The organism is Aeromonas sp. R4-1, assembly GCF_040908325.1.
In the GTDB taxonomy this organism is placed as follows: Bacteria; Pseudomonadota; Gammaproteobacteria; order Enterobacterales; family Aeromonadaceae; genus Aeromonas; species Aeromonas veronii.
In genome coordinates, this window is sequence record NZ_JBFODM010000039.1 from 56829 (window position 1) to 112231 (window position 55403).

A 55403-nucleotide genomic window follows, 5' to 3' on the forward strand; every position below is an offset into this window, starting at 1 on the left:
AGAGGTGGATATGCCTGCGCCGCAGGAGAAACTGGCCATGCTGCAGGACACCATTGCCTTCCTCACCGGTCAGGGTTACCAGTTCATCGGTATGGACCATTTTGCCAAACCCGATGACGAGCTGGCAGTGGCGCAGCGCGAGGGCAAGCTGCACCGCAACTTCCAGGGCTATACCACTCAAGGAGATTGTGATCTGCTGGGGCTGGGGGTTTCCTCCATCAGCATGATCGGTGATGCCTATTCCCAGAACCAGAAAGAGCTCAAGGCGTATTACGCACAGGTTGCAGAGCTGGGTCATGCCCAGTGGAAAGGCTGCTCGCTCAATCAGGATGACCTGATCCGCCGTGAGGTGATCAAGCGGCTCATCTGTGATTTCCGTCTGAACTTTGCCGCTGTCGAACAGGCGCACGGGCTCAATTTCAGAGAGTTTTTTGCCGACGATCTCAAGCTGCTGCAGACGTTCATCAACGATGGACTGGTGCGTATGACGGAGGATGGTCTGGAGGTCTCCTCCACGGGGCAGCTGCTGATCCGCAATATCTGCATGTGTTTCGACGTGTACCTGCGCAACAAGGCGCGCCAGCAGCAGTTTTCTCGCGTGATATAAGCTTGTTTGCCGATCAGAAAACAGAAAGGGGCGCCATCGTGGCGCCCCTTTCATATGTATTTTTGCTTAAGCAGCGGGTCGGGAAGGTTCTGGTAAGAAGTCTCTGCGCTGAGGCAAGCAATTGGGAATCAAGCAATGGTCGCGGTGAAACGCAGATAAAAAGATGGGGGCGACTTGCGTCGCCCCCGGTAGTCGTATCGCTCAGATCCTTGAACGAAGTTGCTCCCTGCAATCCCTGACTGTTTACCTCTTCCTTTAGGTTTCCCCTTCCCAATCCTTTGGGGTGTCCTTTAGCCATCTTGGCCTGACGAGTCATCCTGTCCCGTCGCACTTTCTCCGTCCTGGGAGGTGTCCTTTACCACATCCTGTGGTGAGTCCATTTGCCCAACCCTGGCAGCCAGTCTTCCTGACCGACTTCATTGCGTCCGTGCATGAGTAACTATAAGGATTTTCTAACCGGCTACAACGCCAGATTGGAAAACGTTTTTGTTATTAGCTATTTCGAAAGTTGTGAGTTTCGATTTATTCATTTATAAACAGCTAGTTAAGTTACTCATATTCATGTTTTAAGATCTTATCTTCCGATTATCTCGGGGATCTTTTCGGCTGTTAGCTTACATATGGAATGGCAGATCTCTTACAGCGCGTTTTGGTTGCTTCAGAAACAGATTTTGCACTCTGATGATGGTCATTCGGGGTGAGTTGGTGAGGCACACAAAGAGCGGTTGAATGGAGAAATTATGAGCGCTGGTTGAGCCGCTCATAGATGGTCTGGCGCTCTTCAGGAGTCAGCGAAGAGAAGTAGTGGGTAAAGAGGCGCAGCAACAAGGACTTGTTCATGCCGTCTTGCTGGGTCAGATTACCCAGCTCGTCGATGGCCACCGTGCTCATGGAGAAGGTGGCTTTTTTGTAGCTTGGCTTCAGGTGCTCGCCGCTCTCGATAAAGGCCAGCGCCGACAAGGCTTCGTCACGATGCAGGCCCAGTTCAAGGCTGACCACCTTGGGTTTGCCTTTGGCGTAGAACTCCGCATCTTCGATAAATTCGTCGACGGTGAACTTCTTCTGGTGATGCAGCTGGTGCTTTTTCTTCAGATCGGCCAGACCCATCTCACACCCCCACTTGCAGGAACTCTTTGGCGATGGCCCGGATCTCTTCGGCGGATTTGCCATCCGGCTCGATCTCCATCACCGACAGTCCCTTCTCTTCGCTGTCGTCATAGACGTTGCGACCATAGGTGATGGCGTTCAGGACGTCGACACCGAACGAGGAGCAAACCTCTTTCGCTTCGAGAATGCGTTTTACCTGATTGGGCAGGGCGGGGCACTGGGTCAGCACTACTGCTGCATTGAGGGTCGGGTTGACCATCTTGCAGGTGGTGATGAGATCTTCCATGTGGGGCAGGGTCTTGAGGTCGCGGCGTTTCGGGCGCAAGGGGATCAGGGCGTGGGTGGCGACAGCCATGGTAGAGCGCAGAGCCCGGTTGTCTTGCCCGCCACAATCGACGATGACGTAGTCGTAGCGGTTTTTCAGGCTGAGCAGGTCGTTGCGAATATTGCCATAGAGCTGTACGCAGTTGATTTGTGGCAGCTCCGGGTTGTCATTGCGCTCCTGAATCCAGTCAGAGGTGGTACGCTGCGGGTCGCAGTCGACCAGTAATACCTCCCCCTGAAATTGGGATCTGAGGTAGACCGCCAGATTTTGTGCCAGGCAGCTCTTGCCACTCCCCCCCTTCTCTCCACCGACCAACAAGATCATGACGTTCCCCTATCCATGAGAAAACCGCTGATTTCAGTATAGGAGGGGCCTGTCTCATCACAAGGCGAGAGGAGTGATGCTCCTCTCGTTGTTTCGACTAGTAATGAACGCTGCCTCCCTGCCAGCGGCAGACATAGTCAGGCACCAGCATCTGGGGGGCCTTGTCGACATGGCATACCACCATGGGCATGGCAGGGGCTCCTTCAGCCTGACTGAGGGTGGGGAGCGCAGAGAGCAGCAAAGTCGCGAACAACAGCATGGGTTTCATCTTCATAACAACTCCTTGGTAGTGCCATTCCTGTGTGATCTGGATCACTTTCTGAGTTAAGTCGAGGTTGGCGCCAGCGCAAGGTGAGACGAATAAATTCAATTAATGAAAAAAGTATCAAAAGGCGTCGTGGTGACCGACGAGGATGGCTGCCCACCTCGATGCGGACTTTGTGCATATTAAGTTGAACCGCACAAAGAGGTGGTGGCTGATGAGGCCTAGCCTGATGGGGTTGGCATAAATGCCATGATCTGGAACAAGAAAAGATTTATGCAGTGAATGTGGTCGATGTGAGTATTTATTTCTCCCGCGTTCCCCTCGTCACGGCGATGTATTCAATACATAGGGAGTAATATTCAAATTCTATATAGGTGTTCATTTATTATTATGATTTTTAACTGTTTTTGTTATTTGAATTTAATCGCTTCAGTGAGTTTGCATGAATAAAAAATGAATCGACCTGAAATATAGTGGGGTGGTTTTGCATGGTTATTCGGTTTTCCTTGTGTGGAAAATGCGCAATTTGCTACCGGGGTCATAGATTGGATGGTGAATATATTCAGTTCTGAGTGAATGTGATCAATGTCTAAGTTTGTCGTGATTCGCAGGGCTAACCTCGGTCTCGAAAGGCAAGGGCAGGATAGAACATAAGCCGATTACCCTACATAAAGAATATCCCGCCTTAGCCACGAGCATGAATAGAAGGAATCTATTCAATCACTCGCAGGGACCACTGCTAGACGGAATATAATCATGAGCAAATTTTATGTAGGTTCTGAAGTTGGCCAATTGCGCCGTGTCATGTTGCACCGCCCCAACCTCAGTCTGAAGCGTCTGACTCCTTCCAACTGCCAGGATCTGCTGTTCGATGACGTCCTGTCTGTTGAACGTGCCGGTCAGGAGCACGACAAATTCGCTCAGGTACTGCGCGATCAGAATGTCGAAGTTTTCCTGCTGACCAATCTGCTGGCGGAAACCCTGGATGTGCCGGAAGCCAAAACCTGGCTGTTGCAACATCAGGTCTCCGACTACCGCCTCGGCTCTTCTTTTGCCAACGACGTGCGCTGCTTCCTGGCTGACATGCCGCACCGCGAACTAGCCCGCATTCTCTCCGGCGGCCTGACTTACTCCGAGATGCCCTACAGCGGCGTCAACATGGTAGTGGGCATGCACGCTCCGACCGATTTTATCATCGAGCCGCTGCCCAACCACCTCTTCACCCGTGACACCTCCTGCTGGGTTTATGGCGGCGTCTCCATCAACCCGATGGCCAAGCCGGCTCGTCGCCGCGAGACCAACCATGTGAAGGCCATCTACCGCTGGCACCCGATGTTTGCCGGTCAGGACTTCATCAAGTACTTCGGTGACGAGGAGCGTGACTACGACAACTCCACCATCGAGGGTGGCGACGTACTGGTTATCGGCCGCGGTGCCGTGCTGATCGGCATGTCCGAGCGCACCACCCCGCAAGGTGTCGAGCATCTGGCTCGCAGCCTGTTCAAACACGGTCAGGCCAAGCAGGTCATCGCCATGGAGCTGCCGAAACACCGCAGCTGCATGCACCTGGATACAGTCATGACCCACATGGACATCGACACCTTCTCGGTCTATCCGGAAGTGATCCGCAAGGATGTGCAGTGCTGGAGCCTGACTCCGGGCGGCGCCACCGGCATGAACATCAAGGAAGAGGGTTACTTCGTCACCGCTATCGAGAAAGCACTGGGCGTGGATCAGCTGAAGATCATCACCACTGGCGGTGACAGCTTCGAAGCCGAACGTGAGCAGTGGAACGACGCCAACAACGTGCTGACTGTGCGTCCCGGCGTGGTGGTGGGTTACGAGCGCAATACCTACACCAACGAGAAGTATGACAAAGCCGGTATCACAGTTCTCTCCATCCCGGGTGATGAACTGGGCCGTGGTCGCGGCGGCGCCCGCTGCATGAGCTGCCCGATGGAACGCGACAGCATCTGATGAGACGGCGTGGCGCCGGCAGAAGCTGGCGCCACACAGAACCAAACTCGAGATTAACCACTATGAAAAAACCAACTGTCGTCGTCGCTCTGGGTGGCAATGCACTGCTCCGTCGTGGTGAGCCACTGGAAGCGGATATCCAGCGCAAGAACATCGCAACGGCCGCCAAGACCATCGCCCTGATCGCTCAGGAGTACAACGTGGTGCTGGTGCATGGCAACGGCCCGCAAGTCGGCCTGCTGGCCCTGCAGAACAGCGCCTACACCAAGGTATCCCCCTATCCGCTGGATGTGCTGGGTGCCGAGTCCCAGGGCATGATCGGCTACATGCTGATTCAGGAACTGAAAAACCTGATGCCGAGCCGCAACGTCACCGCGCTGCTGACTCAGGTGCAGGTCGATCCCAAGGATCCGGCATTCGCCAACCCGACCAAATTTATCGGCCCCGTCTACGAAGAGGCTGAAGCCCGCACCCTGGCAGAAGAGAAGCACTGGGTGGTCAAGGCTGACGGCAAGTTCTTCCGCCGCGTAGTGCCGTCCCCGCTGCCCCAGCGCATCGTCGAAGGCGATGCCATCGAAACCCTGATTGCCCAAGGCCACCTCATCATCTGTACCGGTGGTGGCGGCATCCCTGTGACCTGGGATGGCCAGAGCCTGACCGGTATCGAAGCCGTCATCGACAAGGACATGTCTGCCGCCTATCTGGCCAAGCAGATCAAGGCCGACGCCCTGCTGATCCTGACCGACGCCGATGCCGTCTATCTGGATTGGGGCAAGCCGACCCAGCGTCCGCTGCGGGTCACCAGCCCGGACGAGCTGGCCGGGGTCAAGTTCGACGCAGGTTCCATGGGGCCGAAAGTCGAAGCCTCCTGTGAATTTGTCAAAGCGACCGGCGGCATGGTTGGCATCGGCTCGCTGGAAGATGGCCTCGCCATCCTCAAGGGTGAAGCCGGCACCAATATCGTCGCCACCCGCACCGTACATGCGTAATTACCGATATCTGTACTGAGAATGCGTAGTCAACACTACTGCCCGAACTGGTCTGAAACATATATAGAGAGAACTCATCATGGCTTTTAATCTGCGTAACCGTAACTTCCTGAAACTGCTGGACTTCACCCCGCGCGAAATCCAATACATGATCGACCTGGCCATCGACCTGAAAAAAGCCAAATACGGTGGCTACGAGCGCAAGCATCTGGTCGGCAAGAACATCGCCCTGATTTTCGAGAAGACCTCCACCCGTACCCGCTGTGCGTTTGAAGTGGCGGCCTTCGACCAGGGTGCTCAGGTCTCCTACCTTGGCCCAAGCGGTTCCCAAATCGGTCACAAGGAGTCCATGAAGGACACCGCTCGTGTACTGGGTCGCATGTATGACGGTATCGAATACCGCGGCTACGGTCAGGAGATCGTGGAAGAGCTGGGCGCCTACGCCGGTGTCCCGGTCTGGAACGGCCTGACCAACGAATTCCACCCGACCCAGATCCTGGCCGACTTCATGACCATGCTGGAGCACGGCAAGGGCAAGCGTCTGGATCAAATCAAGTTCGCCTACCTGGGTGATGCCCGCAACAACATGGGCAACTCCCTGATGGTCGGCGCTGCCAAAATGGGCATGGATATCCGCTTGGTTGCGCCGAAAGCCTTCTGGCCGGAAGAGGAGCTGGTTGCCAAGTGCCGCCTGATCGCCGAAGAGACCGGCGCACGCATCACCCTGACCGAAGATGTGAAAGAGGGTGTGCTGGGTGCTGACTTCCTCTACACCGACGTCTGGGTATCCATGGGTGAAGCGAAAGAAGCCTGGGATCAGCGTGTCAAACTGATGACCCCGTATCAGGTCAACATGGATGTCATCAACGCCACCAAGAACCCGGATGTGAAGTTCATGCACTGCCTGCCGGCGTTCCACAACGACGAGACCACCATGGGCAAGGAAGTGGCTGACAAATATGGCATGAAAGGCCTGGAAGTGACCGAGGACGTGTTCGAATCCGAGCACAGCATCGTGTTCGACGAGGCCGAAAACCGGATGCATACCATCAAGGCAGTGATGGTTGCTACGCTGGGCGACTAAGGTCGCAGTAGTGGTGCCGGGGGGTGACCCCCGGCTTTTCGACCATGTGACAGCGGCATAATACCTCTAACCCTACAACCCGCAGCCTGCATGGATACCACACCCACAGAAGGAAGCTGGACCATGACCAAATTCAAGTTCCCGTCAGCCTACACGATACTGTTTGTGCTGATCGCCCTGGTGGCCGCCCTGAGCTGGATAGTGCCGGCTGGCAAATATGAGATGACCATGAACGAAGCCCTCGGCAAAGAAGTGCCGGTGGCGGGTACCTACAAACTGGTGGAGGGGAATCCCCAGGGGATCGTCGACGTGCTGCTGGCACCTATCGATGGCCTCTACAACCACGACACCTATGAGGCTGGCGCCATCGACGTCTCCCTCTTTATCCTGATCATCGGTGGTTTTCTTGGCATTGTGACCAAGACCGGTGCCATCGATGCCGGTATCGAGCGTGTGACCGACCGCCTGCGCGGCCGTGAAGAGTGGATGATCCCGATCCTGATGGCACTGTTTGCCGCAGGTGGCACCATCTACGGGATGGCCGAAGAGTCGCTGCCGTTCTACACCCTGCTGGTGCCGGTGATGATGGCCGCCCGTTTTGACCCTGTGGTGGCTGCTGCAACCGTATTGCTGGGTGCCGGTATCGGTACTCTCGGTTCCACCATCAACCCGTTTGCGACCGTTATTGCGGCCAACGCCGCGGGCATCTCCTTCACCGACGGTATCTGGCTGCGCGTCGCCATGCTGGTGGCTGGTTGGCTGCTCTGCGTTGCCTACGTCATGCGTTACGCCAAGATGGTGCGCAGCGATCCGAGCAAATCTCTGGTGGCTGACAAGTGGGAAGAGAACCGTGCCCACTTCCTTGGCAACAAGAGCGACCAGATGCTGGAGTTCACCCTGACCCGTAAAATCGTGCTGGGTATCTTCGTCGCCGCCTTTGCCGTGATGATCTACGGTGTAGCCGTGCTGGGCTGGTGGATGGCGCAGATCTCCGGTGTGTTCCTGGCCGCCGCCATCATCGTTGGTCTTATCTCCCGCATGAGCGAGGAGGAGCTGACCTCCAACTTTATCGACGGTGCTCGCGACCTGCTGGGAGTGGCGCTGATCATCGGTATCGCCCGCGGTATCGTGGTAGTAATGGATAACGGCATGATCACTCACACCATTTTGCACAGTGCAGAAGGGATAGTGACTGGCCTCTCCACCATCGTCTTTATCAACGTGATGTTCGTGCTGGAAGTGGTGCTCTCCTTCCTGGTGCCGTCCTCCTCCGGTCTGGCCGTACTGACCATGCCGATCATGGCGCCGCTGGCCGACTTCGCCAACGTGGGCCGCGATCTGGTGGTGACTGCTTACCAGTCTGCCTCCGGTCTGGTGAACCTGGTGACCCCGACCTCCGCCGTGGTCATGGGCGGTCTGGCCATCGCCAAGGTGCCTTATGTGCGCTGGCTGAAGTGGGTGGCTCCGTTGCTCGGTATCCTGACCGTGTTGATCGTGGTCTGCCTGAGCCTGGGGGCCGTGCTCTCCTGAGGGATAACAAGCAAGATGAAACGGGAGCCTGCGGGCTCTCGTTTTTTATGGGCGCAAGAAGTGATGGGCACAAAGTAGCAGGTAACAAAAAGGCGACCCGCAGGTCGCCTCGATGTATTTAGGGGAAATAGCTTAGCGGGCCTGCGCCAGCGTGCGCACCACGGCGGCATGGGCCTGACGGGTACGGCTGATATGGCGCGGCGCGACCAGTACCACGTCATTGCCCGCGACGGCGCCCATGATCTCGGGATTGGCGTTGCGATCCAGCAGGCGGGCCACCACGGTGGCTGCCCCCGGAGTGGTATGGATCAGCACCATCTGCTGGTTGTGCACCACTTCGCGCACCATGTCGTGGATAGAGCGGGTGCTGCCGGCGGGTTCCAGCTGCTCATCGACCAGGGTGTAGACCTTCTTGCCGTTGGCATTCTGCGCTTTGGCAACGCCGAGGCGGCGCAATAGACGGGAGATGGTGGACTGGCTGATGTCGGCAAAGCCGCGCTCCGACAGCTCGCGGCGGATCTCTTCCTGGGTGCTGTAGCAGTGCTGACCGATGATCTGGCGACAGGCATCCAGCTGGGCCAGATCGGGCTCTTGGGCAACGGGACGACTGAGGGTTTTGACCACGGCGAATTCCTTTGATGATGACCGGAGGTAAACGCGCGATATCTGCCATAGCAGTTAGTTATCAGGCAAAAACACTGATAATCCATCTATATGCAGGGAATGAGCGGGCATTACCATCTTGCGATGGCAAATTATAGCTGACTGGAAATTTGGTGATGTGACAGGGTTCAAAAATGGGCCCCGCGGGGCCCAATCAGATATCAGTAACGCTCGCTGACGATGTCCTGAGTGAAGGACTTCTCGCAATATTTGCACTTCATCCGCACCACGCCTTTCACTTCGCGCACCCGGAAGTAGCTGTCCACCGGCTCGTTGTGGGAGATGCAGTTGGAGTTGGGGCAGTGGAACACCCCGGCGATGAACTCCGGCAGCTCCAGCTGGTGCTTCTTCACCACATTGAAGTCTTCGATGATGTTGACGGTCGCTTTCGGGGCGAACAGCGCCAGCTGGTTGGCCTGTTGCTCGGTCAGACGGGTGTTCTCAATCTTGATGAGATCCTTCTTGCCCAGTGCGCCGGATTTCAGGTTGAAGCCGACGGTGATCCGCTCCTGGGTTTCGACCAGCTGGAACAGCTTGAGGATCTTGATGCCCTGGCCAGCGGGGATGTGATCGATGACGGAGCCGTGACGGATGGCTTCGACTTGCAGTTGGTTCTTGTCAGACATGATATTCCCCTAAGCTCAGACAGTTTCGTTCAGTACCAGTGCCAGCAGCGCCTGGCGTGCATAGACCCCGTTCTCCGCCTGCTGGAAGTAGCAAGCGTGGGGAGTCTTGTCGACCGCTACATCGATCTCGTCGACGCGGGGCAGGGGATGCAGGATCTTCATGGTGGGCTTGGCCCCTTCCAGAGTCGCCAGCTCCAGAATGAACTTGGCAGCCATGTGCTTGTATTCAGTCTCGTCGAAGCGCTCTTTCTGGACGCGGGTCATGTAGAGGATGTCCAGCTCCGGCATCACCTCTTCCATGGTCTGGTGGACGCTGAACTGGATACCCTTCTCTTCCAGCTCTTCACAGATGTAGTCCGGCATCGCCAGCGCTTCCGGGGAGATGAAGAAGAAGCGGCAGTTGAACAGGCTGAGGGCCTGGGCCAGCGAGTGCACGGTGCGGCCATATTTCAGGTCACCGACGAAGGCGACGTTGAGGTTGTCCAGACGACCCTGGGTCTCATGGATGGTGAACAGGTCGAGCAGGGTCTGGCTCGGATGCTGGTTGGAGCCGTCGCCGCCGTTGATGACCGGCACGCGGGAGAACTCGGAGGCCAGACGGGCCGCGCCCTCTTTCGGGTGGCGCATCACCACCGCATCCGAGTAGGAGCCGATGATCTTGATGGAGTCAGCCAGCGTCTCGCCCTTCTTGGCGCTGGTGTTGCCACCGTCGGCGAAGCCGATGATGTTGCCGCCAAGGCGCTGTACCGCGGTCTCGAACGAGAGGCGGGTGCGGGTGGAGGCTTCGAAGAAGCAGCTGGCAACCAGCTTGTCTTTCAACAGGCTGGTGTCAGGTTCAGCCTTCAACCGTTGTGCGGTTGAGACTACCAGTTCCATTTCTGACCGGGTCAGGTCCGAAATGGAGATGACATGTTTCTTATAGAGTGGATTGGTCATCGTCTGCATTCCCTTTGACATCATTGGAGGTTTTTCGGGCACAAAAAAAAGCCCCTGAAACAGGGGCTTTTTTTAAAAATAACTGGGGATCGTTGGGGTGGGAACCGGAAACAACGGGGCCGCTCTGGTGCGCACCACCCGTCTGCAAGGCTGTTTTCTGAATCAAAAACTGCATCGTTTCGTCCCGACCTTTTTCAAAACCGGACAGATTATAGGGCCGCTTTTTTAATTGTCAAAATTTTATTTCCGATGCCAATTTCAGCATGAAAAACGTTTAAGTGGCGGAAACATGACGACAAATCCACACCTTGTGCGTCTCTTGCAGCGATTCCCCATCGCGGGCCATGGCGCGCAAATAACCGAGTCGGTGGTGTCCTTCCAGCAGGCAATAGGGGCGGGGTAGGGGGTGACCGTTCGGGTAGCTGGCTCCCTCCTCCGGCGCCAGTACGATGACAGGTTCGGGCCAGGTGCCGTCGCTCAGCATCTTCTCGCCGAGCCAGGAGCGACGCACATAGCGGTTGCTGCGCAGCATCTCGCCCCAGCGCTCGATCACCTCCATATGGCGGGAGTCCACCTGATCCACCAGTTGCGCGGTGGGCCAGCTTTCACAGGTGAACTGATGGCTGGCGAGATCGATAAAGCTCCAGTTGGACTCAAAACCGCGCCAATGGCGGTAAATCCACTGGGAGAGCACATTTTCAGGAATAAAGGGCACCAGCGGCGCGACCCGTTCAAGATAGGCGGGCAGGGCCTCTGTCTTGCGTTCATCCCTGAAATTGAGGGGCGCCAGTTGTTGGAGCAATCGGTAATTGAGCATAAGTGGCCTCCCGGTACCTGATTTCACCCTACCCCCATTTATGTCCCATTCCTACCCCGGCAGGGCTGCAAATACAGCAAGTTATCCCGCTTTGCTGCACAAACAAGCGCGACTTGTTCGGGATTTGTGCAATCGCATTAAAAGTGTGAAAAAAGCCTTTACCTTTGAAACCCGCTTTGTATACTACGCCTCGTTTGTTGCAGGGGCGTAGTTCCAATTGGTAGAACAGCGGTCTCCAAAACCGATGGTTGCGGGTTCGAGTCCTGCCGCCCCTGCCATTTTCAGAGAGGCCAGCTCATTGAGCTGGCCTTTCGCATTTCCGGCGTTCGCCAATTTATCCACCTCTCCTTTCTCTTCTCCTTCTTGCCGCTAGCCCTCGGTGACTGTGGCCATATTGATCTCGATGTCTGCCGCAAGAGCGTTCAGTGTGCAGCAACCCGCTGTTTCAGGACGGTGACCAGCCGCTGGTGGCGGGCGGGGAGCGGCCACTCGGCGCGGTAGATCAGCCAGAGGGTGTCGATCACCTCAATACTGCTCTGGATCACCCGGATCTTCTCCTGTTGGGCAAAGGCGGTGACGGCGAAGCGGGGCAGCACGGTAAAGCCAAGGCCACGGGCGACCGGCTCCAGGATCAGGCCGATCTGGTTGGTAAAGCCGCGCAGCGGGATCTCGTCAACGCGCTGGCCGGGGTAGCGTCGTCCCAACAGGCGCTGAGCCATGCTGCGGCCATCCGGATGGTCGATAAAGCCGAGCTGACAGAGGTGCTGCCAGCTCTGCTCCTCGCCATCGTTGGGCACCACCAGACAGAGGGGTTCGCGGGCGAAGGGCTCGGCGGCGATGCTGGGGTGCTCCGGCGGTTGATCCACCAGTCCCATATCGCTGCGCCCTGCCAGTACCGCCTGCACTATGTCGGGGGTGGGGGCAAAGCGGTGCTGGATGGTGAGTCCGGGGTGCTCCTGTTGCTGGTCGAGCAGCAGGGGATAGAGCAGCAGGCCGATGCTGCCGGGGGTGGTGAGGGTGATGGCGCCGCGGTGAGGGTCGTCGTCAGAGAGGCGCGCCCGCAGCTGTTCGGCGGCCTGCTCCTGCTGGCGGGCGAAGTCGAGCAGCACCAGCCCGCGCGGAGTGAGCTCCAGCTGACGAGGTTTGCGCAGCAGCAGGGGGCCAAATTCGGCCTCGAGACGCGAGATATGCTGGCTGACAGCGGCCTGGGTGAGATCCAGCCGCTCGGCGGCACGGGTAAAACTGCCGGTTTCATGCACCACCACCAGGGTGTGGAGCCAGAGTGGATTAACCATAAATTTAATTTATGCCTTCCATTAGTTTGACCTTATTTTTCATTATGTCGCCCCTTCCTATCATGTCACCTGTTTCCCACACACAATTTCAAGGTGACGTATGACTTACCCGCGCAACTTTTCCCACATCGGCATCACGGTGACTGACCTCGACAAAGCGGTCGAGTTCTATACCAAGGTGATGGGCTGGTATCTCATCATGCCGGCGACCACCATCACCGAGGATGACTCCGCCATCGGCGTGATGTGCAACGACGTGTTCGGCCCGGGCTGGGGTTCTTTTCGCATCGCCCACCTCTCTACCGGCGACAAGATCGGCATCGAGCTGTTCGAGTTCCCCAACAGCGAGCGCCGTGAGAACAACTTCGAATTCTGGAAGACCGGTGTGTTCCACTTCAGCGTGCAAGATCCGGATGTCGAGGGGCTGGCGGCGCGCATCGTCGCGGCGGGCGGCAAGCAGCGGATGCCGGTGCGCGAGTACTACCCGGGCGAGAAACCCTACCGCATGGTCTACATGGAAGATCCCTTCGGCAATATCGTCGAGATCTACAGCCACAGCTATGAGCTGACCTACTCCGCCGGTGCATATCAGGGGTAAGTGACAGGCCGCCTTCTGGCGGCCTGCTGCTTTGTTGTTACAAGAGTCAGTAGCATGGGATAGCGATCTGGTTCACACGAATAGCGCGTTCTGTTGTTGATAGATGGGAAAATATACAGATTCACTAAAGTCTGTTCATATTGCGGCCGATAGCCTTTGATACATCAGGGTTTTCCCTGCCTGACACAACAACAAGGATTCGTCGTCATGACCCTCTCTCTGCGCGGCAAGCTGCTGGCCACCAGTCTTGGCGTAGTGCTGCTGATGGCATCACTGCTCGGCATCGTTGCCTTTCACACCCTAAAATCCCGCACCATGAGCGCCATCCAGAGCGAGGCGGTCAACTATGGCCACGCCTACTCGGTCGCCATCGGCGAATGGATGACGGATCGCAAGAACACCGTCCATGCGCTGGTCAATCTGATCAGCGATAATCCCCAAGCCGAGCTGGTGCCCCACCTGAAGCAGGCCTATACCTCCGGTGGGTTCGGGCTCACCTATTTTGGCTCCGCGCAGGGGGTGATGACCCGGCAGGATCCCTCCCTCAACACCGGCAACTATGACCCACGCGAGCGCCCCTGGTATCAGGATGCGGTGAAGGCGGGGCAGCTGATCGTCACCGCCCCCTACGTCAGCGTCACCATGCAGAAGCTGGTGGTCACTCTCTCCGAGCCGGTGCGCCATCAGGGGGAGCTGGTCGGCGCCGTGGGGGCCAACCTGGCGCTCGACAAGCTGATCGACGAAGTACTGGCGATGAAGGTGCAGGGTGAGGGCTACGCCATGCTGCTCGACAGCAGCGGCCTCATCGTCGGCCATCCGCAGAAGGATCTGGCACTCAAGCCCATCGCCGAGCTGGCGCCGGGACTCTCTGCCGCCACCTTCCAGCAGTGGGGCCGCGAAAACAGCGAGCTGCACGCCGCCACCCTCGACGGGCGGGATGTGCTGCTGGCGGTACAACCGGTGCCGGGCACCGACTGGCTGCTGGCCATGGTGATGTATCGCGATGTGCTGGAGGCGCCGCTCAGCAGCCTGCTGTGGGAGCTGGTGGGGCTGACCCTGGTGCTGATGCTGGTATTCAGCGCTCTGCTCACCGCCACCTTCAAATACCTGTTCGCCGATCTCGGTCGGGTCGCGCACGCCCTGCACGACATTGCCCACGGCGAGGGGGATCTCACCGTTCACATCAACACCCACAGCAAGGATGAGGTGGGCCAGCTGGCCCAGAACTTCAACCAGTTCGTGGCGCGGCTGCACGGCATCGTCAGCCGGTTGCGGGATGTGACCATCGAGCTGGCGGCACAGTCCCGTGCCCAGGCGGCCGGGGCGCAGGCCCGCAGTCAGCGGGTACGCCAGCAGCAGGACGAGATCGTGATGGTGGCGACCGCGGTGACCGAGATGGCTTCCGCCACCCAGGAGATCGCCGGCAACGCCGAGTTTGCCGCCACTACCGCCACCGATGCGGTCGCACTGGCGGTCGCCGGCCAATCCCAGGTTGGCCAGAGTCAGCGCAGCATTACCGGTCTGGCGGACGAAGTGGCCGATGCCAGCCAGATCATCAATGAGCTCGACAGCCATGCCCAGAAGATCAGCGGCATTCTGGCGACCATCAGCGGCATCGCCGAGCAGACCAACCTGCTGGCGCTCAACGCCGCCATCGAGGCGGCCCGGGCCGGTGAGCAGGGACGAGGCTTCGCGGTAGTCGCGGACGAGGTGCGGGTGCTGTCACGTCGTACCCACGACTCCACCGACGAGATCCAGCAGATGATCGAGACCCTGCAGCAGACCACACGTCGTGCCGTGGGTGGCATGGAGACCAGCCGTCAGCTGGCGGGTACCAGCGTCGAGGATGCGGAAGCGGCCAACCAGAGCCTTGCCCGGATCAACGAGGCGATCGGCTCCATCAGCGACATGGCGACCCAGATTGCGGCAGCGGCCGAGGAGCAGACCTCGGTGACCGGCGAGATCAGCCGCAATACCGAGAATATCCGCCATGTCTCGCAAGAGCTGGCCGAGCAGGCGGGCAACGAGGCGGCGCAGGCGGCCGAGCTCAAGTCGCTGACCGAGCGGCTGGAGCAGGAGATCGGTCGCTTCCGGCTCTGATCGTCCCGCCACGCCAGCAACAGAAAGGGCAGCCCGCGGGCTGCCCTTTGTTATTTTACGGCTGGCTTAAGGGGTCTGCTTGACCCAAATCAGCTGGTCGGTGGCAAAGCCCAGCGACTTCGCTTTGGCGACCAGCGCATCCACCTTCGTCTTGGGCGGGTTGGGTGAGCGGGAGAGGATCCAGAGGTAGTCGTGGTTGTAGCTGGTCACCAGCGAGAGCTGGTAATCGGGGTCGAGGTCGATGACGTTGTAGCCGCCGTAGAAGGGGCCGAAGAAACTCACCTTGAGCCGCGCCTCGTCCGGGTTGCCGACGAAGTAGGCCTTGCCCTCGGCTTCGCGCCAGCTGCCATCGCTCTGCTTGCCGCGGTTGAGCACCTTGACGCCTCCATCGTCCCGCAGGCTGTAGGTGGCGCTCACCTGCTCCAGCCCCCGCTCGAAGCTGTGGTCGAGGCGGGCGATTTCGTACCAGGTGCCAAGATAACGATCGAGCTGGAAGCCGGTAACGGGGCGGATGCCGTCGGCAATCCCGGTACAGGCCGTCAGCAGCAAAGCGGTGAACAGGCAAAGCAATGAACGCATAAGTAATCCCTCTCTTGTTATCCCTCGATGATGCGCAGCTGGCCATCCCGGAAGCGGGAGGCCTGATCTGTCGGCGTGCTGCCGAAGAAGCGCTTGTACTCCCGACTGAACTGGGAGTTGCTCTCGTAACCGACTCTGGCCGCCGCGGTGCCCGCCTTGATGCCGTCGTGCAGCATCATCATTCGCGCCTTGTGCAGGCGAAACGACTTGATGTACTGCAACGGCGAGGTAGCGGTGACCGCCTTGAAGTGGTGGTGAAAGGCGGAGACGCTCATGTTCACCTCTCGCGCCAGCTCCTCCATGGTGAGGTTGTCGGCATAACGGGACTCTATCATACGCAGCACCCTGGCGATCTGGCCCACATGGTTGTGGCGATTGGCGAGCGCCTGCAGCGCCGGGCCGCCCCCCTCGGTGAGGGCGTGAAATAGCATCTCGCGCACCGTTTGCGGTCCCAGCACCCTGGCGTGCAGCGGGTTGTCCATCAGCTCTATCAGTCGTTCGGCGGCGCAAAACATGGTTTCGGACAGGGGGACCGAGTGGACGCCGCTCTTTTGCGGCGCGGGGGCGGGCAGGGCATCGCCCAGCTCCAGCAGCAGCTCTTGCAGGGTTACCAGATCGATCTCGATGGTAAAACCGATAAGCGGCTGCTCGGGGGAGGCGAAGCACTCGCACTCGCAGGGGAGCGGCAGGGTCATCAGCAGGTAGTGGTTGGGGTCGTAGCGAAACACCTGATCCGCCAGATAACCCACCTTGTGCCCCTGCAGGATAACGATCATCCGCGGTTGGTAGAGCACCGGGGTGCGGCCATGGTGCTCGGTGGTATAGATGAGGTTGACCTGTTTCACCGGTGATGGGGTGATGCCGGGGGCGGTGACGTGGCGGGTCAATCTGGCGGCGAGGTCGCTGTAACGGTTTTGCATGGGTGCTCTTTGATTCGACTGTTCCAGTTTTCGCTGCTTTATAGAAATAGGCAAGAATCAAGCAGGATGTTGTCTTGATGGTAGAGTGGTTCTGGAGAAAAATGCAATCACGATTTCGCGGCCTGGCCGCCCTGACTATCAGAAGAAGGCAATGTCGATGAACAACTTTACTCTCCATACCCCGACCAAAATCCTGTTCGGCCAAGGGCAGATCGCCCAGCTGCGCGAGCAGCTTCCGAGCGATGCCCGCGTCATGATCACCTACGGTGGCGGCAGCGTGGTACGCAGCGGCCTGCTGGAACAGATCCGCAACGAGCTGGCTGGCATGACCCTGTTTGAATTTGGCGGCATCGAACCGAACCCGGCCTACGAGACCCTGATGGACGCCGTGGAGCTGGCCCGTGCCGAGCGGGTCGACTTCCTGCTCGCCGTTGGCGGTGGTTCCGTGCTCGATGGCACCAAGTTTATCGCTGCTGCCGCGCACTACGATCTGGCCAAGGATCCCTGGCACATTCTCGAGACCGTCGGCAGCGAAGTGCGTTCCGCCATCCCGCTCGGTTCCGTGCTGACCCTGCCGGCGACCGGTTCCGAAATGAACATGGGTGCCGTCATCACCCGTCGCAGCAGTGGCGACAAGGTGCACTTCTTCTCGCCGTTCGTGATGCCGCGCTTCGCCGTGCTGGATCCGGTGCTCACCTACACCCTGCCCGAGCGTCAGGTGGCGAACGGAGTGGTGGATGCCTTTGTTCACATCGTTGAGCAGTACCTCACCTATCCGGTCAATGCCAAGGTGCAGGATCGCTTCGCCGAAGGCTTGCTGCTAACCCTGATCGAAGAGGGCCCCAAGGCGCTGGCCGAACCGCACAACTATGAGGTGCGCGCCAACATCATGTGGAGTGCCACCATGGCGCTGAACGGTTTGATCGGTGCCGGTGTGCCGCAGGATTGGGCCACCCACATGCTGGGTCACGAACTGACCGCCCTGCATGGCCTCGACCACGCCCAGACTCTGGCGGTGGTGCTGCCTGCCCTGCTGCAGGCCAAGCGCAAACAGAAACATGCCAAGCTGCTGCAATACGCAGAGCGGGTGTGGGGTCTGAACAGCGGCAGCGAAGCGGAGCGCATCGATGATGCCATCGCCGCGACCCGCGACTTCTTCGAGCGGATGGGGGTCAAGACCCGACTGCGCGACTACGGTCTGAAAGATCTGGGTATCGACACCCTGATCGGCAAGCTGGGTGAGCACGGTATGACCCGTCTGGGCGAGCACGGCGATATCGATCTGGTGCAGAGCCAGCATATTTATGAAGCGGCCTGGTAAGGGCCGCCAATCGGCGCCAAACGGGCGAAACGATTGAATTGTCGGGGCCCTCTCCCGCCATATGGCGGCTGAGCGGCCCCGCTTTTGTTGGGAAAATGTTACTTTTCGGCGTTTTGCTGCGAGAAGTGAGACGAAAGCGGATTTCGTAAGAACAAAAAACGCTAAGATAGAGGGCCGGTAAAACATTTTTTTTGACTGGTTGGATCACTTTTTTCAGCCGTTTTTACTGGTATAAGCCTCTAATTTGGTTTGTTTTTTTTAATCGTAGCCAGGGATGGGCTGAATTCTGTACGAGTGCCGTCGGGACTGCGGTTGTAATAAAACTCCAAAATTTGATACTAATCACCTTCGCGCCTGAAAAGCGGGGGCCTGACCATGACAGGAGGTTGAGGTAAAGCCTACTGATTTTCATAACAAAGAGCCCTGGACCTGCACTTTGGTCATGTCTTGTTTCGTCAGAAGTGAGACACTGGGCAGCGATTGTTTATTAACCATCAGGGAATAGTCATGCAGATTGGAATACCGAGAGAGAGTCTCGCCGGTGAGACCCGGGTCGCAGCGACCCCGGCTACCGTCGAGCAGCTGAAAAAGCTCGGCTTCGAGGTCGCCATCGAGACCGGCGCAGGCCTGTCGGCCAGCTTCGATGATGCCGCCTTCGAGGCTGCCGGTGCCAGCGTGGTGCCGAATGTCTGGCAAGCCGACCTTATCTTCAAGGTCAATGCGCCGACCGATGCCGAGATCGCACAAATTAAAGATGGCGCCACTCTGGTGAGCTTCATCTGGCCTGCCCAGAACCCTGAGCTGGTCAAGAAGCTGTCCGAGCGCAACATCAATGTGATGGCGATGGATATGGTGCCGCGGATCTCCCGTGCCCAGTCCCTCGATGCCCTCTCCTCCATGGCCAACATCGGTGGCTATCGCGCCGTGGTTGAAGCTGCGCACCAGTTCGGTCGCTTCTTCACCGGTCAAATCACCGCAGCCGGTAAAGTGCCGCCTGCCAAGGTGCTGGTGATCGGTGCCGGTGTAGCCGGTCTGGCTGCCATCGGTACGGCCGGTTCCCTCGGTGCCATCGTGCGTGCGTTCGATACCCGTCTGGAAGTGGCCGAGCAGATCGAATCCATGGGTGGGGAATTCCTCAAGCTGGACTTCGGTGGCGAAGACGGTGCATCCAGCGATGGTTACGCCAAAGTCATGTCCGATGAGTTCATCAAGGCCGAGATGGAGCTGTTCGCCCAGCAGGCCAAAGAGGTGGACATCATCATCACCACCGCCCTGATCCCGGGCAAGCCGGCTCCCAAGCTGATCACCAAAGAGATGGTCGACAGCATGAAGCCGGGCTCCGTCATTGTGGACATGGCCGCTCAGGCTGGCGGTAACTGTGAATACACAGTGCCGGGCGAACTGCATGTCACCGACAACGGCGTCAAGGTGATTGGTTACACCGATCTGCCGGGCCGTCTGCCTGCCCAATCCTCCCAGCTCTACGGTACCAACCTGGTCAACCTGATGAAGCTGATGTGCAAGGAGAAGGACGGCAACGTTGCCATCGACTTCGAAGACGTGGTTCAGCGCAACATGACGGTGATCCAGGCCGGTGAAGTGACCTTCCCGCCGCCCGCTATCTCTGTCTCTGCCGCCCCGCAGAAACCTGCTGCCGCCAAACCGGCCGCCAAGAAAGAAGAGGCCAAGCCCTCCAACAAGAAGTTCGTGTTCGGTGCCCTCGGCATCGCCGCCTTCGGCTGGATTGCGTCCGTTGCCCCGGCAGCCTTCCTCTCCCACTTCACCGTATTTATCCTGGCCTGTGTGGTCGGTTATTACGTGGTGTGGAACGTATCGCACGCCCTGCATACGCCGCTGATGTCGGTCACCAATGCCATCTCCGGCATTATCGTGGTCGGTGCCCTGCTGCAGATCGGGCAAGGGTCGACTCTGGTTACCGCATTGGCCTTCATCGCCGTGCTGATTGCCAGTATCAACATCTTCGGCGGCTTCACCGTCACTCAGCGCATGCTGAAGATGTTCCGTAAGGATTAAGGGGGTTTAACGTGTCTCAAGGACTGGTAACAGCATCCTATATCGTTGCCGCCGTGCTCTTCATCCTCAGTCTCGCGGGACTGTCGAAGCAAGAAACGGCCAAGCATGGCAACCTGTTCGGTATCGCGGGTATGGCTATCGCCCTGCTCGCCACCGTATTCAACCCGGAGACCAGTGGCGTTCACTGGATCATTCTGGCCATGGTGATCGGCGGTGCCATCGGCGTGCGTCTGGCGCTCAAGGTCGAAATGACCGAGATGCCCGAGCTGGTGGCCGTGCTGCACAGCTTCGTGGGTATGGCGGCAGTGCTGGTGGGCTTCAACAGCTTCATCGATCTGCACCCCTCTGCTCCTGCTGAGGTCGTCGTCTCCGTCGGTTCCAATCTGGATGCCACCCTGGCAGCCGCCCGTGCGGCGTTCGAGCAGGCCAACAGCGTTGCTCAGGTCGAGCACCTGACCGGCGCCATGCTGAACATCCATCTGGTCGAGATCTTCCTGGGCGTCTTTATCGGTGCCGTAACCTTCACCGGTTCCGTGGTTGCCTTCGGCAAACTGCGCGGTCTGATCTCCTCCAAGCCGCTGATGCTGCCGCACCGCCACAAGCTGAACCTGCTGGCCGTGGTCGCGTCTCTGGCGCTGATGGTCTACTTCGTCAACGCCGGTGGCTCCACCTTCGCTCTGCTGGTGATGACCCTGATCGCCTTCGCTTTTGGCTGGCATCTGGTTGCCTCCATCGGTGGTGCCGACATGCCGGTAGTGGTCTCCATGCTGAACTCCTACTCCGGTTGGGCGGCAGCGGCAGCGGGCTTCATGCTCTCCAATGACCTGTTGATCGTCACCGGTGCCCTGGTGGGTTCCTCCGGTGCCATCCTCTCTTACATCATGTGCAAGGCGATGAACCGCTCCTTCATCTCGGTGATCGCCGGTGGCTTCGGCTCCGATGGCGTGGCCTCCACGGCTGATCAGGAGATGGGCGAATACCGCGAAACCAGCGCCGAGGAAGTGGCTGACCTGCTGAAGAACTCCAGCTCCGTCATCATCACCCCGGGCTATGGCATGGCGGTGGCACAGGCCCAGTATCCGGTGGCTGAAATCACCCAGAAGCTGCGTGACCGCGGCGTCAAGGTGCGTTTCGGTATCCACCCGGTTGCCGGTCGTCTGCCTGGCCACATGAACGTGCTGCTGGCGGAAGCGAAAGTCCCGTATGACATCGTGCTGGAAATGGACGAGATCAACGACGACTTCGCCGATACCGATACCGTGCTGGTGATTGGTGCCAACGACACCGTCAACCCGGCCGCGATGGAAGATCCGGGCAGCCCGATCGCCGGTATGCCGGTGCTGGAAGTATGGAAAGCGCAGAACGTCATCGGCTTCAAGCGTTCCATGAATACTGGCTACGCCGGTGTCCAGAACCCGCTGTTCTTCAAGGAAAATACCCAGATGCTGTTTGGCGATGCCAAGGCCAGCGTCGAGGCAATCCTGAAAGCACTGTAAGTGCCATTCAGAGAGTGAATATCAAGGAGGCTTCGGCCTCCTTTTTTATTGCCCATCCCTTGTATATCCTCAATCCATACGGACCATGAGGGATCTCCATGATGTGGTATCAGGGTTGGCGAAGGATCGGGTTGTACGGCTGGCTGCTGGCCTCCCTGTTTGGTGCCGGTTTGACGGCTGCGGCGGACAAACCGCCGACTCTGACGCTGCTGACCGAGCTGTGGCCCCCTTATGTGATGCGTGGTGACAATGGCGAGCTGGCCGGCGCCGATCTCGATCTGGCCTGTACCGTGTTGCGCCAGATGGGTTATCGCACCGAAATCAGGGTGCTGCCCTGGAAGCGAGTTCTGCAGCAGGCCCGTCTCAGGCAGGGGGATGCGGTAGTCGACGTCTTCTTTGAACCTTCCCGCCAGCACTGGCTTCACTACCCCGAAGAGCCGCTCTCTTACAGCGGCGAAGTGCTCTTCTATCCGACGGTTCGTCCGGTGGATTTCAGGCAGCTCTCTGACCTCAAGGGTCTGCGGATAGGTATTCAGGAAGATTATGCCTACAGTCCCGATTTTCTGACCGATCCCGGGGTGATCCGGATGCCGATGACGGGGGAGGGGAATGCCATCAAACAGCTGCATCTGATGATGGCCGGTCGGCTGGACGGGGTGGTGCTCAACGAGCGGGTCGGTCGTTATCTGTTGCACACTCAGGGGTTGCAGGATCAGGTGAACCACGGCTCGCGCCTGCTGACCGACGACAACCGCAACTTCCTCGCGTTTACCCACAAGCCCGGCCACGACCAGCTGGCTATCCGTTTCTCCTCTGCCCTCAAGGCGTTCAAACAGACTCCCGCCTACAAGCAGCTGCTGGCCCGCTATCACCTCTGAGTTGCCGCCCTGCTGTGCGCCGCTTCACAATTTGTCGCACTTTGTTAAAAGGTGGGCATAATGGCGAGCAAAAAGGGGATGCCGCTCAACATTAGTTGATCTTGTTGATAGTAGAATCAACTGCGGTTTACTCAAAGTTACTCATATATGTCCACAGCAGCCACCATTGACCAGATCAATTCGTTAACGGATGAAGAACGTCATCTGATCGCCAGTTTCGAGCCCGCGGTCGAGGCGCTGGCCGCGCTGTTTGGCGCAGGGTGCGAGGTGGTGTTGCATGCGTTCGATACGCTGGATGCATCGGTTATCAAGATTGCCAACGGCCATGTCACCGGTCGTCGGGAGGGGGCGCCGGTCACCGACTTTGCCCTCAACCGCTTGCAGGGGGAGGCGGGCAGCCAGTGGAGCAGCTACTTCAGCCGTACCCGCGACGGGACGCTGCTGAAGTCCTCCTCCATCACTATCAGCAACCGGCAGGGCAAGCCCATCGGCATGCTCTGCGTGAACTTCAGTCTGGATACCTCCCTTGGCAGCCTGCTCGATACTTTTGCGCTGCCCGCGGCACCGGCGCCGCTCAACAACGAGACCTTTGCCAGCTCGGTGGACGATCTGGTGACTCAGGTGATTGAGAAGGTGGATCGGGACGATTCGCTCTCCTGCACGGTGCGCAACAAGGAGATAGTGACCCGGCTCTTCGACATGGGGATCTTCGAGATCAAGGAGGCGGCGCAGCTGGTTGCCCGGATGCTCGGCATCTCCCGTCATACTGTTTATCTGCATATCCGCAACCACAAGGCGGATCTGAACAAGCAATAACTGCCTGCGGGCACCCTGAACATGAGAAACACTGCGATGAAAGCACAATGGACCGACTTTATTACCCTGCTCAAGCGTGAAGTGGTGCCGGCCCTGGGCTGTACCGAGCCGATGTCGGTGGCGCTGGCGGCGGCCAACTGCCGCAAGCTGCTGGGGGAGACCCCGACCCGCATCAGCGTCTGGGTCAGTGGCAATCTGTTCAAGAACGGCATGGGGGTCGGGGTGCCGGGTACCGGCATGATCGGTCTGCCGGTGGCCGCTGCGGTCGGCATCACCGGCGGCAATCCCAATGCCGGGCTGGAGGTGCTCAAGACCCTCACACCAGAACAGGTGGAAGCGGCCAAGACGTTGCTGCCGGTGATCAAGGTGGATGTGAAGGATGTGCCGGACGTGCTCTACGCCGAGGTGCTGGCCGAAGTTGAAGGGCACAGTGCCCGGGTGGTGATCTGTACCGACCACACCCGCATCATCCTGATGGAGAAGGATGGCGAGGTGCTGATGGAGCAGGCCAGTGCCCCCAGCGTGCAGATCCAGCCAGCCAAATCCGCCAAACCGGCCATGACCCTGCGGGAGATCGTCGATTTTGCATTGGAAGTGCCGCTGGCGGAGATCGACTTTATCCGCGAGGCCGCCACCATGAATCAGGCGCTGGCGGACGAAGGGTTGCAGGGTTACGGCCTGAAGATCGGCAAGATCCTCACCGAGCAGGTGGAGCGCAAGCTGCTCTCCGATGACCTGATGACCCTGGCGATGCGTCTCTCCTCCGCTGCTTCCGATGCGCGGATGGATGGCGCCATGCTGCCCGCCATGTCCAACTCCGGCTCCGGCAATCAGGGCATTGCCGCCACCATGCCTGTGGTCGCGGCGGCCCGCTTCCTCAAGGCGAGCGACGAGCAGCTGACTCGGGCGCTGGTGATGAGCCATCTGGTGGCCATCTACATCAAGACTTACCAGAACAAGCTGTCGGCCCTCTGCGCCGCCAGTACCGCCGCCATGGGGGCCGGTGCCGCCATCACCTGGCTGCTGGGCGGCCAGTATCAGCAGATCAGCCACTGCATCAACAACATGATTGGCGATGTCTCCGGCATCATCTGCGACGGCGCGGGCAGCGCCTGCTCCATGAAGGTCTCCACTTCTACCTCAGCGGCGGTAAAGTCTTCGCTGATGGCCATCAACAACCTGCATGTCCCCCAGAGCGAGGGGATCGTCTCCGATGACGTGGACCAGACCATCGCCAATCTGGGACGACTCTCCAAAGAGGGGATGCTGGATACCGACATCGAAATCATCAACATCATGCGAGCGAAACAGCAGAAGCAGTGAATCTGTGACAAGGGGGCGATAGACCCCCTTGTTCTTGTCACGACGGCGCAGACCGTCTGACACGGTTGCCAGGGCAAGCATGGCGCTTGCTCTTGTTTCTCGGGCGCAAGCCCGCTTTTTGGGGAGTCATACCATGACATTTAGCGTTATCGGCAATCTGGCCATCGCCGCCATCTTGCTGTTCTTTCTCTACCGGTTACAGGAAAAACATGTGAGCTTCACCCGCCGGGTATTTGCCGGTCTGGGGCTCGGTATTCTGTTCGGCGCCGCTTTGCAACTGCTTTACGGTGCTGGTTCGTCCGTCATTGTTCAGACCATCGACTATCTGGATATCGTGGGTAGCGGCTATGTGAAGCTGCTGCAAATGATCATCATCCCGCTCATCATGGTCTCCATCATCAGCGCTATCTTGAAGCTCAATGGTGGCACCGCGCTGGGCAAGATCAGTGCCATGACCATAGGCGTGCTGATCTTCACCACCGCCATCGCCGCCGGGGCGGGCATCCTGATGTCCAACCTGTTTGGCCTGACCGCTGAAGGACTCACCTCCGGTGCTGCCGAAAGCGCCCGGGGCGCCGCGCTGCAGACCACCCTCGGCAGCGTCGAGAGCATGTCGTTCGCCAAGATGGTGCTGGAGTTCATTCCGGCCAACCCCTTCCTCGACATGACCGGGGCGCGCAAGACCTCCACCATCGCCGTGGTGATCTTCTCCATCTTCATTGGCCTCTCCGCCACCGGCATCGCCCGCAAGAAGCCGGAGATCTTCGCCAGCTTCAGCCACTTCGTGGCCGTGGCTCATGCCATCGTGATGCGAATGGTGACTCTGGTGCTGCGCCTGACCCCGTTCGGCGTACTGGCGCTGATGACCAAGGTGGTATCCGGTTCCAACTATGCTGACATCATCAATCTGCTCAGCTTTGTGATGGCCTCTTACGGTGCCATCGCCATCATGTTTGTCGTGCACCTGCTGCTGGTGAGCATGGTCGGCATCAACCCGCTGCGCTTCCTCAAGAAGATCACTCCGGTGCTGGCGTTTGCCTTCACCTCGCGCACCAGTGCGGGCTCCATCCCGATGAACGTGCAAACCCAGACCAAGTCGCTGGGTATTCCTGAGGGGATCGCCAACTTCGCCGCCTCCTTCGGTTCCACCATCGGCCAGAACGGCTGTGCCGGTATCTATCCGGCCATGCTGGCAGTGATGATTGCCCCGACCGTCGGGGTCAACCCGATGGATCCCGGCTTCATCATGACCCTGATCGCCATCATCACCGTCAGCTCCTTCGGGGTGGCCGGGATTGGCGGCGGCGCCACCTTTGCCGCGCTGATCGTGCTCTCCGCGCTGGACTTCCCGGTAGCGCTGGCCGGTCTGCTCATCTCCATCGAGCCGCTGATCGACATGGGCCGTACCGCGCTCAACGTCTCCGGTTCCATCACCGCAGGGACGGTCACCAGCCGCCTGATGGGCGAGACCGACATGCATGTGTTCAACAGCGATCACGAAGTGAGTCTGGACGGCGAAGAGTCCACCGTCTGATTTGCTGTCGGTTGATCTGCTCGTGGAAAGGGGTGACTCTTTCCCGTCATAGACCGCAGGGAGGGCATGCCCTCCCTGCGCCATTGAGAGGAAAAACAATGAGAATTCTGGTCATCGGTGGCGAAGCTGCCGGTATGAGTGCGGCCGCCAAGGCGCGCCGTCTGGCCAAAGATGCCGAAATCGTGGTGTATGAGGCCTCCGAGGTGATCTCTTTCGGTGCCTGCGGCCTGCCTTACTTTGTCGGCGACGAGTTTCAGGAGCCCGGCTACATGGCCGAGTTCACCCCCGAGCAGTTCGCCGCCAAGGGGATCGAGGTCAAGATTGGCCATCGGGTGCTGAGCGTCGATGCAACTGCCCAGACCTTGGTGGTGGAGCACAACGGCGACACCTTCACCGATCGCTACGATCGGCTGATGATCGCCACCGGCGCCCGCGAAGTGATGCCCCCCATCCCCGGTTTGCAGCAGCAAGGGGTATTCGGTCTGCGCCGGATGGCCGACGGGCTGGCGCTGAAGGCGGCGGTGCAAGACAAGAACAATCGCCGCGCCGTGGTGATTGGCTCCGGCTTTATCGGGCTGGAGGTGGTCGAGGCGCTGGTCCATCAGGGCAAAGAGGTGCGTCTCATCGAGTTGGCGGATCGGGTCATCCCCGACGCGTTTGATGGCGAGATCACCCAGCACATCGAAACCGAACTGCGCGAGCAGGGGGTCTCTCTCCATCTGGGTGAGCGAGTTGAAGCGCTGCTGGGGGATGGTCGGGTGACCGGCGTGCGCACCAGCCAGGGCGAGTACGAGGCCGATATCGTGGTGGTCTGTACCGGGGTCAAGCCCAACACCGAGTTTCTGGCCGATACCGGCATCGAGCGGCTCGGTAACGGCGCCATCAAGGTGGATCGTCAGGGACGCAGCTCGCTGGCCAACGTCTGGTCGGCCGGTGATTGTGCCAGCGTCTGGCATAGCGTGAAGCAGCAGCAGGTCTATGTGCCGCTCGCCACCATCGCCAACAAGCTGGGGCGCATGGTGGGTGAGAACCTGGCGGGGGCCGAGCAGGAGTTCCCAGGCACCCTCGGCTCTGCCGCGCTCAAGGTGCTGGGGCTGGAGGCGGGCCGTACCGGCCTCTCCGAGCAGGAAGCCAAGGCGATGGGCATCGACTATCGCACTGTGGTGATCAAGGACAAGTGCCACACCAACTACTGCCCGGGTCAGTCCGACATTCACGTCAAGCTGGTCTACGAGGCGGGCAACAAGCGGTTGCTGGGCGGCCAGATCCTCGGTCGCAAGGGGGCGGTCCACCGCATCGACGCGCTGGCGGTGGCCATCACCATGGGAGTGACCACCGAGCAGCTCGGCATGCTGGACTTTGCCTACGCGCCGCCCTTCTCCCGCACCTGGGATGCCCTGAACGTGGCGGGTAATGTCGCGAAGTAAGCGTTGCGATGACTGCGTCGTTACGCAGATTCTGCTCTGCAGAGCAATCTGCGGGTAATAGCTGAGGGTAAATTGCAGCGATAAAAAAAACCGATGCCAAGGCATCGGTTTTTTGTTACCGGTTTATCCGTATCACTCAGCCACGGCCGAGGCGGTTTTCCGGGTAGTTCTTGGCCAGCACTTCGCGGGCATGCTTGGCCAGCTGCGGCATCTTCAGAGAGTCGTAAGACTCGACCATGATCTCCAGTGCCTTCTCGGTTTCGGCTGTGTCGGGGTAGGTTTCGACAATCAGCTTGGCCCGGTTGGCGGCCGCGACCAGTGCATCACGCTTCACGTAATACTCGGCCACGCTCAGGTCATATCGGGCCAGACGATTCTTCAGGCCAATCATGCGGGCGCGGGCATCGGCGGCATAGACACTGTTGGGGTAGTTCTGCAACAGGGTCTTGAAGTCCTGGAATGCCTGACGGGCATAAGCAGGGTCTTTGTCGTCACGATCGATACCGAACAGGCTCTGGAAGAAGTTGTAATCCGCCGCCATGTTGGTCAGGCCGCGCATATAGAAGACGTAATCGATGTTTTTATGCGCCGGATTGAGGCGGATAAAACGGTCGATATTGGCGATCGCCTGAGCGGTATCATCCTGCTTGTAGTAGGCATAGATGAGGTCAAGCTGCACCTGGTTGGAGTAGGCGCCGAACGGGTAGCGAGAGTCCAAAGCCTCCAGCAATTCAGTGGCTTGCACGTAATTGCCAACGTCCAGTTTGAGGCGTGCTTTCTGGTACAGGGTCTCCGGCGGTTCGTCGGGTACCTTGGGTTTGGTGCTGGAACAGCCTGTGATCAAGGTAGCGACCAAGGCGAGCGACATCAGCAGGTGAGACTTCTTTCCCATCAACAACATCCGGTCCATTTCCACGAAATTGGCAAAGTATCCGTTATGCTTGGCTAAAAGAAAAGCTAGAATACCCGGATTATTTCGAATTGATACCCCCCGCTCAAGAGACCATACATGAGCCAGCATATTGAACTGACAGGCGAATTCCAGGATCACCAATTCGGGCAGCGACTCGACCAGGCCCTGGCCGAATTGTTTCCAGACTACTCCCGCACCCGCATCAAGGAGTGGATTTTACAGGACAGAGTGACCCTGGACGGTCAGGTTGCCAACACCCCGCGCGAGAAGATTCTGGCCGGGCAGCAGGTGCATGTGAATGTCGAGCTGGAAGATGATACTCGCTGGGATGCCCAGGATATCGAGCTCAACATCGTTTATGAAGATGAACACATTCTGGTGATCGACAAACCGGCCGGACTGGTGGTTCACCCGGGCGCAGGCACGCCGGATGGCACCATCCTCAACGCCCTGCTGCACCGCTACCCCGGCATTGCCGAGGTACCTCGCGCCGGTATCGTGCACCGTCTGGATAAAGACACCACAGGTTTGATGGTGGTTGCCAAAACCGTACCCGCCCAGACCCATCTGGTGGAAGCGTTGCAGGCGCGCCAGATCACCCGTGAGTACGAAGCGATCGCCATCGGTCACATGACCGCAGGTGGTACGGTTGATGCGCCCATAGGCCGTCACCCGACCCAGCGTACCCATATGGCCGTGGTGCCCAATGGTCGTCCTTCCGTAACTCACTACCGGGTTCACGAGAAGTTCCGTGGCCACACCCGTCTGCGTCTGCGTCTGGAGACCGGCCGTACCCACCAGATCCGTGTCCACATGGCGCATATCAAACACCCGCTGGTGGGTGATCCCGCTTACGGTGGCCGTCTGCGCCCGCTGCGCAACGCGACCCCCGAGCTGACCCAGGCACTGCGTAACTTCAACCGTCAGGCGCTGCATGCCACCATGCTGCAACTGGCTCACCCCATCACGGGAGAAGTGATGCAGTGGCACTCAGCTACACCGCAAGACATGGTGGAGCTGATGGAAGTGCTGCGCGCGGATACTCTCGCCAATCCGGACGATCTGGTCTGGAACTGATGCGATAGGGCCTGCTGCGTCGGTTTCTGGCGTCATCCGGCCCGAATAGATGCCAAACGGGGTTCCCTTGCAGGAGCCCCGTTTTTATATCGGTGAATTGAAGGAGTCACAGATGAAATGGATCGAACCCGACTGGCCAGCTCCGGCCAATGTCAGAGCCCTGTCAACCACTCGGGATGGCGGGGTAAGCGAGGGGGTTTTCGCCGGGCTGAATCTGGGCGCCCATGTGGGGGATGAACCGGTGCGAGTCGAGGCCAATCGTGCTCGCTTGCAGCAGGCGGCCGCCATCCCGGGGCCCCTCAACTGGCTTAATCAGGTGCACGGCACCGTGGTTCATCAGGTCAGCAACCATTATCAGCAGGCGCCAGATGCCGATGCCGCCTACGCCCATGAGGCGGAGCTGGCCTGCATCGTGATGACCGCCGACTGTCTGCCGGTGCTGTTCTGCGATCGGGCAGGTACCGTGGTCGCAGCGGCCCACGCAGGCTGGCGTGGACTGAAAGAGGGCGTGCTGGAGGCGAGCATCGCCGCCATGGGCTGCGAGCCGGGCGAGGTCCTGGCCTGGATGGGCCCGGCCATCGGCCCCACTGCGTTTGAAGTGGGTGGCGAGGTGCGCGAGGCCTTTATGGCCGAGCAGGCCGAAGCAGAAGCGGCGTTCATCCCTTCGTCCAATGAGGGGAAATGGCTGGCGGATATCTACCAGCTGGCCCGGCTGCGCCTTGCCCGTGCTGGCGTCACCGCCATCTATGGTGGCGAATACTGCACCTTCAGCGACAGCGAGCAGTTTTACTCCTATCGCCGCGACGGCCAGACCGGCCGCATGGCCTCCCTCATCTGGTTGGCCCGCTAAGCAATCACCCGCCAAGTAATAGCCCGTCTCTCTCAAGAACAGATCCGTATGAGAGAGGCGGGGATCCTGCCCTCTCCCCGCTTTGCAGAAAAAATAACCAGCCCATGCCCTTGAAATAGCCCGTACGGGCCTCATCTTTCATCTCAGAAAGTTATGTTGTTTGCCGCGCAAGCGGCGTCTGCCTGTTTGAAGGGGGAGTGCAATGCGCCTCGATCGCCTTACCAGCAAATTCCAGATTGCTATTTCCGATGCCCAGTCTCTTGCGCTGGGTCGTGACCACCAATTCATCGAACCCGTTCACCTGATGACCGCGCTGGTCAATCAGGATGGCGGCTCCATCCGTCCGTTGCTCACCCTGACCGGGATGGATATCAATGCCCTGCGCTCCCGTCTCGGTGAGGAGCTGGATCGCCTGCCGCGCGTCAGCGGCGTGGAAGGGGACGTGCAGCTCTCCAACGGCCTCGGCCGCCTGCTCAACGTCTGCGACAAACTGGCCCAGCAGCGCAAGGATCAGTTCATCTCCTCCGAACTGTTCGTGCTGGCTGCCCTCGACGACAAGGGAACGCTGGGTGAGCTGCTGCGCGCCCAGGGGCTGACCAAGGAGAAACTCGAAGCGGCCATCGACAAGGTGCGTGGCGGCAAGAAGGTGGAGGATGCCAACGCCGAGGAGAACCGCCAGGCGCTGGAGAAGTACACCATCGATCTGACCGAGCGGGCCGAGATCGGCAAGCTCGACCCGGTGATCGGCCGGGATGACGAGATCCGCCGCACCATTCAGGTGCTGCAACGCCGTACCAAGAACAACCCTGTGCTGATCGGTGCTCCCGGTGTCGGTAAAACCGCCATCGTCGAGGGGCTGGCCCAGCGCATCATCAATGGCGAAGTACCGGAAGGGCTCAAGAACAAGCGGGTGCTGTCGCTGGACATGGGGGCGCTGGTGGCCGGGGCCAAGTATCGCGGCGAGTTTGAAGAGCGGCTTAAGGCCGTACTGACCGATCTCGCCAAGGAGGAGGGCAACGTCATCCTCTTTATCGACGAGCTGCACACCATGGTCGGCGCCGGCAAGGGCGAAGGGGCCATGGACGCAGGCAACATGCTGAAACCTGCGCTGGCCCGTGGCGACCTGCACTGCGTCGGTGCCACCACGCTGGATGAGTACCGTCAGTACATCGAGAAGGATGCCGCGCTGGAGCGCCGTTTCCAGAAGGTGCTGGTGGAGGAGCCGACAGTCGAAGATACCATCGCCATCCTGCGCGGTCTGAAAGAGCGTTACGAGCTGCACCATCATGTGCAGATCACCGATCCTGCCATCGTGGCGGCGGCCCAGTTGTCGCACCGCTACATTGCGGATCGCCAGTTGCCGGACAAGGCCATCGACCTCATTGACGAGGCGGCTGCCAGCATCCGGCTGCAGATCGACTCCAAGCCCGAGGCGCTCGATCGTCTTGAGCGGCGCATCATCCAGCTCAAGCTGGAGCAGCAGGCGCTGATGAAGGAGGACGATGACGCCAGCCGCAAACGGCTGGAGCTGATCAATCAGGAGATTGGCGAGAAGGATCGGGAATACAACGAGCTGGACGAAGTGTGGAAGGCCGAGAAAGCCGCCCTCGCCGGCACCCAGCATATCAAGGCGGCGCTGGAGCAGGCCCGTCAGGATCTCGATGTGGCACGCCGGGCAGGCGACCTGGGCCGGATGTCCGAGCTGCAGTACGGCCGCATTCCGGAGCTGGAGAAACAGCTGGATCTCGCCACTCAGGCGGAGATGCAGGAGACCAGTCTGCTGCGCAATCGGGTCACCGATGTGGAGATCGCAGACGTCCTGGCCCGCTGGACTGGCATTCCGGTCGCCCGCATGCTGGAAGGGGAGCGCGACAAGCTGCTGCGGATGGAAGATCAGCTGCACAGCCGGGTGATTGGTCAGGAAGAGGCGGTCGATGCGGTCTCCAACGCCATTCGTCGCTCCCGTGCCGGTCTCTCCGATCCGAATCGCCCCATCGGCTCCTTCCTGTTCCTGGGGCCCACCGGGGTGGGCAAGACCGAGCTGTGCAAGGCGCTGGCGGAGTTCCTGTTCGATACCCAGGATGCCATGGTGCGGATCGACATGTCCGAGTTCATGGAGAAACACAGCGTGGCCCGTCTGGTGGGGGCGCCTCCCGGATATGTGGGTTATGAAGAGGGCGGTTATCTGACCGAGGCGGTACGCCGTCGTCCCTACTCGGTGATCCTGCTGGACGAGGTGGAGAAGGCGCACCCGGATGTGTTCAACATCCTGCTGCAGGTGCTCGATGATGGCCGCCTGACCGATGGTCAGGGTCGTACCGTCGATTTTCGCAACACCGTGGTCATCATGACCTCCAACCTTGGTTCGGATCTCATTCAGGAGCACCACTCCGAGAAGGATTACGACGAGATGAAGGCCATGCTGATGGATGTGCTGACCCGCAGTTTCCGGCCGGAGTTTATCAACCGGATCGACGAGACCGTGGTGTTCCATCCGCTTGGCGAGGAGCACATCAAGTCCATCGCCCGCATCCAGCTCAAGAGCCTGATGGGCCGTCTCGAGGCTCAGGGTTACGAGGTGGAGGTGAGCGAAGCGCTGCTCAACAAGCTGGTTCACGCCGGGTTCGACCCCGTCTACGGGGCGCGGCCTCTCAAACGGGCGATCCAGCAGAAGGTGGAGAACCCGCTGGCGCAGGCGCTGCTCTCCGGTCGCATCGTGCCAGGCAAAAAACTGGTGCTGGGGGCCGACAGCAACGGCCTCACCATGACCCAGTAACCAGTCTCGCATCGATGTTTGCAACGCCAGTCCTCGGGCTGGCGTTGCCATATCTGGTGGCAGGGATTCGGGCGCAAAAAAAAACGGCAATCCGAAGATTGCCGGGAGGAATGTAGTGAAGCGACCTGACGTGGGTTGAGCGGGTCGCAGGGGCAAGCCCCGGTTTCGCCGTGGGCCATCAGGGATGACCACGCGACTTACAGCATGTCCGGACTGCGCTCGTTCAGTCCGCACCGCCACACACCTTTAGGGCTGACCCGCGTGCCACTGCGCACAGGCCAGACCGGTGAAATAAACGCGTTTACAGCATGCCCGGGATAGCGGCCTTCATTTCAGAGGGCCACACACCAACCTGCACCTGACCGATATGCTCTTTTTGCAGCAGCAGCATGGCCAGACGGGATTGGCCGATGCCGCCGCCGATGGTCTGCGGCATCCGTGCGGCCAGCAGATCCTGATGCCAGTCGTACTGCAGGCGATCTTCGTCGCCGGTGATAGCCAGCTGGCGGCGCAGTGCCTCGGCATCGACCCGGATCCCCATGGAGGAGATCTCGAAGCTGTCTTGCAGCACCGGGTTCCACACCAGAATGTCCCCGTTCAGACCCGCCAGACCCAGCTCGCTGTGGCTGCTCCAGTCGTCGTAATCCGGGGCGCGTACATCGTGGCGTTCGCCGTGGGAGAGGGCACCGCCGATGCCGATCAGGAACACGGCCCCAAGCTCTTTGGCGATGGCGCGCTCGCGCCCCTTGGCATCGAGGTCCGGGTAACGGGCCAGCAGCTCTTCGCTGTGCAGGAACTGGATCTCGGCCGGCAGGAAGGGGGTCAGCTCATGTTCGGCGCAGACCGCGCGCTCGGTGGCCTTGATGGCGGCCCAGATGCCGCGCACGGTTTCCTGCAGATAGGCCAGATCGCGGCGCTCGCTCGGCATCACTTTCTCCCAGTCCCACTGATCCACGTAGACGGAGTGGATGGGGGTGAGCTTGTCTTCATCCGGACGCAGTGCCTTCATGTGGGTGTAGATCCCTTCGCCCGGGCCGAAGCCGAAGCGACCCAGGGTCTGGCGCTTCCACTTGGCCAGTGAATGGACCACTTCGTAGCTGTGCTCCGGCAGTGTTTTCACTTTGACCTGCACTGCATTCTCATGGCCAGAGAGGTTGTCCTGAGTGCCATCACCGACCCGGCTCAGAATGGGGGCTTGCACCTCCATCAGACCCAGTTGCTGGGCGAGTTGGCGGGAGAACATCTCTTTGACGAAGCTGATCTGCTGTTGGCTGCGAATGTAGTGCTGTTTCATGCTGAATTCCTGTTTCAAGCCCGTTGGATGTGGTGATTCTTCAACGGATTGCCAACTAAATTCAATAATCGATAATAGAAATAGGCTTTGTGTATTTTTTTCTTCAAAATAAGCCGTCATTTAATGAGGTATCGTTAGCGGGAGTGCAAAAAAATGCCGGAAAATTACCGGATCGATAATCTCGATCAGGCCATCCTCACCGCTCTGATGGAGAATGCGCGGATCCCTTACGCCGAACTGGCGAAACAACTGGCGGTCAGCCCGGGCACCATCCATGTGCGGGTGGAGAAGATGAAACAGGCGGGGATCATCGAGGGGACACGGGTGCAGGTTAACCCCAAGAAGCTGGGTTACGACGTCTGCTGCTTTATCGGGATCAATCTGAAGAGTGCCAAGGATTACCCCTCGGCATTGGCCAAGCTGCAGGCGCTGGACGAGGTGGTGGAGGCCTACTACACCACGGGCCACTACAGCATCTTCATGAAGGTGATGACCCGCTCCATCGACGAGCTGCAGATAGTGCTGATCAACAAGATCCAGACCATCGACGAGATCCAGTCCACTGAAACCCTGATTTCACTGCAAAACCCTATCCTGCGGGATGTGAAACCCTGACCCCTTGATCAGGGTTCGATATAGGGGATGGCGTACTTGTCGTAGAGGGCCTTGAGGCTGCCGTTTCGCTTCATGCGCAGCAGTTCGGCATCGTAGGCCGCCATCAGGGCTGGAGTCTGTGCATCCGCTCGTGCGCGGGCCCAGGTGTTGAAGTAGGGGCTGCTCTTGAGCGGTTTGGGCAGGTAATCGACCTTGCCCGTCAGCCCCTCCTCCTTGATTTGGGTGAAGGCGGTGACCAGCGGCATCGGCACGGTATCGATCCGTCCGGCCAGCAGTTTGCGCAGTTGCAGCTGGTTCATGGTGATCTCCTGAAACTGATAGGCCGGGTCGGTCATCGCCACCGCCAGTTCAGGGGTGTAGGAGAAATCCTTGGTCACGCCTATGCGCCAGGGTTTGAGAGCGGCCAGCGTCTCGTAACGGATCTTCAGCAGGTCCGCCTTGCGCACGAAGAAGTGCCAGCTGTGGCGAAGATGGGCCTGTTGGGGATAGATGAGATAACTCTCCCGCTCTGCCTTGTAGGAGTGGGTCATCACCAGATCGCAGGCGCCGGTTTCGGCGTTGCGGGTGAGGCGGGCGGCGGAATCAGCCAGCTCGATCCTAAAAGGCGTCTCCAGCTTGTCGAAGATGGCGGTGACGATGTCGATATCGAGCCCACGGGGTTTCTGATCGACATCGATAAACTTGAGCGGGGGCTCCATAGTGCCGCAGATCACCAGCTCTTTGGCGGGCAATCCGAGTGGAAACAGCAACCAAAACAGGGGGATCACACGCAAACTACGTCTCCTGAGCCCGTTTGAAGATATTCCAAGACCTGATTCCAGTATATTGGATGGCACCTGATCCGTTAGAAGCGACTGTTTATGGCAAATCCTGAAATCGAGAGCCCGCTGGACGGGATCGACAAGTTGACCGTCTCGCTCTACCGCCTTGGCTTGAGTGCGGCAGCCCTGTTGCTGCTTTGCCGCGGTGCGGCGCTGCTGAGCGGGATGGCACTGTTCCCGTCGGCACAATGGTTGATGTCGCTGGCAGTGGCAAGCGCAATCTGCGGCTTCTCGCTGCATATCTACGACAAGCGGATTCGCCTGATTCTGCAGGGATTTGGTTGGGGCGCACTGGCCCTGGCAGCGGTGGGGGCGCCAGATGCGCTGGTGCTGGGGGCGGCGTTGGCGACCCTCTCCGGGCTGGCGTTCAAGGAGCAGTTTTGCTTCGCCATTCCCGGCATCAAGCTGGTGCCCGTGCTGCTACCGGCGTTATGGCTGCTGGAGTGGTTGCGGGTGGAGTGGGCCGCCGCACTGGTGGCGCTGGTCTGCGGCGCCCTGTTGACCTTGCTGGCGCTGGCCAAGTGGCGGATGCCCCTGCACTTTGATATCGGTGACAAGGGGCGTTACCAGATCTAGGTCTGCTGGCACACCTTCATCTGCTGGTTGAGGGCTTGCATCACCTGACGGCGGCTGATGATGCCGATCACCTTGCCCTGTTGCAGCACCGGGTAGATCTTGGGCTTGGCATCGGCCATCTGGCGAGCCAGATCCAGAATGCTCTCATCCGGCCCGACCGAGAGGGGCGAGCGGTTCATCAGATCCTCCACCCGGGTGCGGGTATCGCAGTGGTAGCTGCCGGTGAGCAGGCTTGGAATGCAATCTTGTTCGGAGAGAAAGCCGATCAGCCGTTTCTGCTCATCCAGCACCGGCAGGCCGCCAAGACCCGATTGATGCAGGCGATCCAGCGCCTCGGCCAGGCCGAGTCCGGCAGTGAGGGAGTGGGTCAGGCGACCCATGTGGTGGTGTACTTTCAGCATGGTGGTGACTCCGCAAGAGGGGGATGCCGCCACTATGACGCAGGTGGGTGGCCCGCGACCAATGGCTTGTGCCGCAGGGATTGATAGGCACAAGCCATCGGCGGTGATCCGCTGGCAGGCGGGCTTCGTTCATGCAAGACCATGAAAGGGAAAGGAGATCGTATGCGTGCATTGGTTACGGGCTGCGGCCGTCGACTCGGATTTTATCTCTGTGAACAACTGGTGGCTGCGGGTTGGCAGGTGACGGGCAGTTATCGCAGCGAGCGGCCGGAGCTGGCCACGCTGGCTGCATTGGGGGTCGAGCTGGTGCAGGCGGATTTTGGTCGGGAAGAGGACGTTGGCAAGCTGATTGATGTGCTGGAGACCCATCAGGATCTGATGTTGGTGATCCACAACGCCTCGGCCTTCGAGCCGCAGGCAACTGATCCGGCGGCGCAACTGGCCCAGTTCGAGCAGTTCTACCGGGTACACATGGCGGCCCCCTTCCAGCTAAACCGGGCGCTGGCCCCCCGGCTGGCCAGCAATCCCAACGCCAGCATCATTCACATCACCGATATCTATATCCATGCCCCGGCCCCCCGTTTTGCCAGCTATGTGGCGACCAAGGCGGGAGCCCATTCGCTGGCCATGAGCTTTGCCCGGGAGCTGGCGCCTGCGGTGCGAGTCAACACCATAGAGCCGGGGCCAATCCTGTTTCTCGACGAGCATGACGAGGCATGGCGCCAGCAGGTGTTGGCGAAAACGCCGCTGGCGCGGGAGGGTGGGCTTGAGCCCATCTGGCAGGCGGTGCAGTTACTGATGGGGAACAGTTATATGACGGGGGCCAGCATCAAGGTGGATGGCGGGCGGGCGCTGGCCACTCTCTGAAGATTTGCCAAGCACCAGCGGCTCCAGCCCGACCTGCCGGGTCAGCAAGCCCTTGCCGGGTTTGAGCTTGCCCGACGGGGCGGGGAGCGTCACTTGCAGCGCCACCTTGGGGTCATGCACCTCGCCATGGCCATAGAGCTCTGCCAGCAGCTCCGCCAGATAGGAATCGACCTCTGCCGAGGCAAAGTCACCGCTCCTGTTGCTGGCCAGAATATCGATGTCGAGCGGCCGATCGTGCACCTTGCAGAGCGGATCGCTGCGATCCCGGCCGTGCGCCACCTCGAGGGCGACAAAGTGCTGCTTGAGGCGGGCGGCATCGAGCGGGCTCTCCACCACCAGCAGGCAGTTGAGAAAGTCGTGGCTGGAGTGCATTCCCACCGGCTTGGTGCGGATCACCGAACTCAGCCGCAGGGGGCCGACGTTCGCAAACAGCTCAGCCAGCGCGCGGCTGACATGGATATGCGGGTCAATATTGGAACCAATGCTACACAGATAGAACATGCTCACCTTCCCTGGGTTGGGCTCATCTGAAATGTATACGCAGCTCACGGTTATCGGATTAACTATGGCTTAACATTGTCTTATCTATTGTGATCCGGCACTGATTGGCAGAAAGGAGGTTTGCATGAGTGTGGAGCTGAAATGGGCGCTGTTGACCGCCTCGGGCGCGCTGGCGATGATCATGATTATCTGTCTGGCCTCTGTCGCGTTGGCGTGAATCACCACAATCCAGATAATACAAACCGGCCTGTTGGCCGGTTTTGTTTTTTGGGGCGGTGCGGCTATGCTGGCGCACCGGTGAGAATGCAAGAGAAGAGATGATGACCAAGGTTCGCCCACGCTCCCTGCTGCAGGTGGTATTGATGGGATTTGTGCTGGTATTGATGCCGCTGGGCGGCATGATCTGGCACAACAGCACCTCCCTTGCCCACCTCAGTCAGCTCACCAGCGACGAGATGGAGCGGGCGGTCAAGGATACCCGCCGCGCTACCCTGCTGACAGCGCAAGCCATCGATATCGAGCGCACCTTGCGCCGCTTCGCGGTGCTGGGGGATCGCCGCAGTCTCACCAGCTACCAGCAGCAACTCGATGGTTATCGGGTGTTGCTGGCGGAACACCGCAACTCCATCACCGATGGCCAGCTCTACAGCGGGCTCGATCAGGGGCTGGCCTGGCTCGACAGCCTGCAGGATGCCGCGTTGGCCCGGGCGGCGGCAGCGGGGGACAAGCTCGAGCAGTTCAACGATGCCAACAAGCAGCTCGAAATAGTCACCCGTAGCCGGGTTGACGAACACATGGATCGGGTGCAGCTCACCATCGCCGGACTGACCAGCGAGCTCTGGTGGGTGAGCGGTGCGGTGGCGGCGCTCAGCCTGCTGATGGTCTTTATCTTCACCTACCTCATCATCCACCCGGTACGACAGATTGAGTCGCGCATCTTGAGTCTGGGTGCCGGGGTCGAACCCGATCCCAAGCCGGTTGACGGCCCTGCCGAGCTGGTATTGCTGGGGGAGCGGATCGTCTGGCTGCACGACAAACTCAAGGAGCTGGAGCTGCAGAAATACCAGTTCCTGCGTCATGTTTCTCACGAGCTCAAGACCCCGCTGGCGGTGCTGCGGGAGGGGACGGATCTGCTCTGCGAGCAGCTGGTCGGGCCTTTGACGCCGGATCAGCTGGAGATCTGCCAGATGCTCGACGAGAACAGTCGGCGTTTGCAGACCCTGATCGAGCGGCTGCTCGACTTCAACCGGCTCAGTCAGCAGGAGGCCTTCGAACTGGAGCCCGTCCCCCTGCTGCCGATGTTGTCGGAACTTTCTGCAGAGTACCGGCTGGCATTGGAGTCCAAGCAGATCCGTGTACACTTGCCGACCGTGCCGGTTACCCTGTGGGCGGAGCCCTACCGGCTACGACTGATCCTCGATAACCTCTTCTCCAACGCCGTCAGTTACGGCGCCAGCGGGGGCAATATCTGGATCAGGGCAGGGCAGGATGAACAGATAAGCTGGCTGGAAGTGGCCAACGAGGGGCCCAAGATCCCCGTGGCCGATCAGCAACGCATTTTTGAACCCTTCGAGCAGGGCAGCACAGTGCGGCAAGGTCTCCTGAAAGGCTCGGGCATGGGCCTCTCCATCGCCCGCGAGTCTGCCAACAGCCTGGGGGGGGAACTGGTTCTGGTAGAGGATGAACAGGCGGATGTCTGTTTCAGGTTGACGTTGAAATGAGGACTATGAAGATACAACGCGTATTTCCAGCTCTGATGGCAGGGCTGCTCGCGGGTTGCTCCTTGCTGCCGCAACAGGCACAGCGGGAGTCCTCCGATATCGCTTTTGCCAAGCGGATGGAGTTTGCCAACAAGGAGATGCAGGTGCGTCTGCAATACTCCGACTGGCTGCTGGCCAGTCACCCCCAGCAACGGGTGCAGGAGCGTCAGCGTCTGAAAGGGGCTGACGATCTGGAGAGCCGGGTCAGTCTGGCGATGGTGGACTCCCACCCCGCCGAATCGGTGGCCAATCGCACCGCCGGTCTGGCGCGCCTGAAGCATATGCTGCCCGAACTGGGTCTCGATGCGCAGGCCTTTTTACGTAGCTGGATCGCCCTCGGCGAACAGCTGCTGGCTCGCGACAGCCGTCGCGATGACCAGAGTCAGGAGATCCAGCGGCTGCGCCGCCAGATCGAGCAGCTGACCGCTATCGACGACCAGCTCAACCAGCGCAAGCTGAACGAGAATCGTGAGGTAATACCATGAGCCGGATCCTGTTGGTGGATGACGACGTCAGCTTGCTCAAACTGATGAGCATGCGGCTGCGCAGTCAGGGTTATGAAGTGGATACCGCCGACAGTGCGGAAGGGGCCCTCGACCGGTTGCGTCAGCAACGGGCCGATCTGGTGCTGAGCGATCTGCGGATGGCCGGCATGGACGGTCTGGCGCTGTTCGAGCGGATCCAGGCCCAGTGGCTGGGTTTGCCGGTGATCATCATGACCGCCCACGGCACCATCCCGGACGCCATTCAGGCGACCCGCTCCGGGGTCTTCAGCTTTCTGACCAAACCCATCAACAAGGATGAGCTGTTCGCCACCATCGAACATGCGTTGAGTCTGACGCGGCCGAAACAGCAGCAGGAGTGGCAGTCGCTGATCCTGACCCGCAATCCCCAGCTGGAACAGCTGCTGATCCAGGCCCATAGCATTGCGACCATGGAGGTGCCGGTGCTGATCATGGGGCCGTCAGGCTCCGGCAAGGGGGCGATGGCGCAGGCGCTGCATCAGGCCAGCCAGCGGCGCGACAAGCCGCTTCATACCATCAACTGCGCCGCCATTCCGTGGGCGTCACTCGACTTGCAGCTGTTTGGTGAAGATGGCCAGTCCGGTCTGTTCGAGCAGGCCAAGGGGGCGACCCTGTTTCTCGACGAGATTGGCAGCCTCTCCGAATCCCTGCAGGCCAAGCTGCTGCAGGTGATGGAGGAGTATGGTCAGGGCACGCCGGAGGTGCGGGTGCTCAGCTCCAGCCATCAGGATCTGGTCAAGGCGATGGAGGAGGGGCGCTTTCGGGAAGATCTCTTCTACCGTCTCAACGTCGCCAATATCACCTTGCCGTCTCTCAGTGCCCGCAGCGAGGATATCCCCCTGCTGGCCCGTCAGGCGCTCGATGACTACCGCAGCCGCCACAGCGACTGCGCCGCCATGGGTTTTTCGCCCGAATCGCTGGCGATGCTGGCTGCCGCGGCCTGGCCCGGCAACGTGCGCCAGCTCTGCAACGTGGTGGAGCAGCTCGCCAGCCTCTGTTGCAGCCCGGTGATCGGGGTCTCCATGGTGGAGTCCGCTCTGAGCGGTGGTGGCGGCGGCATCCCCTCGTTCAACGAGGCGCGGGCCGAATTCGAGAAGGAGTATCTGATCCGCTTGCTGCGCACCACCGAGGGCAATGTGACCCTGGCGGCCAACATGGCGGGCAGAAACCGTACCGATTTTTACAAGTTATTGAATCGGCACGGTATCGAAGCTGCAAACTTCAAATCGAAGGGATAAATCAGGCGGGATCAACCACCGCCGGAGCGGCGTCAGCTTTCTGGGTTTTATGGGAGAGCCAGAGGCCGCTCGCCTTCATCAGGTAACCGAACAAGGCGCCAATGATGAGGGAGGGCAGGATCAGCCTCCACTCGCCAGCCGCCCCGAAGGTGGCACAGCAACCGGCAAAGGTGCCGGGAATGTAGCCGAGCCACTGCTGCTTGGCCTGTACGCACATCAGGGTTGCGACCACCCCCGTCATCACATAACCCGCCACACCCGCTCCCCACAGACTGTCGCCATGGATCAGCAGCAGTGCCCACAGCATGCCGCTGGTGTTACAGAAGATGGTCTGCAGCAGCGCCTTGTAGCCGCCGCTTGACGCGAAATAGCTGGTGCAGCCGAGAAAGCCGACCCAGGAGATAAGGCCGAACGCGACGGCAATCCAGCCCCAGACGGCGGAGAGAATTCCAGTGGTGATGGCGATGGCGATCAGTGGGCTCATGGGGCGACTCTTCAGTTGGCTTCGCAAAATGGGCAGCCTACCCCCGGCAATCGGGGCGGCAAGCGGGGGCCGAATTGTGTGTGATCTTCATCACCCTTTTCAACTCAGGAATACGCTTGCGCTCGCGAAAAAAATTCATTGGTGACCGGCCTGACAGTCGGCCATAGTTAGAGGCCCTGTCCTGCTCATGGAGTGAGTCTGATGGCGCCAAATGTGATCGTTCCCCTGCTGGTGTTCGTAGTCCTGTTTCTGGTCGGCACCATGGCCAAGGCACTGCCCCTGCACCACATGATGTAAATTTGTGTGAAATAAAAATCTGCCGGGGCGGGTCTTATCCATACTGCCTCACTCAGCCCCGGGAGTTTTTCATGTTGATCAAGCGTCGTACCGCCCACCCCCTCACCGAACAGGATGTCACCCCGGAAGCCGTCTATCAGGACCGCCGCCTTATTCTCAAGGGGCTGGGTCTGGGCGCGGCTACTCTGGCGTTTCCCACTCAGGCCGGTGTACTCGATCTGCTGCGCGGTAAAGAGGATGCTCCCCAATTAGCCACCAAACCGCTCAACAGCAAGCCTGCCGATCGCCCGGCCAATCTGGTACTGACACCGGAAGAGAAGGCCACCAGTTACAACAACTTCTATGAGCTTGGCACCGACAAGTCCGACCCGGCTCGCAACGGCCATTACCTCAAGCCCGAACCCTGGACCCTCAAGGTGGAGGGGGAGGTGGCCAAGCCTTTTACCCTCGATGTGTGGGACCTCATCAACAAGAGCGAGCTGGAGGAGCGGATCTACCGACTGCGCTGTGTCGAAGCCTGGTCCATGGTACTGCCCTGGAATGGCATCTCGCTGGCGGAGATCATCCGCCGTGCCGAGCCCACCAGTCGTGCCAAGTTTGTCGCCTTCGAAACCTTGTTTGATCCGAAACAGCTGCCGGGTCAGGCCTCCAGTCTGGGGGGCGGCATCGAGTATCCCTATGTGGAGGGGCTGCGTATCGACGAGGCGATGCATCCTCTTTCTTTCCTTGCGATGGGGCTCTATGGCAAGACCCTGCCCGCCCAGAATGGCGCGCCGATCCGCTTGGTGGTGCCGTGGAAGTACGGCTTCAAGAGCATCAAGAGCATCGTCTCGATCCGGCTGGTGGAGGAGATGCCGCCCACCACCTGGAACCTGCTGGCTCCCAACGAATATGGCTTCTACGCCAACGTCAATCCGCAGGTGGATCACCCGCGCTGGAGTCAGGCCAGCGAGCGCTTTATTGGCGAGGGTGGAGTATTTGGTGCCAAGCGCCAGCCGACCCTGATGTTCAACGGCTATGGTGACGAAGTCGCCTCGCTCTATCAGGGGATGGATCTGCGCCAATGGTACTGAGATTGAAACCGGCCCATATCAACGGCTTGCGGGCACTGGTGCATCTGGGCGCTCTCGGCTTCCTGCTCTGGCTGGGGTTTGCCATTCCGGCAGGCCTGCTGGGGGGCGATCCGGTGCCCGAGCTTATCCACTACCTCGGCAAGGGGGCGCTCAACCTGCTGCTGCTCACCCTGCTGGTGTCACCGCTGGCCAAGCGCTGGCGGCAGGGGCAGCTCATCAAGCTGCGCCGCCCCCTCGGGCTCTGGTGTTTTGCCTGGGCGCTGCTCCACTTTATGGCGTGGCTGGGGCTGGATCTGCAGTTTGACTGGGGCCTGATTGGCGGCGAGCTGGTCAAGCGCAGCTATATAGTGGTGGGGATGGTGGCACTGTTGCTGCTGGCCGCCCTCAGCATCACCTCGCTGCCCGCATTGCAGCGCCGCATGGGTGCCGCATGGCAGAAGCTGCACAACTGGGTCTATGCCATCGCCCTGCTGGTGCCGGTGCATTACTGGTGGTCGCTCAAGAGCGGTTGGGGGGAGCCTCTCATTTACCTGCTGCTGGCCTGCACCCTGCTCTGGCCGAGGCGGGAGAAGCTGCTGCGCCCCATGCGGGGACGCTGGAATGCAAAAGAGGCCTAATCGGCCTCTTGTTGTTTGATCTCGCCAGTGTAGGCATCGACGATGAGATGCACCTTCTGATCCTGGCGATTGAGGGTTTTGACCTCGAATTTGTCCCCTTCCAGCTCCACTTCCCGAATGTCGTGATACCCTTGCGCCAGCAGGAGTTTGACCAGCCCGGCCATGTCGAGACGGCTCTGGGCCGCCCAGCTTGTGGCACTCAACAGGCAAAGGATCAGCAGGAAACTGCGCGGGATCATATTCATTCCGGATTCATGGCTGGCAGACTATAAACGCCATTATGTTAGGTTTTTGGAGATGAATCATCCATGAATAGAGCGCTCCCTCTGCTTGGGTTATTGCTGCCGTTGCTGGCACAGGCGGTCACGCCTGATGAAGCCCAGCTGCAGCAAGCTGTCCATGAGGGACGGGTTCGGCCCTTCCATGAAATGATGGCGGTGGCGGCCAGATTGCCGGTGCGGGTGTTGCGGGTGGATCTGGGGGAAGAGGATGGTATCTGGCTCTATGAACTGCGAGTCATCGATCGGGAGAACAGCGTAATCAAGGTGGCCTATCGGGCTGACAACCTTGAGCTGGTGTGGGCCAAGGGCCACCATCTGGAGCGGTTGTTCGAACCGCCAAAGCCCCCGGTCGAGGATGATGAATAACCCCTGTGTGGAAGCCTGTTCATGCGAATTCTGATTGTTGAAGACGAAAAAATTCTGGCTGGCCAGCTGGCCGAACAGCTGCGCCTCTCCGGCTTTGTCACCGACCTCTGCCACGACGGCAACGAGGCCGGTTTCCTCGGTGAGACCGAACCCTACGACGCCATCATTCTCGACCTCGGCCTGCCGGGGCGCGATGGCCTGAGCGTGCTGAAAGAGTGGCGCAGCAAGGGGATCGATACCCCGGTGCTGGTGCTGACCGCCCGTGGCCAGCTGCACGAGAAGATCGAGGGGCTCAACGCCGGTGCCGATGACTACCTCACCAAGCCGTTCCAGGTGGCCGAGCTGGTAGCGCGGGTCCATGCACTGGTGCGCCGGGCAGCGGGCAACGCCAGCTCCATTCTGGAGATCGGCGGGGTGCGGCTCGACATGGCGGCGTCGCAGGTGTGGTACGAAGGGACCCCCATCAAACTGACCGCCCACGAGTTCCGGGTGCTCGGTTACCTGATGCAGCACAGGGGCAAGGTGGTGTCGCGCAGCGAGCTGATCGACCACATCTATGCTCAGGATTTCGACCGCGACTCCAATACCGTGGAGGTGTTCATCGGCCGGATCCGCAAGAAAACCAACCCCGATCTGATTGAAACAGTGCGCGGCCTCGGGTACCGGATCAACGAATGAGGCTGGTCAGAACCCTGCGGGGGCGACTGGTCGCCATCGCGCTGGTGTGGTGCGGGCTGTTTCTGTTCGCCACCGGTTTCAGCCTGCAGACCATGATGCGCAACTACTGGCAGGAGGCGGAGGCCGACGGTCTGCGCCTGCAGCTCTATGATCTGCTCTCCCGGCTGGAAGTGGCCAAAACCGGCCTGCCGGTGGTCACCGGCTCCCTCTCCGATCCCCGTTTCAATCAACCCTACTCCGGCTACTACTGGCAGCTGGAGCTGGGCCGCGATGTGGTGGGGCGCTCCCGTTCCCTGTGGGATACCAACCTGAAGAGCGATGGCCTCAAGTCCGCCTTTGGCGATCCCGACCTCTTCGTCGGCAAGGGGCCCAACAAGGAGCCCCTGCTGATCATGACCCGCACCGTGCTGCTGCCCGGTTCGGATCGGGTGTTCACTCTGGTGATGGCCAAGGACAGCAGTGCCCTGACCCAGACCCTCAACAAGACCCGCATCAGCCTGTTCCTCGGTCTCGGCTTTGCTGCCGCCGGTCTGGTGCTCGGCTTCATGTTCCAGATCGTCTACGGCTTGCGGCCGCTGCACCTGCTGCGCCGCGAATTGGGGCGGGTTCACGAGGGTCATCAGGAGGGGTTTCGGCTGCGCTATCCGCTGGAGATCCAGCCGCTGGTGGAGGATATCAACCGGCTGCTGCACCACTACGGCGAGCTGCTTCAGCGGGCGCGCTCCCACACCGGCAATCTGGCCCACGCTCTCAAGACGCCGCTCAGCATCATGCGCAATCAGGTGGCTCAATTGCCGCCGGAGGATCAGGCCGCCATCGGCGAGCAGCTCGACCAGATCCAGCGCCATATCGATTACCACCTCGGCAAGGCGCGGGTGACCGGCGCCGCCAAGATCCTCGGGGTCTCGACCCCGGTGCGGGCGCGGGTGGAGTACATCTGCCGCGCCTTCTCCCGCCTCTATCCGGGCAAGACGGTGGATCTGCAGGTGCCCGCCAATCTGGCGGTCGGGGTGGAGGAGCAGGACTTCGACGAGATGGTGGGCAACCTGTTGGAGAACGCCTTCAAGTGGTCAGCCAGCGAGCTGCGCATCTCCAGCGCCGAGCTGGGTGGCTGGATCACCTTGCGTATCGAGGATGACGGCCCCGGCATGAGCGAAGATCAGATCGCCAAGGCGGTGCTGCGCGGGGTGCGGCTCGACGAGAAGGTGCCGGGCTCGGGCCTGGGTCTCAACATCGTCTCCGATCTGGCTGAAGCCTATCGGGGCAGTTTCATCATGGGCCGCGCCGAACTGGGCGGTCTGGCCGCCTCCCTCTCGTTGCCCAAGGTGGCAAGAGTCGAGAGCTAGGCATAACATATGGCATTTGTTTTAGCCTGAGGAAGAGAAGCATGACCGACGATCCGTGGGCACTGTGTCACCTTGACGATTCGTTTGACGCCTCTGTGCTGGGGGTCAAGGGCGCCCAGATCCAGTGGTTTGAAGACAGGGATGGCCTGATCGCGTTCCTTCTGGAAGATTTTGTCGACCTGCTGGCCGATGTGGGCGAGCTGGACGAGGAGCAGACCGAGCAGGCGCGCGAGCGCTTCACCCTGTTGGTGGAGCAGAGCTTCGACGATCGCACCCTGATGGATGCCATCAACGATCTCGCCTCCGGCCTGCGCCGCATCGCCTGGTTGGGGCCGCTTTCGGAGCTGGCCGAGATCAGTGACGAGTTTGCCTCCGGCCTGCGCCGCTATTTCTGGAGCCAGTACGACGGGGACGAAGATGACCCGGACGCATGGGTGCCGGAAGAGCTGTGGCCGCAATTGGTGGAGTGCGCGCAGGAGTATATGGAGGAAGGGGAGTTCTAAACCCATCCCCATGCCTGCGCTTTGGCAGACAGATAAAGAAACGGCGCCTTGATGGCGCCGTTTTTATTGGGTGGCAATCGCCTTAGCCATTGGCCGGTACCGCGTGGGCGGTGTTGGCCAGCACAGGGCCTGTGTACTTCTCGATCTGCAGCTGGGCCATGTGGCCGCAGTTGCCTTGCGCCAGACTGGATGAGCCTTCGTCGAAGGTGAGGCAGTTGACGTTGCCGTTCTTGCAGATGCTGCCCGCTTCGCCCGGCTTGGCCGGGTCATACCAGGCCCCTTCGCAGATCCGCACCACCCCCTGACGCACATCTTCGGAGAGCAGGGCGCCCACCAGGATCTGGCCGCGCTCGTTGAAGGCGCGCACCAGATCCCCCTGGGCGATGCCGCGAGCCTTGGCATCGGCGGGATGGATCATGATCGCTTCGCGGTCGGCGATGGCGAACTTGTCCCGCAGTGGAGTGTTGTCGAGCTGGGAGTGCAGCCGCTGGGTCGGGTGGGAGGTGTTGAGCGACAGCGGATAGCGCGCCGCCACCTCGCTCTTCACCCACTCTTTGGGCTCATACCACTTGGGATGACCGGCGCAGTCGGCATAACCCATCCCCGCCACCGTGTTGGAGAAGATCTCGATCTTGCCGGACGGGGTGCCGAGCGGGTTGAGCAGCGGGTTCTCGCGAAAATCGGCGTGACGGATCCACTGGCGGTTCGCTTCGGGGATCGGGAAGCGGATGTAGTTGTTGGATTCCCAGAACATGTTGAACGGCGGCAGCGCCACGCGGGCGCCGCGGGCCTGCGCTGCCATGCCGTCGTACATCTGCTTGAGCCACAGCATCTCGTCCTTCCCTTCTGTGTACTGCTCCTGCACGCCCAGCTTGGCGGCGATGGCGCTGAATATGTCGAAGTCATTGCGGGACTCGTGCTGGGGCGGGACGCACTGGTGCATCGGGAACACATAGCGCTGGGAGTAGTCGCCGCCCATCTCCAGATCGTTGCGCTCGTAGCTGGTGGTGACCGGCAGCACGATATCGGCGTGCTTGGCGGTAGCGGTCCAGTAAGGCTCGTGAACGATCACGGTCTGCGGCTTGCGCCACGCCTGCAGCAGGTTGTTGGTGTCCTGATGGTGGTGGAAGGGGTTGCCGCCCGCCACGTAGACCAGCTTGATGTCCGGATAGGTCACCTTGCGGCCGTTGAAGTCGATGGTCTTGCCCGGGTTGGCGAGACAGTCGGCAATGCGGGCCACCGGGATCGGTGCCGGGCTGTTCTTCGGTGCGTTGCCGGCGGAGATACCCGCCAGAATGCCGCCCTTGGCGGTGGGGCTGCCACCGGAGGAGTAGTGGTAGCTGAAGCCATAGCCGCCGCCCGGCAGGCCGATCTGGCCCAGCATGGAGGCCAGCGTGACCAGCATCCAGTTCGGCTGTTCGCCGTGCTGCTGACGCTGCATGCCCCAACCGGCCATGATCATGGTGCGCTTGGCGGCCATGTCGAGGGCCAGCTGGCGGATCACCTTGGCATCGACGCCGCAGACGCTGCTCGCCCACTCGGCGCTCTTCGGTTGGCCGTCATCCTTGCCGAGCAGGTAGTTCAGGAACTTGTCGAAGCCGACGGTGTAGCGATCGAGGAAAGCTTGATCGTGCTTCTTCTCGCTGTAGAGGGTGTGAGCCACACCCAGCATCATGGCCACGTCGGTGTAGGCGTTCGGCGCAATCCACTCGGCGCCGACCAGCTTGGCGGTCTCGTTGTAGATGGGATCGATGCTGATGACGCGGGTGCCCTTCTCTTTCAGCGCCATGAAGCCGGCCTGACCCTCGTGATCCGGCATGTTCCAGCTGTTCTTCAGGGTGACCTGGGCGTTGACCCCCCACAGCACCACCAGTTCGGCGTTCTCCACCACGTTGGGCCAGGCAGTCTGCTGCTCGTACACCTCGATGGAGCCCATCACATGGGACATGATCACCTGAGCCGCACCGGTGGAGTAGTCACCGGCATAACCGGTGAAACCGCCGGAGAGGTTCATCAGGCGGTGCAGCAGGGTGCGGCTGTTGTGGAACATGCCGACGCTCTTCCAGCCGTAGGATCCGGCGTGGATCGCCTGCGGGCCGAAGTCACTCTGCACCCGCTGGATTTCACCGGCCACCAGTTCGATCGCCTTGTCCCAGCTCACTCGTACCCACTCGTCGGTACCGCGCAGCTCGGGCTTGGCACCCGGGCCGTGCTCCAGCCAACTCTTGCGTACCATGGGGTACTTGATGCGGTTCTTGGCATGCACCTGGAACGGCGCCATATCGATGAGATCGTTCGGCGCCGGATCATCGGCCACCGGCTGGACGCGCACCATGCGGCCATCCTCGACGATCGCCTCGAAAGCCCCCCAGTGGGCGCCGGTCAGAATGCCCTTCTGGGCGGGCACCAGAGTCGGGAACTGGCTCAATGCGGTGCTGATGGCTTGCGCCAGCGCACTCTTGGGAAAAATACCGCCGAGCAGGGGCAGGGCTGCGCAGGCGCCGAGCCCCTTGAGCAGGTTGCGGCGGGACAGATTGGTCTTCTTGTCATTGAAAAAAGTCATAACGGTTATCCTCTGTGCCAGCCTTAGTGGGCCGCGCTCATGTCACTGGCGTGTTTCTGGACATACTGGGTCAACATGCGAGCCTGTTCCGGGGTCAGGGAGGTACGAGATTCCATCCCCTTGATGACGCCGATCCACTGGTTGGCATTGAAGTGATCCAGTGCGGTGAGGCCGTGGCAGCCGGTACAGTTGTTGGACATCAGGGTGGAGGCGTATTGCCACAGCTTGCCCTGATCGCCGATGAGCTGGCTCTGGTCGACCCAGGCGGTCAGCTTGACCTGATGCCAGGTGAGGTTGGTGGCGCTGTCGGTTTCGCTCTGGCCGGTGACCAGCGCTTTCTTGGCGGCATCGCCGACCAGCACGCTGAGGATCCGCTTGCCCGGTGCGGCGTAGAACACTTCGCTCACGCCATCCTGTTGCCAGCCTTCGATCTGTACCTTGGCGCGGCCGTTTTCGTTGGCCAGCACTTCCACCTTGGTGGAGGGCATCAGGGTGCCTTCGTCGGTCTTGGCGGCGGCATCGAGGAACAGCGGGGTGGTGGCGATGGCGTAACGGGTTGTGACATTGGCCGGAGTCTGGGCCGCAGCCTGCGCCAGCTCGCTGGCACCGGCGGCTGCCAGGCCGCTCATGTCAGGCATGATGTGGGCGACACCGCGGTGGCAGTCGATACAGGTCTGGCCCTCCTTGATGGCGACCGGGTGCTCGGCGCGGGCATTGGGGCGCTGGGCCAGAATGTCCATCGCCTCGTAGCTGTGGCAGCTGCGGCAGGTGGCGGAGTCGTTGGCTTTCAGCTCGTCCCAGACGGATTGGGCCATCCGCAGCTTGTGGGCTTCATACTTTTCCGGGGTGTCGAGCGTGCCGATCGCCTCGTGATAGATATCCTTCACGGCGCGGATCTTGGTCCACAGATAGGAGGTGGGGTCGCCCGGGATGTGGCAGTCGGCGCACTCGGCGCGGATCCCCTTGGTGTTCTGGAAGTGGACACTACCCTGATACTCGGCGAGCGGAGTCTGCATGGAGTGGCAGGAGACGCAGAATTCGGTGGAGCTGGTCTTGTGCAGCACGGTCACGGTGACACCCAGTGCCGCGACACCCAGCAGGGCCCCGAGCAGCAGGAGCCAGAACCAGGTTTTTCTTATCAGTTTTCCAATCATGGCGGCGTTTTCCTACGGTCAATAATTACCTACATAGTACTAGTCCAATAGTAGTAGTAATGATAGGGATAAGGCGTTGACCTCCATCATGGTTTATATTTTTGATTGCTGTCACATTTTGTCTTTTATTTTGTTATTGATATATTTGTCGAATTAAATTCAGTTGTTTTCTGTTTTATCTATTTGTGCACTTTCCGCGACAGCTGTTAGCCCCCTCGCAAAACCCCACAAGATTCGCTGATATAGTGAGCAGTGAGCCTCAACGGAGTGTCGCTGATGAGCCCTTTCTCACTGCTGTGTGTCGCCGCCAACGTGCAACTGCTGGCGGAATTCGAACAGGAGTTGGCTCCGCTGCTCGGCCATTTCGCGCTGGTGGTGGTGGTCGGTCAGGGGTCGGCTGAGCTGGCCCTGGACGAGCTGGATCGTAAGGGGCAGCCACCCGCCGTAGTGGTGTGTGACAGCGAGCTGGGGGATGGGAGAGGGGCCGATTTTCTGATCCGCCTCGGCAGCCGTCACGAGGCGTGCCGCAAGATCCTGCTCGGCAGCCAGCCGGAGATGAAATCGATCATCGAGGCGGTGAACCTAGGTCGTCTCGACTACTACCTGCAACGCCCCTGGCGCGATGGCAGCCTGCGCCGGGCGGTGATCGAGCAGGCCAGCCACTTTGTATTGCAGCGTCCCGAGGCGGATCTGCTGAGCTATGCCGCCGTGCTCGACAACCAGAAGCTGCTGCGAGCCCATGTCGATCGCCAGTTGGCTGCCTATCGGCAGGGCTTTATGGATTACACCCACTGCAGCGATGAAGAACTCTCCCGGGTGGTGATCGACGGTCTCTACCAGTTTTTCGAGGGCAATGACGAGGAGCGGGTCTGCCGCCACTACAGTCCGGGCCATGTGCTGACCCGCGAGGGGGAGCCCAACAGCTTTCTCTGGTTTATCGCCAAGGGGGAGGTGGTGCTGCGCAAGCGGGACGAGCAGGGGATCGATCAGGAGGTGGTGCACTACCGTACCGGTTCGCTGGTGGGGGGCATGTCATTTGTGACTGGCGAACCCGCCTTCACCACCGGCGTGACCCTGACCGGTGCCGAGGTGATCAAGCTCGACAAGCTGCAATTCTCCCGGGTGATGCAGGCGCGCAGCGAACTGCTCCCCTCCTTTACCAACCTGCTGCTGCGCCACTTCAACCGCCGCCTGCAAAACAGCATCCGCACCGAGATGCGGCTGCAACAGACCCTCAATTCCCTCGATGCCGCTCACGCCCAGCTGGTGGAGAGCGAAAAGATGGCGATGCTGGGTCAACTGGTGGCCGGTGTCGCCCACGAGCTGAACAACCCGGTGGCGGCCATTATCCGTGGCAGCGAGACCCTGCGGGCCGCCATCCCCGATCTGGTCAATCTCGAGCTGCCTGCCCCCATCAAGGGGCTGGGCAACCAGACCCTCTGTCAGGCGCTCTCCTCCCAGCCGGTCTCGACCAGCGAGATCCGTGACAAGACCCGGCAGGCAGAGGGGCGCTTTGGTGATCGTCAGCAGGCGCGGCTGGCGGTGCAGATGAATCTGGATGACGAGCTGAACTGGCAGCGCTGGTTTGCCAGCCGCACTGCCGACGAGCGGGAGGCGCTGCTCTCCCGGCTGGAGCTGTTCCAGCAGACCGGCAGCTTCCTGCGCAACATCGAGGTGTGTGCCCGTCGCATCGGCGATCTGGTCAAGAGCCTCAAGCAGTATGCCCGGCAGGATCGGGACGAGCCCTCGCTGGTTGACCTGCACGAGGGGCTGGAAGATACCCTGATGATTTTCGAAAACCGCCTCAAGCATCATGAGCTCTGCAAGGAGTACCAGCCGCTGCCGCTGGTGCGCTGTCACCCCATCGCCCTGCAGCAGGTGTGGACCAACCTGATCGCCAACAGTCTGGATGCCATGAGCGGCCCGGGGCGACTCACCATCCGTACCGGATTGCTGGATTCCGAGTGGGTCATGGTGGAGATAGAGGATAGCGGTTGCGGCATCGAGCCCGAGCTGTGGCAGCGGATCTTCGATCTCAACTTCACCACCAAGCGGGAGGGCCATTTCGGCCTCGGTATCGGTCTGAGCGTTTCGCTGCAGATAGTTCAGCAGCACCACGGCCGGATTGAGGTGGCCTCCGAACCGGGCCGTTACACCCGGATGCGGGTCTGTCTGCCGCTGGACGGCATGGGGCAGGCCGGTTACGGGGGCGAACCTCATCACAACAAGGAGCATGCGGCCTGAGCCGTGGCCAGCATCAATCGCGCGGCGTGCCAAACCATGTCGCCAAGGAGGAGCAATGAACAAACACTATCTGATCCTGTGTGTGGACGATGAGCGTGAGGTGCTGGATGCGGTGATCCACGATCTTGCCCCGTTCCGTTCCCACTTCGAGCTGGAGGCTGCCGAGAGTGTCGATGAGGCGCGAGCGGTGGTGGAGGAGTGGGAGAGCGACGGCAACAAGCTGGCGCTGATCCTCTGTGACCACATCATGCCGGGAACCCTGGGGGTCGATTTTCTGGTGGAGCTGAACCGGCGTGCCACCACCCGCGCCAGCCGCAAATTGCTGCTGACCGGACAAGCGGGACTGGAGGCCACCGTCGAAGCGGTCAATCGCGGCGGGTTGCACTACTACCTCGCCAAGCCGTGGAAGCTGGAGACCCTGCAAGAGGCGGTGCGCGAACAGTTGACCGACTATCTGCTGGCGGAAGATGGCGAAAATGCCTTCCACTATGCGCCGCTGCTCAATCAGGCGCGGCTGTTTGCCGCCATCCACGATCACCCGTTCGACGAATAGGGGAAGTTGGGCTTTCGCGGTGGCAGTTGTATACTGTCTGCATATACAGTATTGCAGGTAGCCACCGATGCGACTCTTTATCGCCGAGAAGCCCACGCTGGGCCGCGCCATTGCCGATGCCCTGCCCAAGCCCCACAAGAAGGGCGACGGTTTTATCGAAACAGCCCAGGGGGATGTGGTCACCTGGTGCATCGGCCATCTGCTGGAGCAGGCCGAGCCCGATGCCTATGACGCCGCCTTCAAGCAGTGGCGGATGGAGCATCTCCCCATCATCCCCGCCCAGTGGCAGCTGGTGGCCAAGCCCAAGACCAAAACCCAGCTCACCGTCATCAAGCGGCTGATCAAGCAGGCCGACTGCGTGGTCAACGCCGGTGACCCGGACCGGGAAGGGCAGTTGCTGGTGGATGAGGTGATCGACTTTCTCGGCTACCCGAAAACCAAGCCGGTGCAGCGCTGCCTCATTAGCGATCTTAACCCGCCCGCGGTGCGCCGCGCCCTCGACAAACTGAGGGATAACAAGGAGTTCGTGCCGCTGGCGGTTTCCGCACTGGCCCGCAGTCGGGCCGACTGGCTCTACGGCATCAACATGACCCGCGCCTATACCCTGCTCGGGCGCAAGGCCGGTTGCAGCGAGCTGCTCTCGGTCGGTCGGGTGCAGACCCCGCTGCTCGGGCTGGTGGTGCGGCGGGATCTCGAGATCGAGGCCTTCGTGCCCAAACCCTTCTACGAGGTGCTGGCCCATCTGCTGACCGAGGGCAACGAGCGCTTCACCGCCAAGTGGCTGCCATCGGAAGCCTGTCTGCCGTGGCAGGACGAGGAGGGGCGGGTGCTCAACCGGGCGCTGGCCGACAAGGTGGTGAGCCGGATCAACGGCCAGCCTGCGCAAGTCGAATCGGTGGAGGAGCAGGCCCGCAAGCAGGCGGCGCCGCTGCCTTACAACCTCTCCAGCCTGCAGATCGATGCCGCCAAGCGCTTCGGCATGGATGCCAAGCGGGTGCTCGATATCTGCCAGAGCCTCTACGAGCGCCACAAGCTCATCACCTATCCGCGCTCCGATAGCCGCTATCTGCCGACCGACCATTTCAAGCGGGCCGAGCAGGTGCGCGGCGCCATCGCCGCTACTGCGCCCGCGCTGGCCAAGGCGGTGAGCGAGGCAGACGGCAAGATCCGCAGCAAGGCGTGGAACGACAGCAAGGTGGATGCCCACCACGCCATTATCCCCACCGAGAAGCAGGGCAACCCCGCCACGCTGGGGGCCGACGAGGCGAAGCTCTATGGCCTGATTGCCCGCCAGTACCTGCTTCAGTTCTATCCCCCATTCGAATACAACGACAGCAAGGTGCTGCTGCGCATCGCCGGTGGCCTGTTTCAGGCCAAGGCGCGGCGCATCCTTAAGGCAGGCTGGAAGGCACTGCTCGGGGTGGAGGAGGATGACGACGAAGAGAAAGCGGGCACATTGC

General features: G+C 60.2%; 54 protein-coding genes and 1 tRNA gene (2 of these 55 cut by a window edge). 35 read left to right on the plus strand and 20 right to left on the minus strand.

Features of this window, described 5'->3' with window-relative positions; all coding sequences use genetic code 11:
- Positions 1-607 carry the final stretch of an oxygen-independent coproporphyrinogen III oxidase gene (hemN, locus tag AB5Y90_RS06505; protein WP_307895734.1) on the plus strand. 767 nt of this gene lie to the left of the window's left edge, so 607 of the gene's 1374 nt are visible here — the last part of the coding sequence; its start codon lies off the left edge, out of view; its stop codon occupies positions 605-607.
- A 738-nt stretch (positions 608-1345) separates the two neighbouring features.
- Here the strand turns inward: hemN and AB5Y90_RS06510 are convergent.
- The 3 genes from AB5Y90_RS06510 to AB5Y90_RS06520 form a co-directional block, all read right to left on the minus strand.
- Positions 1346-1714 (minus strand): hypothetical protein, encoded by a 369-nt coding sequence (locus tag AB5Y90_RS06510; protein WP_005339715.1) that lies wholly within the window; start codon positions 1712-1714, stop codon positions 1346-1348.
- Between the two features lies 1 nt (position 1715).
- The gene (locus tag AB5Y90_RS06515; RefSeq protein WP_005339716.1) at positions 1716-2363 is read right to left on the minus strand and encodes an AAA family ATPase; all 648 of its coding nucleotides are present in this window, start codon (positions 2361-2363) and stop codon (positions 1716-1718) included.
- Positions 2364-2460: 97 nt separating this feature from the next.
- Complete coding sequence (locus tag AB5Y90_RS06520; protein WP_174218990.1) at positions 2461-2637, minus strand: hypothetical protein; 177 nt, start codon at positions 2635-2637, stop codon at positions 2461-2463.
- A gap of 747 nt (positions 2638-3384) precedes the next feature.
- On the opposite strand from AB5Y90_RS06520, the gene arcA reads away from it, so the two are divergent.
- The 4 genes from arcA (at position 3385) to AB5Y90_RS06540 (ending at position 8208) form a co-directional block, all read left to right on the plus strand.
- Positions 3385-4605, plus strand: a complete 1221-nt coding sequence (gene arcA, locus AB5Y90_RS06525) for an arginine deiminase (protein ID WP_005339718.1) — start codon at positions 3385-3387, stop codon at positions 4603-4605.
- Positions 4606-4667: 62 nt separating this feature from the next.
- Positions 4668-5594, plus strand: coding sequence for a carbamate kinase (gene arcC, locus AB5Y90_RS06530; protein ID WP_005339719.1), 927 nt, complete (start codon positions 4668-4670; stop codon positions 5592-5594).
- 79 nt (positions 5595-5673) lie between these two features.
- Positions 5674-6678, plus strand: coding sequence for an ornithine carbamoyltransferase (argF, locus tag AB5Y90_RS06535; protein ID WP_005339721.1), 1005 nt, complete (start codon positions 5674-5676; stop codon positions 6676-6678).
- A gap of 123 nt (positions 6679-6801) precedes the next feature.
- Positions 6802-8208 (plus strand): YfcC family protein, encoded by a 1407-nt coding sequence (locus AB5Y90_RS06540; RefSeq protein ID WP_005339725.1) that lies wholly within the window; start codon positions 6802-6804, stop codon positions 8206-8208.
- Between the two features lie 132 nt (positions 8209-8340).
- Here AB5Y90_RS06540 and AB5Y90_RS06545 read toward each other — a convergent pair whose 3' ends face one another.
- From AB5Y90_RS06545 to AB5Y90_RS06565, 5 genes are all read right to left on the minus strand, one after another.
- Complete coding sequence (locus tag AB5Y90_RS06545) at positions 8341-8832, minus strand: arginine repressor (RefSeq protein WP_005339728.1); 492 nt, start codon at positions 8830-8832, stop codon at positions 8341-8343.
- A 200-nt stretch (positions 8833-9032) separates the two neighbouring features.
- Positions 9033-9497, minus strand: a complete 465-nt coding sequence (pyrI, locus tag AB5Y90_RS06550) for an aspartate carbamoyltransferase regulatory subunit (protein ID WP_005339730.1) — start codon at positions 9495-9497, stop codon at positions 9033-9035.
- Positions 9498-9512: 15 nt separating this feature from the next.
- Positions 9513-10433, minus strand: coding sequence for an aspartate carbamoyltransferase (gene pyrB / locus AB5Y90_RS06555; RefSeq protein WP_005339735.1), 921 nt, complete (start codon positions 10431-10433; stop codon positions 9513-9515).
- Positions 10414-10608 (minus strand): hypothetical protein, encoded by a 195-nt coding sequence (locus tag AB5Y90_RS06560; protein WP_013724188.1) that lies wholly within the window; start codon positions 10606-10608, stop codon positions 10414-10416. Before AB5Y90_RS06560 ends, pyrB begins: the two co-directional genes overlap by 20 nt.
- Positions 10609-10707: 99 nt before the next feature.
- A complete protein-coding gene (locus AB5Y90_RS06565; RefSeq protein WP_216952269.1) occupies positions 10708-11250 on the minus strand; it encodes a hypothetical protein in 543 nt (180 codons plus the stop codon).
- A 201-nt stretch (positions 11251-11451) separates the two neighbouring features.
- On the opposite strand from AB5Y90_RS06565, the gene AB5Y90_RS06570 reads away from it, so the two are divergent.
- A tRNA-Trp gene (locus AB5Y90_RS06570) sits at positions 11452-11528 on the plus strand.
- Positions 11529-11672: 144 nt separating this feature from the next.
- On the opposite strand, the gene AB5Y90_RS06575 is transcribed toward AB5Y90_RS06570, so the two are convergent.
- Complete coding sequence (locus tag AB5Y90_RS06575) at positions 11673-12545, minus strand: LysR family transcriptional regulator (protein WP_368166712.1); 873 nt, start codon at positions 12543-12545, stop codon at positions 11673-11675.
- 100 nt (positions 12546-12645) lie between these two features.
- On the opposite strand from AB5Y90_RS06575, the gene AB5Y90_RS06580 reads away from it, so the two are divergent.
- A complete protein-coding gene (locus tag AB5Y90_RS06580) occupies positions 12646-13143 on the plus strand; it encodes a lactoylglutathione lyase family protein (protein WP_005339743.1) in 498 nt (165 codons plus the stop codon).
- A 207-nt stretch (positions 13144-13350) separates the two neighbouring features.
- Positions 13351-15243, plus strand: coding sequence for a methyl-accepting chemotaxis protein (locus AB5Y90_RS06585; RefSeq protein ID WP_274160755.1), 1893 nt, complete (start codon positions 13351-13353; stop codon positions 15241-15243).
- A 66-nt stretch (positions 15244-15309) separates the two neighbouring features.
- On the opposite strand, the gene AB5Y90_RS06590 is transcribed toward AB5Y90_RS06585, so the two are convergent.
- Entirely contained in the window at positions 15310-15822 is a 513-nt protein-coding gene (locus AB5Y90_RS06590) for a lipocalin family protein (RefSeq protein ID WP_043823160.1), read from the minus strand.
- 17 nt (positions 15823-15839) lie between these two features.
- Positions 15840-16742: an AraC family transcriptional regulator gene (locus AB5Y90_RS06595; RefSeq protein ID WP_019446575.1), complete on the minus strand. Its 903-nt coding sequence runs from the start codon at positions 16740-16742 to the stop codon at positions 15840-15842.
- A 157-nt stretch (positions 16743-16899) separates the two neighbouring features.
- Between AB5Y90_RS06595 and yqhD the strand changes: the two genes are divergently transcribed.
- The 8 genes from yqhD (at position 16900) to AB5Y90_RS06635 (ending at position 27571) form a co-directional block, all read left to right on the plus strand.
- The gene (gene yqhD, locus AB5Y90_RS06600; protein ID WP_368166713.1) at positions 16900-18063 is read left to right on the plus strand and encodes an alcohol dehydrogenase; all 1164 of its coding nucleotides are present in this window, start codon (positions 16900-16902) and stop codon (positions 18061-18063) included.
- Between the two features lie 507 nt (positions 18064-18570).
- On the plus strand, positions 18571-20097 hold the full coding sequence (pntA, locus tag AB5Y90_RS06605; protein WP_019446577.1) for a Re/Si-specific NAD(P)(+) transhydrogenase subunit alpha: 1527 nt from the start codon (positions 18571-18573) through the stop codon (positions 20095-20097).
- Between the two features lie 11 nt (positions 20098-20108).
- Positions 20109-21593, plus strand: a complete 1485-nt coding sequence (gene pntB / locus AB5Y90_RS06610) for a Re/Si-specific NAD(P)(+) transhydrogenase subunit beta (RefSeq protein ID WP_005339759.1) — start codon at positions 20109-20111, stop codon at positions 21591-21593.
- Positions 21594-21691: 98 nt separating this feature from the next.
- Positions 21692-22471 (plus strand): substrate-binding periplasmic protein, encoded by a 780-nt coding sequence (locus AB5Y90_RS06615; protein WP_368166714.1) that lies wholly within the window; start codon positions 21692-21694, stop codon positions 22469-22471.
- Between the two features lie 147 nt (positions 22472-22618).
- Positions 22619-23287, plus strand: a complete 669-nt coding sequence (locus tag AB5Y90_RS06620; RefSeq protein WP_368166715.1) for a transcriptional regulator — start codon at positions 22619-22621, stop codon at positions 23285-23287.
- Positions 23288-23308: 21 nt separating this feature from the next.
- Positions 23309-24610 (plus strand): serine dehydratase subunit alpha family protein, encoded by a 1302-nt coding sequence (locus AB5Y90_RS06625; RefSeq protein ID WP_368166716.1) that lies wholly within the window; start codon positions 23309-23311, stop codon positions 24608-24610.
- A 133-nt stretch (positions 24611-24743) separates the two neighbouring features.
- A complete protein-coding gene (locus AB5Y90_RS06630) occupies positions 24744-26144 on the plus strand; it encodes an L-cystine transporter (protein ID WP_368166717.1) in 1401 nt (466 codons plus the stop codon).
- Between the two features lie 98 nt (positions 26145-26242).
- The gene (locus AB5Y90_RS06635; protein ID WP_368166718.1) at positions 26243-27571 is read left to right on the plus strand and encodes a CoA-disulfide reductase; all 1329 of its coding nucleotides are present in this window, start codon (positions 26243-26245) and stop codon (positions 27569-27571) included.
- A 136-nt stretch (positions 27572-27707) separates the two neighbouring features.
- Here the strand turns inward: AB5Y90_RS06635 and AB5Y90_RS06640 are convergent, their stop codons facing one another.
- A complete protein-coding gene (locus tag AB5Y90_RS06640; protein WP_101530913.1) occupies positions 27708-28463 on the minus strand; it encodes an outer membrane protein assembly factor BamD in 756 nt (251 codons plus the stop codon).
- 117 nt (positions 28464-28580) lie between these two features.
- Between AB5Y90_RS06640 and rluD the strand changes: the two genes are divergently transcribed.
- The 3 genes from rluD to clpB all read left to right on the plus strand — a co-directional run bounded on the left by rluD (position 28581) and on the right by clpB (position 33187).
- Positions 28581-29561, plus strand: a complete 981-nt coding sequence (rluD, locus tag AB5Y90_RS06645) for a 23S rRNA pseudouridine(1911/1915/1917) synthase RluD (RefSeq protein ID WP_005339771.1) — start codon at positions 28581-28583, stop codon at positions 29559-29561.
- Positions 29562-29673: 112 nt separating this feature from the next.
- Positions 29674-30411, plus strand: coding sequence for a peptidoglycan editing factor PgeF (gene pgeF / locus AB5Y90_RS06650; protein WP_368166719.1), 738 nt, complete (start codon positions 29674-29676; stop codon positions 30409-30411).
- Positions 30412-30613: 202 nt separating this feature from the next.
- On the plus strand, positions 30614-33187 hold the full coding sequence (gene clpB, locus AB5Y90_RS06655) for an ATP-dependent chaperone ClpB (RefSeq protein WP_368166720.1): 2574 nt from the start codon (positions 30614-30616) through the stop codon (positions 33185-33187).
- 301 nt (positions 33188-33488) lie between these two features.
- Here clpB and asnA read toward each other — a convergent pair whose 3' ends face one another.
- Positions 33489-34481, minus strand: a complete 993-nt coding sequence (gene asnA, locus AB5Y90_RS06660; RefSeq protein WP_100647061.1) for an aspartate--ammonia ligase — start codon at positions 34479-34481, stop codon at positions 33489-33491.
- Between the two features lie 153 nt (positions 34482-34634).
- On the opposite strand from asnA, the gene asnC reads away from it, so the two are divergent.
- Complete coding sequence (gene asnC / locus AB5Y90_RS06665; protein ID WP_005339783.1) at positions 34635-35096, plus strand: transcriptional regulator AsnC; 462 nt, start codon at positions 34635-34637, stop codon at positions 35094-35096.
- A gap of 8 nt (positions 35097-35104) precedes the next feature.
- Here the strand turns inward: asnC and AB5Y90_RS06670 are convergent, their stop codons facing one another.
- A complete protein-coding gene (locus AB5Y90_RS06670) occupies positions 35105-35869 on the minus strand; it encodes a substrate-binding periplasmic protein (protein WP_368166721.1) in 765 nt (254 codons plus the stop codon).
- Between the two features lie 87 nt (positions 35870-35956).
- Between AB5Y90_RS06670 and AB5Y90_RS06675 the strand changes: the two genes are divergently transcribed.
- Positions 35957-36493 (plus strand): DUF2301 domain-containing membrane protein, encoded by a 537-nt coding sequence (locus AB5Y90_RS06675; protein WP_368166722.1) that lies wholly within the window; start codon positions 35957-35959, stop codon positions 36491-36493.
- Here AB5Y90_RS06675 and AB5Y90_RS06680 read toward each other — a convergent pair.
- Positions 36490-36894: a CBS domain-containing protein gene (locus AB5Y90_RS06680; protein ID WP_005356342.1), complete on the minus strand. Its 405-nt coding sequence runs from the start codon at positions 36892-36894 to the stop codon at positions 36490-36492. The genes AB5Y90_RS06675 and AB5Y90_RS06680 overlap by 4 nt on opposite strands.
- A 162-nt stretch (positions 36895-37056) precedes the next feature.
- Here AB5Y90_RS06680 and AB5Y90_RS06685 point away from each other — a divergent pair, with 162 nt between their 5' ends.
- The gene (locus AB5Y90_RS06685) at positions 37057-37761 is read left to right on the plus strand and encodes an SDR family oxidoreductase (RefSeq protein ID WP_202005263.1); all 705 of its coding nucleotides are present in this window, start codon (positions 37057-37059) and stop codon (positions 37759-37761) included.
- On the opposite strand, the gene AB5Y90_RS06690 is transcribed toward AB5Y90_RS06685, so the two are convergent.
- A complete protein-coding gene (locus AB5Y90_RS06690) occupies positions 37687-38262 on the minus strand; it encodes a 2-amino-4-hydroxy-6-hydroxymethyldihydropteridine diphosphokinase (protein ID WP_219594832.1) in 576 nt (191 codons plus the stop codon). The two genes, AB5Y90_RS06685 and AB5Y90_RS06690, sit on opposite strands and share 75 nt — an antisense overlap.
- Before the next feature lie 124 nt (positions 38263-38386).
- Between AB5Y90_RS06690 and AB5Y90_RS06695 the strand changes: the two genes are divergently transcribed.
- From AB5Y90_RS06695 to AB5Y90_RS06710, 4 genes are all read left to right on the plus strand, one after another.
- Positions 38387-38479 (plus strand): YnhF family membrane protein, encoded by a 93-nt coding sequence (locus AB5Y90_RS06695; protein ID WP_005339800.1) that lies wholly within the window; start codon positions 38387-38389, stop codon positions 38477-38479.
- A 103-nt stretch (positions 38480-38582) separates the two neighbouring features.
- Entirely contained in the window at positions 38583-39983 is a 1401-nt protein-coding gene (locus tag AB5Y90_RS06700; RefSeq protein WP_005339801.1) for a HAMP domain-containing sensor histidine kinase, read from the plus strand.
- Between the two features lie 5 nt (positions 39984-39988).
- Positions 39989-40507 carry a hypothetical protein gene (locus AB5Y90_RS06705; RefSeq protein ID WP_219594831.1) on the plus strand — a complete coding sequence of 173 codons (519 nt, stop codon included), beginning with the start codon at positions 39989-39991 and terminating at the stop codon, positions 40505-40507.
- Positions 40504-41784, plus strand: coding sequence for a sigma 54-interacting transcriptional regulator (locus AB5Y90_RS06710; RefSeq protein ID WP_005339807.1), 1281 nt, complete (start codon positions 40504-40506; stop codon positions 41782-41784). Before AB5Y90_RS06705 ends, AB5Y90_RS06710 begins: the two co-directional genes overlap by 4 nt.
- Position 41785: 1 nt before the next feature.
- On the opposite strand, the gene AB5Y90_RS06715 is transcribed toward AB5Y90_RS06710, so the two are convergent.
- Positions 41786-42268, minus strand: coding sequence for a DUF1097 domain-containing protein (locus AB5Y90_RS06715; protein ID WP_005339809.1), 483 nt, complete (start codon positions 42266-42268; stop codon positions 41786-41788).
- Positions 42269-42636: 368 nt separating this feature from the next.
- Here AB5Y90_RS06715 and msrP point away from each other — a divergent pair, with 368 nt between their 5' ends.
- Both msrP and msrQ read left to right on the plus strand, forming a co-directional pair.
- Entirely contained in the window at positions 42637-43638 is a 1002-nt protein-coding gene (gene msrP, locus AB5Y90_RS06720) for a protein-methionine-sulfoxide reductase catalytic subunit MsrP (protein WP_139733394.1), read from the plus strand.
- Positions 43629-44255 carry a protein-methionine-sulfoxide reductase heme-binding subunit MsrQ gene (gene msrQ / locus AB5Y90_RS06725; protein WP_307895713.1) on the plus strand — a complete coding sequence of 209 codons (627 nt, stop codon included), beginning with the start codon at positions 43629-43631 and terminating at the stop codon, positions 44253-44255. The genes msrP and msrQ overlap by 10 nt, the downstream gene beginning before the upstream one ends.
- On the opposite strand, the gene AB5Y90_RS06730 is transcribed toward msrQ, so the two are convergent.
- Positions 44252-44500 carry a PepSY domain-containing protein gene (locus AB5Y90_RS06730; RefSeq protein ID WP_013724184.1) on the minus strand — a complete coding sequence of 83 codons (249 nt, stop codon included), beginning with the start codon at positions 44498-44500 and terminating at the stop codon, positions 44252-44254. The genes msrQ and AB5Y90_RS06730 overlap by 4 nt on opposite strands.
- Before the next feature lie 63 nt (positions 44501-44563).
- Here AB5Y90_RS06730 and AB5Y90_RS06735 point away from each other — a divergent pair, with 63 nt between their 5' ends.
- The 4 genes from AB5Y90_RS06735 to AB5Y90_RS06750 are packed head-to-tail and all read left to right on the plus strand — an operon-like array spanning position 44564 to position 47429.
- Positions 44564-44902, plus strand: coding sequence for a PepSY domain-containing protein (locus AB5Y90_RS06735; protein ID WP_021231456.1), 339 nt, complete (start codon positions 44564-44566; stop codon positions 44900-44902).
- Positions 44903-44923: 21 nt separating this feature from the next.
- Positions 44924-45580 carry a response regulator transcription factor gene (locus tag AB5Y90_RS06740; RefSeq protein WP_005339826.1) on the plus strand — a complete coding sequence of 219 codons (657 nt, stop codon included), beginning with the start codon at positions 44924-44926 and terminating at the stop codon, positions 45578-45580.
- Positions 45577-46926, plus strand: coding sequence for a sensor histidine kinase (locus AB5Y90_RS06745; RefSeq protein WP_005339828.1), 1350 nt, complete (start codon positions 45577-45579; stop codon positions 46924-46926). Before AB5Y90_RS06740 ends, AB5Y90_RS06745 begins: the two co-directional genes overlap by 4 nt.
- Positions 46927-46967: 41 nt before the next feature.
- Positions 46968-47429, plus strand: coding sequence for a hypothetical protein (locus AB5Y90_RS06750; protein ID WP_005339830.1), 462 nt, complete (start codon positions 46968-46970; stop codon positions 47427-47429).
- 82 nt (positions 47430-47511) lie between these two features.
- Here the strand turns inward: AB5Y90_RS06750 and torA are convergent, their stop codons facing one another.
- Positions 47512-49992, minus strand: coding sequence for a trimethylamine-N-oxide reductase TorA (gene torA / locus AB5Y90_RS06755; RefSeq protein WP_307895710.1), 2481 nt, complete (start codon positions 49990-49992; stop codon positions 47512-47514).
- 23 nt (positions 49993-50015) lie between these two features.
- Positions 50016-51146: a NapC/NirT family cytochrome c gene (locus AB5Y90_RS06760; protein ID WP_005339847.1), complete on the minus strand. Its 1131-nt coding sequence runs from the start codon at positions 51144-51146 to the stop codon at positions 50016-50018.
- Between the two features lie 276 nt (positions 51147-51422).
- Between AB5Y90_RS06760 and AB5Y90_RS06765 the strand changes: the two genes are divergently transcribed.
- From AB5Y90_RS06765 to AB5Y90_RS06775, 3 genes are all read left to right on the plus strand, one after another.
- Positions 51423-53390, plus strand: coding sequence for an ATP-binding protein (locus AB5Y90_RS06765; RefSeq protein WP_307895709.1), 1968 nt, complete (start codon positions 51423-51425; stop codon positions 53388-53390).
- 55 nt (positions 53391-53445) lie between these two features.
- A complete protein-coding gene (locus AB5Y90_RS06770; protein ID WP_013724182.1) occupies positions 53446-53943 on the plus strand; it encodes a response regulator in 498 nt (165 codons plus the stop codon).
- 67 nt (positions 53944-54010) lie between these two features.
- Positions 54011-55403 carry the 5' portion of a DNA topoisomerase III gene (locus AB5Y90_RS06775; protein WP_307895707.1) on the plus strand. Its footprint extends 581 nt past the window's final position, so the window shows 1393 of its 1974 coding nt (coding positions 1-1393); it begins with the start codon at positions 54011-54013; its stop codon lies off the right edge, out of view.

Excerpts from the sequence above, each read along its gene's own strand:
- AB5Y90_RS06510 (WP_005339715.1), bottom strand. The coding sequence starts at position 1,714 with ATGGGTCTGGCCGATCTGAAGAAAAAGCACCAGCTGCATCACCAGAAG.
- AB5Y90_RS06515 (WP_005339716.1), bottom strand. The coding sequence starts at position 2,363 with ATGATCTTGTTGGTCGGTGGAGAGAAGGGGGGGAGTGGCAAGAGCTGC.
- AB5Y90_RS06520 (WP_174218990.1), bottom strand. The coding sequence starts at position 2,637 with ATGAAGATGAAACCCATGCTGTTGTTCGCGACTTTGCTGCTCTCTGCG.
- arcA (WP_005339718.1), top strand. The coding sequence starts at position 3,385 with ATGAGCAAATTTTATGTAGGTTCTGAAGTTGGCCAATTGCGCCGTGTC.
- arcC (WP_005339719.1), top strand. The coding sequence starts at position 4,668 with ATGAAAAAACCAACTGTCGTCGTCGCTCTGGGTGGCAATGCACTGCTC.
- argF (WP_005339721.1), top strand. The coding sequence starts at position 5,674 with ATGGCTTTTAATCTGCGTAACCGTAACTTCCTGAAACTGCTGGACTTC.
- AB5Y90_RS06540 (WP_005339725.1), top strand. The coding sequence starts at position 6,802 with ATGACCAAATTCAAGTTCCCGTCAGCCTACACGATACTGTTTGTGCTG.
- pyrI (WP_005339730.1), bottom strand. The coding sequence starts at position 9,497 with ATGTCTGACAAGAACCAACTGCAAGTCGAAGCCATCCGTCACGGCTCC.
- pyrB (WP_005339735.1), bottom strand. The coding sequence starts at position 10,433 with ATGACCAATCCACTCTATAAGAAACATGTCATCTCCATTTCGGACCTG.
- AB5Y90_RS06560 (WP_013724188.1), bottom strand. The coding sequence starts at position 10,608 with ATGCAGTTTTTGATTCAGAAAACAGCCTTGCAGACGGGTGGTGCGCAC.
- AB5Y90_RS06565 (WP_216952269.1), bottom strand. The coding sequence starts at position 11,250 with ATGCTCAATTACCGATTGCTCCAACAACTGGCGCCCCTCAATTTCAGG.
- AB5Y90_RS06575 (WP_368166712.1), bottom strand. The coding sequence starts at position 12,545 with ATGGTTAATCCACTCTGGCTCCACACCCTGGTGGTGGTGCATGAAACC.
- AB5Y90_RS06580 (WP_005339743.1), top strand. The coding sequence starts at position 12,646 with ATGACTTACCCGCGCAACTTTTCCCACATCGGCATCACGGTGACTGAC.
- AB5Y90_RS06585 (WP_274160755.1), top strand. The coding sequence starts at position 13,351 with ATGACCCTCTCTCTGCGCGGCAAGCTGCTGGCCACCAGTCTTGGCGTA.
- AB5Y90_RS06590 (WP_043823160.1), bottom strand. The coding sequence starts at position 15,822 with ATGCGTTCATTGCTTTGCCTGTTCACCGCTTTGCTGCTGACGGCCTGT.
- AB5Y90_RS06595 (WP_019446575.1), bottom strand. The coding sequence starts at position 16,742 with ATGCAAAACCGTTACAGCGACCTCGCCGCCAGATTGACCCGCCACGTC.
- yqhD (WP_368166713.1), top strand. The coding sequence starts at position 16,900 with ATGAACAACTTTACTCTCCATACCCCGACCAAAATCCTGTTCGGCCAA.
- pntA (WP_019446577.1), top strand. The coding sequence starts at position 18,571 with ATGCAGATTGGAATACCGAGAGAGAGTCTCGCCGGTGAGACCCGGGTC.
- AB5Y90_RS06615 (WP_368166714.1), top strand. The coding sequence starts at position 21,692 with ATGATGTGGTATCAGGGTTGGCGAAGGATCGGGTTGTACGGCTGGCTG.
- AB5Y90_RS06620 (WP_368166715.1), top strand. The coding sequence starts at position 22,619 with ATGTCCACAGCAGCCACCATTGACCAGATCAATTCGTTAACGGATGAA.
- AB5Y90_RS06625 (WP_368166716.1), top strand. The coding sequence starts at position 23,309 with ATGAGAAACACTGCGATGAAAGCACAATGGACCGACTTTATTACCCTG.
- AB5Y90_RS06630 (WP_368166717.1), top strand. The coding sequence starts at position 24,744 with ATGACATTTAGCGTTATCGGCAATCTGGCCATCGCCGCCATCTTGCTG.
- AB5Y90_RS06635 (WP_368166718.1), top strand. The coding sequence starts at position 26,243 with ATGAGAATTCTGGTCATCGGTGGCGAAGCTGCCGGTATGAGTGCGGCC.
- AB5Y90_RS06640 (WP_101530913.1), bottom strand. The coding sequence starts at position 28,463 with ATGGGAAAGAAGTCTCACCTGCTGATGTCGCTCGCCTTGGTCGCTACC.
- rluD (WP_005339771.1), top strand. The coding sequence starts at position 28,581 with ATGAGCCAGCATATTGAACTGACAGGCGAATTCCAGGATCACCAATTC.
- pgeF (WP_368166719.1), top strand. The coding sequence starts at position 29,674 with ATGAAATGGATCGAACCCGACTGGCCAGCTCCGGCCAATGTCAGAGCC.
- clpB (WP_368166720.1), top strand. The coding sequence starts at position 30,614 with ATGCGCCTCGATCGCCTTACCAGCAAATTCCAGATTGCTATTTCCGAT.
- asnA (WP_100647061.1), bottom strand. The coding sequence starts at position 34,481 with ATGAAACAGCACTACATTCGCAGCCAACAGCAGATCAGCTTCGTCAAA.
- asnC (WP_005339783.1), top strand. The coding sequence starts at position 34,635 with ATGCCGGAAAATTACCGGATCGATAATCTCGATCAGGCCATCCTCACC.
- AB5Y90_RS06675 (WP_368166722.1), top strand. The coding sequence starts at position 35,957 with ATGGCAAATCCTGAAATCGAGAGCCCGCTGGACGGGATCGACAAGTTG.
- AB5Y90_RS06680 (WP_005356342.1), bottom strand. The coding sequence starts at position 36,894 with ATGCTGAAAGTACACCACCACATGGGTCGCCTGACCCACTCCCTCACT.
- AB5Y90_RS06685 (WP_202005263.1), top strand. The coding sequence starts at position 37,057 with ATGCGTGCATTGGTTACGGGCTGCGGCCGTCGACTCGGATTTTATCTC.
- AB5Y90_RS06690 (WP_219594832.1), bottom strand. The coding sequence starts at position 38,262 with ATGTTCTATCTGTGTAGCATTGGTTCCAATATTGACCCGCATATCCAT.
- AB5Y90_RS06695 (WP_005339800.1), top strand. The coding sequence starts at position 38,387 with ATGAGTGTGGAGCTGAAATGGGCGCTGTTGACCGCCTCGGGCGCGCTG.
- AB5Y90_RS06700 (WP_005339801.1), top strand. The coding sequence starts at position 38,583 with ATGACCAAGGTTCGCCCACGCTCCCTGCTGCAGGTGGTATTGATGGGA.
- AB5Y90_RS06705 (WP_219594831.1), top strand. The coding sequence starts at position 39,989 with ATGAAGATACAACGCGTATTTCCAGCTCTGATGGCAGGGCTGCTCGCG.
- AB5Y90_RS06710 (WP_005339807.1), top strand. The coding sequence starts at position 40,504 with ATGAGCCGGATCCTGTTGGTGGATGACGACGTCAGCTTGCTCAAACTG.
- AB5Y90_RS06715 (WP_005339809.1), bottom strand. The coding sequence starts at position 42,268 with ATGAGCCCACTGATCGCCATCGCCATCACCACTGGAATTCTCTCCGCC.
- msrP (WP_139733394.1), top strand. The coding sequence starts at position 42,637 with ATGTTGATCAAGCGTCGTACCGCCCACCCCCTCACCGAACAGGATGTC.
- msrQ (WP_307895713.1), top strand. The coding sequence starts at position 43,629 with ATGGTACTGAGATTGAAACCGGCCCATATCAACGGCTTGCGGGCACTG.
- AB5Y90_RS06730 (WP_013724184.1), bottom strand. The coding sequence starts at position 44,500 with ATGAATATGATCCCGCGCAGTTTCCTGCTGATCCTTTGCCTGTTGAGT.
- AB5Y90_RS06735 (WP_021231456.1), top strand. The coding sequence starts at position 44,564 with ATGAATAGAGCGCTCCCTCTGCTTGGGTTATTGCTGCCGTTGCTGGCA.
- AB5Y90_RS06740 (WP_005339826.1), top strand. The coding sequence starts at position 44,924 with ATGCGAATTCTGATTGTTGAAGACGAAAAAATTCTGGCTGGCCAGCTG.
- AB5Y90_RS06745 (WP_005339828.1), top strand. The coding sequence starts at position 45,577 with ATGAGGCTGGTCAGAACCCTGCGGGGGCGACTGGTCGCCATCGCGCTG.
- AB5Y90_RS06750 (WP_005339830.1), top strand. The coding sequence starts at position 46,968 with ATGACCGACGATCCGTGGGCACTGTGTCACCTTGACGATTCGTTTGAC.
- torA (WP_307895710.1), bottom strand. The coding sequence starts at position 49,992 with ATGACTTTTTTCAATGACAAGAAGACCAATCTGTCCCGCCGCAACCTG.
- AB5Y90_RS06760 (WP_005339847.1), bottom strand. The coding sequence starts at position 51,146 with ATGATTGGAAAACTGATAAGAAAAACCTGGTTCTGGCTCCTGCTGCTC.
- AB5Y90_RS06765 (WP_307895709.1), top strand. The coding sequence starts at position 51,423 with ATGAGCCCTTTCTCACTGCTGTGTGTCGCCGCCAACGTGCAACTGCTG.
- AB5Y90_RS06770 (WP_013724182.1), top strand. The coding sequence starts at position 53,446 with ATGAACAAACACTATCTGATCCTGTGTGTGGACGATGAGCGTGAGGTG.